The following is a 55961-nucleotide window of genomic DNA, read 5'->3' as shown; positions in this document are numbered from 1 at the left end:
GAAGCGAATCCGGGAATCGTGAATTCGAGCATCCCTCGCGCTGAAGCTTGAATGAACCCTTTGTCGATCAATCGCGCACGGGGAACGGAGAAACTCGCTATCGTCACCCCGAGGCGCTGTGCGAGTTCGGCCCGACCGACTGGCGCGTCACCGAACTCTGCCATTGCCGTCATCAGATCGCGCTCAAGCGGCGTCGCGTTCGACCATCGAGCGCGGAAGAGTGCGTCGAGGTCACCGCGCATCGCCTGCTGCCCCTCGCGTACGTCGTCAACCGTGATCTCGCCGCCGGAGTCGGGCCTGCCCGCCGCGGACCATGAAGCGTCTGCGATGAGCTGCAGCGTATACGGGTAGCCGCCCGCCACTTCGACGGCCGAGACAAGGGCGTCTGTCTGCCAAGAAACCCCGAGGAGCTGGGCGGGAACGCCGATGGCGATCTCCTCGGCGTCTGCGCTGAGCCGCTCGAGCGGTCGAAACGCGATTCGCTCGGCGAAGGTGACGACCGCGGATATTTTCTCTGGGGCGTCGGGCAGACCAGCAGCGAACACAGCCGCGGGCACATCTGTACCTTCGGCTTGCAAATGTTGCCATGCATAAGCCAACGTTCGAAGGCCTGCCGCGTCGGCGGCCTGAATCTCATCGATGAAAAGAACCAAGCCAGCGGAGTCGCCCTGACCCGCTGTCGTACGGATCACTTGTTCGAATTCGCGAACCCCGACAGGCTGTGCGACCCCGGGTTTTCTGTCGAATGTTGCGTCGAGTTTAGCGAAACCCGGAACACCCACGCTGAGCGCGAGCGAGTCGAGCAAGCCCACCAATCGCGCGCGATTCTTGGCGCCCCAGCCCGCTGTCGCGGTGCGGATTGCCGCGACTATCTGCCCGATGAGGCCCAGCTCTTCGCCCGCGGTCACCCAGATTGTCAGCACATCGCGCTCTGTGGCACGGCGTTGGTACTGTCTCAGCAGTGAAGTCTTGCCAAACCCGCGAGGTGCAAGATCCACGTGAATGCGGCCGACGAGTCGTTTGAGGTCGACCAGGTACGAGAGTCGCTCTTCAAACTCGGCGAGTTGAAGCACCCGGCCGGGCACACTACTGGCCACCTCGCCGGGTGTGTATGGGCTGGGTTGCACCACGATCCTTTGTTATAGATTGTTATACTTCTGGGGTTCTATAACAAACTATAACAAGCGCTTTTGCTCTGTGTCGGCAATGTCACGTGCGCCGCAGTCCGTACGGCTGCTTGATGGGGTGGAGGGTCAGGTCGGTGAGGGCGCCATCGGCGATGACCGCGGTGAGGTAGGTGCCGTGGGGCTGACGGCGGCGGTCTGTCGGCGAGCCGGGGTTGAGCATCCGTGTGCCCGCGGGGGTCAGGGTGTTCCAAGGAATGTGGCTATGCCCGAAGACGAGCACATCGATGCCCGGGAAGGCCTCGTCCGCGCGACGTTCGCGACCGGATGCGGCGCCGGTCTCATGCACCACCGCGAACCGCAGACCGTCGAGCGTCAACCGCGCGACCTCGGGCAGGCGCACGCGCAGTTCGGCGCCGTCGTTGTTGCCCACCACGCCGACGAGCCTCGCCGCCCGCGACTCGAGTGCGTCGAGGGTGGCGGCATCCACCCAGTCACCGGCGTGAATCACCACGTCGGCTTCGTCGACCGCCCGCCACACCTCGTCGGGCAACGCCCGCGCGCGCTTGGGCACGTGGGTGTCGGCCATCAACAGCAGTTTCATGGCCCCATCATGCCGCAGTGCGGGTCATAGGCCCCGTCATAGGCGCCCTCATAGGCAAACGCAGCACTGCGGCCGAATCTGGCGCCACGCTCGCATCGCTCGTCACAGGCACCGAGTTCGCAGACACCACGGGCGCCTACATCGACCGCGGCACCATCATGAAATCGTCACCCCTCTCGTACGACCACGGCAACGCCGAAGACCTGTGGCTGGCGAGCGAACGCCTGACCGCTCTGGTCAGCGCGGGATGATCGGCAGCTGTATGTAGCCGGGGTGCACTCCGCCCGTGAAGACCGTGTTCGTCGCGCCGTCGTGGTAGCTCGGGTCGTAGGCGTGATGCATGCCGTGGGCCACCCCGTCGTAAGGCTGAATGTCGACGCGCAGACGGTGCCCCGCGCGAACCAGCCCCGTGTTGGGAATCAACTCGATCTCGACAGGCACCAGCTCGCCAGGGGTCAGCGGCGCGTAGTCGGCCACCCGGTGGGTGTGCTTGGGGCTGTACTCGGTGCTGCGCTCGGGGTCGAGCGTGCGGTGCGACGCCTTCAGCCAGCCTTTCATCAAGGGCGTCGGCCGATCGCCGAACCCCATGGTGGCGAAGCTGGTGTAGTCGACCTCGCGGCCATCTTCGCTTACAGCCCGCACTGACACGTAGATGTCGAGGTCGGTGCTGCTCGACGACACCCAGAAGCCGGCCTTACCGTAGCCCGCGAGCACCAGATCTTCGGTGAGCGGCTCGCTGATGAACGAGATGCCGTTCACGCTCGGGTGCGACTGGGGTGAAGCAGGGTCGAGACGGATGGCCGCTCCCACGCCCGGCGGCAAAAGTGCTACCTCGGCAGAGTAGCTCGCGTCGCGCTCGGTGGCAGGCTCGGTTGCCGCCAATGTCAAGAAGTCTGAGCGCGCGCTCGTGCCTGCCCAGTCGGCGGCCGCGGCATCCAGATACCACCGGGTGTACTGCGTGCGGGCGACAGGCCACTCGTGTTCACTCAGCACGAACGATGCGCCGTTGCCGGTGCGCACTTCGAGGCGAATCGGCGGCTCGCTCATGATGCCGTTGTCGATGCCCTTCAGCCAGTGGTCGAAGAACGCCTTGTGGCTCGCAACCGTTTCGGCCGCGTAGGCCTTCTGAAACCAGTCTTCCCAGAAGTCAAACTTCTTGTTCGGGGTGGGCGTGGCAAGGTAGGCCCCGCTGCCGCCGAGCTGGTGAAAGTGAGCGACGTGGGTTGTCGCCGCGACCGCCCAGAGCGGAACCGTCACGTCGCTGAGGTCTGGGCTCATGAAGATGTTCGCCCGCGGGCCGAAGGCGGTTTCGGGGTCTGAGTCGCGAAAAGGCAGCTTCTTCAGCGTGGTCGTGAAATCGGCGACGTCGGGTTCACCGACGACGGCCGGCATGATTCCTGACATCTTCCAGATCGACCAGAACTGCTCGTTGAAGATTCCGCCGCCGTAGGCCACTTCTTCGTACAGATCAACGTCGGTGCCGATGGCGATCATCGCCGTGAGGTGTTTCGGTTTGAGGCTCGCCGCCTGGTGTTGACTCATGGCGAGGTACGACATGCCCCAAGTGCCCACGTTTCCGTTCGACCAGTCTTGCTCGCCTGCCCAGTCGATGGAGTCGCGCAACGCCTCCGCGCCCGCGATTCCCCAGGGTGCGACCTGGCCCGGGTTGTTGCCCGAGCCCGGCATGTCGACGCGAACGACCGCGTACCCGTCGGGCACCCAGGCCGCGGTGTTGACCGTTTCGTGGTTCTCGAACTGCAGGCCGCCCGAGTTGCCCAGAAAATAGTCTTCTTCCATCAGCTCGTGCTTTTCGAGGTCTGCGTCGCTGCCGAAGGCGATGGAGTGGTGGTTGAAGGCCTTGCCGTACGGGCCGCAGCTGATGATGACCGGGTAGGTTCCCTCGGCGGCCGGCCGAAAGACGTCGGCGAGAACGTACGAACCGTTGGCCAGCTCGATCTTCACATCGCGAAAACGCAGAATGCCTTGCACGTTTCGCCGCACCTCGTTTCGGGCGTTGGCCGGAGTGCACAGCTCACGCGGCTCGTCGCCGGCGAAGACTCCGGCCGCGTTGAGGTCGTTGAGCAGCTCGAGCACGACAGGGTCGACGCTGAACTGCTGCACCTTGTCGAGCAGCGTGGTGGCCTCGAAGTTCACGTCGTGACGAAAGTCGAGCATCCGGTCGCCGATGATGTCGTGCACCTCGGGCGCGATGTGCGTGCCGTGGTCGCGAATCGGGTCGCGGCCGAGAGTGAAGACGAAACGAGCGACGTTCGTCACGCCGGCGTCTTTGAGCTTGGCGATGTCGCCGTCGACCCGCGCCACGATCTGCGCCAGGTTCACGTTCGGCCTGCCGGTGACGTTGCCGATGGCGGTGTTGCCCACTAGAAACGCGACACGTTCGCCCTCTTCGTAGAAGAACTCACCCCGCTCGCCGGTCAGCCCGCTGTGGGTGGGGGTCTCGTATTTGAGGCCGGAGATCGGCCCCGCTAGTGCGCCCGTGAGCGTCATGAGTGTCTCCTCGTCTTCGTCGACTAGTGGTGATGACTGGTGGTGAAAGTGGTGCCTGCGTTTCGCCTTGCGCTCGCGCCCCCCTTGCGCCCGCGGCTGCGATTACGCTTTGCGCTCGAGCACGCTCATCGACGACGGCCCGGCTACGACGCCGGCCAGCGAGCGCCCGAGGTTCTCGAGCCACGTGTCGACGTTGTTCGCCGCGTGCATGCTGCCGGCTCTGGCGTTTCGCGCGATCAACTGCAACGGCATCCGCTTGCTGATCGCCGAGGCACCGGATGCCCGAAATAACGTTTCGACGGCCGTGGCGCACTCGTTCCAGATGTAGGCGGCATCGGTGTGAAACTGCAGAATCTCGTCTTCGGTGGGGTCGATTCCCGCTGCGTCGAGTCGATCGAACTCGGCCACAGCGGCATCTGCCAGCCGGCCCGCAGCGCGAATCTGCATCGCGGCGCGGCCGATGATGTGGTGCGCAACGGGCGAGTCGAGCTGCTTGGTGTACGGCGAATAGGGCACACTGCGGCGGCCGATGGAACCGAGAAAGACTTCGAGCGCCTGGTCGGCCATGCCGAGTGCGACTCCGGTGCTCGAGACGATGGAGCGCGCGAGGCCGCCCCGGCGCGGGCCACGGCCCTCGGCCATCAGGGCCGCCGTGCGCTTGGCCAGTTCGGCGGGAAATCCGAATCGCTCATCGGGCACGAAGAGCTCACCGTCGGTCGCCATGGTTTGGCTGCCGGTGGCGGCGAGCCCCGAGGCATCCCAGTCGTTTCGGCTGATCAGCTGGTCTTTCGGCACGAGAACCATGCCCACTTTGGAGTCGTCGGTGTCGTCGTAGAACACGGCGAGGTAGCCGTGCGAGGCGTGCACACTGCCGGTGGCGAACGGCCACACGCCCTGCACTATCCAGCCACCCTCGACCTTGCGCGCGGTACCCGACATGTGGCGGCTGGTGCCGCCCACGGCGAAGGTGCGGTTGCCGACCCATGGCGACTCGTAGACCGGTGCCACCACTTCTTCGTCGAAAGCGTTGCTCCACATATTGCCGCCGGCCGTGGCCCAGACCACCCACCCGGTCGCGCCGCATCCGGCACCCAGAGCGCGGTAGATGGCCAGCAACTCACGGGTCTCGAAATCGGCGCCGCCGAAGCGTTTCGGCGCACACAACGCGAAGACGCCGGCAGCGTCGAGCCGCTCGATGGTCTCTTGCGGAATGCGGCGTTCTTGCTCGGCGAGCGCCTGCTGGTCGCGCAGCCAGGGCTGCAGTTCGACGATGCGGGCGATGAGGTCTGCGGCGCGGGTTGGTGCGAGGTCGGTGATCACGGCCATTCCTTTCGTGCAACGGGGGCGCCGCCGAACCCTGCGACGGGTTCGAGGCTCGGATCGGCGCCATCGCGCCCTGCGGCTGAGGCATCAGGATGATCGTCGAAGAAGCCCTCGGCCGGGTACCGGTACATCCACCCGGTGGCGAGCTTGCGCCGGGCGATCAGCCAGACGCCATCGCGCTCTTCGAAGCGGTCGAGGTAGCGCGCCCAGAGTTTCACGTGCTCGTTCTTCCACTGGTGCACCTCTGAGCCTTGGTGGTCGGCGTTGAGGTAGGTCTCCACGTGGGCGACGTGCGGGCCGTCGAATTCGATGAACGTGTTGGCGAGAAGATGCATGGTGCGCACGAAGCGCGGCATTTCACCGCTCAAGAAGTCGAGAAAGCCGTCGACCGAGCCGACGTGCAAGCTCGAGGGAAATTGGATGTACGCGTCGGGGTGAAAGGCGCTGCGCACCAGCTTCATGTCGACTCGGTCGAGCCCACGGGTATAGCGCAGCAGAGCATCCTGAATCTCTGCTCGTGCGCTCAGTTCTTCGATCTTCAGCATCGGTACTCCTTCGTAGTGATGGGCGGCCGACAGGCCGTAGTGATAGGTGGCTGTCGGGCCTGGTGTCAGTTGGACCTGATGTCAGTTGGACGCCACCGCGTTTTCGGCGGCGGCTTTCGCAGCGTTTCGGGCGGCCGCTTCGATGAACGGGGCGGGGTCGAAGTAGAACGGGCGAATCTCGCTGATCTGCTCGCCCCGAAACCACACCACTTCGGCGACCTCGACGGGCGTGTCGCCGCCGCCTTCGAGCGTGAACTCGACGAGCTCGACGGCGTGATCGTCACCGACCGTCGTCGCCACATAGGTCAGCGTCTTCACCGATACCGACTTCGCCACAATCGGAATCAACTCGACGAACGCATTCTTTCCCCGGTAGACCCCGGCGAACGGCATGTAGTCGGGAATGGTGATAGAGAAGTCGTCGGTCAGCAGCTTCTGCGCTTCGTCGAAGTCACCCGCCTTGTTCAGGGAATAGTGCTTCTTCACCAGTTCGAGCTGTTCTTGGGGGGTCATGTCGGTCTCCTCGTTGATGACGTCGGGATCAGCATACGAGCAAATCGTCATCTTCTCAACACGTGTTGAGACAAAAGTTGCCTACACTTTGGCTTATGGTCGATTTTGCTCAGACAGAGCCGCAACCGCTGAAGAAGCGGCGGCTCGGTGCCGGCCCCACCCGCAAGGTGATTCTCGACGCCGCCCGCACCCGCTTCGCGAAAGACGGCTTCTCTCGTTCGACCATTCGCGGTATCGCCGGCGACGCAGGTGTCGACGCCTCGCTGGTCATGCAGTACTTCGGTTCGAAAGACGAGCTGTTCACCGCCGTCATGGATTCGTCGGGCCCGAGCACCATGTCGCGCATAGCCGAGGCGTTCGACGGCCCGGCGGAGGGTCTCGGCGAACGCGTCACCCGCGCCTTTCTCGAGGTGTGGGATGGTGACCCGCACATCTCAGAACCCCTGCTCGCCTTACTGCGAGCCGCCATCGGCACCCAGCAGGCCACCGTTCAGCTGCGCGAACTCATTCAGAAGAGAGTCATCGACGACCTCGGCGCGCGCCTGCGCGACGACCCCGACATGACCACCAGAATCGAGCTCGCCTGCTCCATGCTCGTCGGCGTGGTCGTCGGTCTTCGCCTGGTGGAGATCGACGCCCTCGTCAGGCAAGAGCGAGAGGCGCTGGTGGCGTACGTCGCGCCGTCGATTCAGGCCGTTCTGGTGCGGCACTGAGTCTCTGGTTAGGCACTGAGCCCGGGGCCCGTCTCTTACCTCTGGCCTCGCAACGCTTTCGATTTGACGCAAAAGCACGCTAAACCGCGCTGTGGGGTGCTTGTGCGTCAAGTCGATCGCGTTGCGGCGCGGGCACGCGCGCGAAAGGGGCCTGTGCCGAGTGGATGCTCGGCACAGACCCCTGACGCACGTCATCTGTTCGGGTGTCAGATGTTGGTGGCGGCTTTGCCTTTCAAGCCAAGCATGTCGCGGGCCTCGTCAGGGGTCGCGATGTCACGGCCGAGGTCTTCGAGCACCCCGACCATCTTCGTGACCTGCTCCGCATTCGACGACGACTTCACACCCTTGCGAATGTAAAGGTTGTCTTCGAGCCCGACCCGCACATGCCCACCCAACCACGCACTGTGCGTGGCGAACTGAAACTGGGTGCGCCCGGCAGCGAACGCCGAGAAATGATAATCGTTGCCGAACAGCTTGTCGGCGATGGTCACCATGTGACTGAGGTTCGCGTGGTCAGCGCCGATACCGCCCAGCACCCCGAACACGCCCTGAATCAGAAACGGCGCCTTCACCAACCCGCGGTCGACGAAGTGCGCCAACGAGTACAAATGCCCGATGTCGTAACACTCGAACTCGAACCGGGTACCCTGACCCTCACCCAACTCCTTGAGCGTGTACTCGATCTGATCGAACGTGTTCTTGAACGGGTTCTTATACGTGTTCTCGAGAAACTGCTTCTCCCACTCGAACCGCCAATCCGTGATGCGTGCAGCAGCACCCGCGGCCACGAAGTTCATCGTGCCCATGTTCAACGACGCCAACTCCGGGCTGAACGTCGTCGCCGCAGCAAGCCGCTCCTGCACCGTCATCGACGACGCACCACCGGTAGAGATGTTCACCACCGCATCAGTCTCGGCCGCGATCCGCGGCAAGAACTCACCAAACACCTCCGGCTCGAACGCCGGGCTACCATCCACCGCATGCCGGGCATGCAAATGGATGATCGCAGCCCCAGCCTGAGCCGACTCCACCGCCGCCTGACCAATCTGATCAGGCGTGATAGGCAAAAACTCACTCATCGACGGAACATGAACCGACCCCGTCACGGCAGTCGAAATAATCACTTTCCTAGCAGAAATCATCAGCGAACAGCCTCCTGCGACGCGGTGACGATGGCGCGACCTGCCGCGCCGAGCATCGTGGCGTCGTTGCTTGTGAGTACGAAGCCGAATCCTTGTGCGCCGAGGCGCGCGGCACGGGCACCGTCGGCGCCGATCGCAGTGCCGCAGGGCACACCCGCGGCCTGGCACTGCGCCAGAACGGTGCTGATGAGTGAGGTGACGCCCGGGTCATCCATCGCCAAGCCGAGCGACACCGAAAGGTCGGCCGCGCCTACGAGCACGGCGTCGACGGAGCCGTCGGCGAGCATGTCACCGACGGCGTTCACCCCGGCCATGCTCTCGATCTGCGCGATCACGGCCACGTCGGCATCGCTGGCCAGGTAACCGGCAAACGATGCGAGCCCCCAGTCGCCCGCGCGGCTGGTCGGGCCGACGCCCCGCTTGCCTTTCGGCTCGAACCGGGCCGCCGCGTTGACGGCTCTCGCCTCGTCGACCGAGTCGACGTGCGGCACCACGATTCCCGAGGCTCCGGCGTCGAGGCAGCGTTGGATGCCCGCGTACCCATGATCGGGAACCCGAACAAGCACCACCAACCCGCGCCCGCGCCCCACGGCAATGAGCGTCGCCGCGGTCTCGAACGACATCGGCGAGTGCTCGAGGTCGATGACCACGAACCCGAACCCGGCCACCGACATGAGCTCGATCGACTCCACCACCGGCAACTTCACCCAGGTGCCGAGCGCCGGCGTACCCTGTTCGAGCAGAGAAGCGAACGTGATCATGAGTCTGCCCCGAGGTCGGCGGGTGCCGGGTAGTCGGCGGCGTTCAGCACCCAGCCCGGCTTCAGCGAGAAGTCGACCCGGGGCGGGCTGAAAATGTCGATCAGCGAGTTCACGCCCAACCCGATGGCCTCGCTGGTGTGCACAACGGGCGGTGGGATGATCGCGACCGACGGGCTCCCCACGAACCGGTGTTCATCGGCTCGCCACTGACTGCGCTTGGGCCCCCACGGGGTGCGAATGTGGTGCACCCAGTCACCGCCCACCGCGAGCGAGCACTGCTCGAAGTCGTCGTGGTGGTGCGGAGACAACTGCTCTGCGTCACGCGGACCGTCGTGCGGGTCGAAGAAGTTGATCATGAAGGTCGAGGTGCGAAAGATGTTGCCGAACCGCCCCGCCTCTGGCGCGTAGTCGGCCAGCGGATAGACCCGCAGTTGGCGGCCACCCACGGGTTCTGGCCACGGTTCGACTGGCGCAACGCGGGCGTCAGCTTGCGTGTAGGCACCCGCGTTGAGGGCTGCCGTTACGACGGTGAGCTCGCGCCCATCGAACAGGCGCACGATCTTCGCCGGGCCCGACGCGATGACGCGGCTCTCGCCCGGCGGCACCACGATGACACCGCGGCCGGTGAGCGAGACGGTGTTCGGGGTGGCGCTGACCGTCACCGAACTCGAGTCGTCGGTGACGAGCACCACATACTCGAACTCGCCGACGTGCGCGAGTTCATCGCCGTCGGCGAGTTCGCTGTACACCAGGGTCAGGTTCTGCGCGCGGCTGTTCCAGCTGCGGCCGCCGAGGGGCGTCACCGTGGTGGGCGATTCGTCGAGGTACTCGATGTATTGCGTAGCGGCGATGGGGGCGGTGACGAGTGTCACGGGCATCCTTTCGTAGATGAAGCGGCCTGACGGCCACGGATATGAGGGGCGGTGATGAGGGGCGGTTAGGAAGCCACGGTCACGGGGCGACGGTTCGCGCGGTGATCAGGCTGGTCGGCTCGCCGCCGGCCAGCAGCTCGACCATGTTGGTCACGGCCATGCGCTCCATGTCTGCTTCGGCCTCGACCACGTTGGCTGCGCAGTGCGGAGTCGTGAGCAGGTTCGAGTTCGTGAAGAGCTCGAGGTCACCGGGCGGCGGCTCAGGCTCGAAGACGTCGAGCGCGGCAACCGACACCTGTCCGCTGGCGAGGGCTTGGCTCAGGGCATCCTGATCGACCAGCACACCCCGAGCCGTGTTGACGACGATCGCCCCGCGCTTCAGCCGGCCGATGGCGCCGGCGTCGAGCACCGGCTTGCCACCCGCGAAACTGGGGGCGTGAAGCGACACGACGTCGGAGACGCTCAGCAATTCGTCGAGCGAAACCATGCGAACGCCCTCGCTGTCTTCTATCGATGCGACGTCGTACGCGACAATGTTCACACCCCACGGAGCCAGGCGACTGGCCACCGCACGGGCGATGCGACCGTAGCCGACAAGCCCCAGCGTGCTGCCGTAGAGATTTCGCGAGCGAATCACCGAATCGGTCCAGCCGCCCGACCGGATGCGGTCGAGACTGTAGTAGTCGAGCCGTTTCGCCGCCGCCAGAATCAAGGTCACCGCGTGCTCTGCCACGCTGATGATCTCGATGGGCGACGGCGTGTTGGTGACCTTCACGCCAAGATCGTTCGCCGCATCGATGTCGATGACGTCGTAGCCGATGCCGATCTTCGACACGTACTTCAGCTGAGGCAGCGCCTCGAAGACCCGGCGAGTGAGCTTCGAACCGCTGATGCCGATGAGCCCGTCATACCCGGCAGCGAGCTCGATCATGCGGTCTTCGCTGATAGGAGCGTGCCTGAGCAGCGTCGACTCGGGCCCGAACGGCTGATCTGCGTCGATGCCGTGCGTCGCAAGCTCCTCGACAAGATGCGTGCCGGGGCCGATCTTCTCGTAGATCATCACGCGCGGTCGCGGCGAAGCGCTGCGGGTCGTGGTCAATTGATTCCCCAGATCTTCTTGTACTGGTCGCGGTAACCGTTGTCGGGATCGAACGTTCCTTGCGCGCCACCCTCGAGATCGACGTTCTCTTTGGTGACGAGGCGCGGGTAGGTGACGAAGCCCGAGGGTGCACTGTTGTTCAGTGCACGGTTGATTTCGTCGGCCATCTGCCAGCCGTGCTCGTTGAGCGGCTCGGCCACTGTGGCGATCTGAAACTGGCCTTGGCGAATGCGGTCGAAGGCGGCGGGGCTGCCGTCACCTGCGGCGATCATCAGGGGCGGGCCCGAAGGCTGCGCGCCGACGGCCTGCAGGGCAGGAATCGCGGCATCCCAATAGTTGTCGTTGATGGCGAGCATGTAACCCAATGGGCTGCCGTATTGCTGGTAATCAGCGGTGGCAACGCCAGCCTCTTGGCTGTTGATGCTTTCGAACGGAAACTCGTTGACCTTCAGAACCTTCGCGTTCGGGCTGGTCTCGATCTCTTTCTTCATAGCGGCTTCTTTGGTCGAGCAGATGATCGCTTCTGACCCGCAGCCGGTGATAGTGACCTGGGCCGTACCGTTGCTCGCAACGAGGGCGCAGTCAGCTGTCACTTGGGCGATGGTGGTGGGGTCGCTCGTGACGTTGGCGGCCAGGTCAGGGTAGGTCGAGTTGAAGCCGGGCGTGTTTCCCGTGTGATTTCCGACTACCGGGATGCCCGCAGCCTTCGCCGCAGCGAACGCCGGCTCCATGGCGTTGGGGTCGAAGCTCGACACGGCGATGGCGTCGGGCTTCAGCGCGATGGCTTGGTTGAGCGCCGCAAGGTTACCGCTGGTCGAGTTCTGGCCGTCGATCTCGGTCACGTTCCAGCCGATGGCGGTGGCTGCCTCTTTGAACCCGGCGTACACCCCGGTGTCGCCCGTGTTCGACTCGGCTGAGACGATGAACACGATGTTCTTGCCCGCCTGAGTCTTGGGCCCGGTTGTCGGGCCATCCCACGTGGTCACCGGCAGCGACGACTTGTTGACGATGGCTTGCGCGGCGGCAACCGACGGGTCGCTCGGCGTCGCGGTGCTGCTGGCGCAGGTGCCCGACGATGCCGCCGACGCCGTGCCGGTGGCAGCCGCGTCAGAGCTCGTGGTGGTACACGCCGAGAGCCCGGCCATGGTGCCGAGACAGACGATGGCGAGCACCGCCAACTGCTTTTTCTTCAGGGGTTTCTTCGGTGCCGATGATGGCGCGACGTTGCGAATCAAGGTGTGACCTTTCTCTACGGGTTGTGTGGTGCGGGTGTCGGGTGATGAATTCAGTTATTGAGTGGTGACTTTTCGGTAGGTGAATCGGTTGGCGCCCCGCTGGGCGCGAGAGCGGGTTGAGGGGTCGGGATGCTCGTCTTGTTCGATTTGCGAATGCGCCGGCTCGCGTACCCCGCCACCCCGACGCCCACGATGAGGGTGATGCCGTTGAAGAGTGGTTGCACGAAGTACGAGGCGCCGATCTGCTGCAGCCCCGCGATTCCGATTCCGAGCAGCACAACGGCCACCACGGTTCCCCACGCGTTCGGGCGACCCGGCTTGATGGTGGCCGAGCCGAGCACCGCGCCGACGAACACGGGCAGCAAGAAGTCGGGGCCCGTGCTCACCGATCCGATGCGCAGCTGAGAGGCGAGCACGATTCCGGCGAAGGCGACGATGAGGCCCGACACGGCGAAGACACCGATGACGATCTTGCGCGACGAGATGCCAGTGAGTTCGGCCGCTCGACGGTTCGCGCCAAGGGCATAGAGGTACCGACCCGTGGGGGTGTATTCGAGAACGAACCAGCAGATGGCCGCGAGGCCGACCACGTAGAAGGCCGGCGCCGGAATGCCGAACAGTTTCGCGGAGTAGATATTGATGAAGCCCTGCGGCAGAGTACCGAACAGCTGATTGCCCTGGGTGTACCAGTTCGCCACAGCGAAGGCGATGGTGCCCACGCCGAGGGTGACGATGAACGAGTCGATCTTGAAGATGTAGATCAAGACGCCGTTCAGAATGCCCACACCGATGCCGATCAGCAAGATCAGCACCACGACGAGGGGCCAGGGCATCCCTTGTTTCACAATGAACCCAATGGTGAGAATGCTCTGCAGCCCCGCCATGTACCCCACCGACAGGTCGTACTCGCCGATGATGACGACGAGCATTTCTGCCAATGCGAGCAAGGCGATCAGAGCCGTGCTGTTCAGAATGGCCTGCATGGTGGTCACCGTGGGAAAAGTGCGCGGCAGAACGATGGAGAAGATCACGATGAGGGCTAGCGCGATCATCGGCAGCAGAAAGCGCGACAAGAGGTCGCGCCGACTTGCCCGGTGCACCGGAGTGAGGGTGGTGCTGGTGACGGAGGTCGGGTTGGTCACGAGAGAAGGCCTTTCTGGGCAGAGCCGCTGGCATGGTGGGTCAATGAGTCGACGGTGAGCTGATCGCCGTGCAGGTCGCTGCCGATGACACCCCGGTCGAAGACGAGCGCGCGGTCGCAGACCAGGGTCAGTTCTTCGAAGTCGCTCGAGACGACGATGAGTGCGAGACCGTCGTCGGCGAGCGACTGAATGAGCGCATAGATCTCGGCGCGCGCCCCCACGTCGATGCCCATGGTGGGCTCTTCGAGAATGAGAACGTTCAGCTCGATGCTGAGCCAGCGCCCGAGCACGACCTTCTGCTGGTTGCCGCCTGAGAACGTGGCGACAATGGCTTCGGGGTCGTTCGGGCGCAAGCGAACTTCGGTGGCCAGCCCCGCGGCACGTCTGCGTTCGTCGGCCCCGATGAGTCGCCTTGTGCTCGCGCCTTTGAGCACGCCGGGGTTCAGGTAGAAGTTCTCACGCGCGGTAAGCGTCATGGCCAGCGCCTCTTCTTCTCGGCGGCTGGTGGCGAAGCCGATTCCGAGGCCGATGGCGGTGCGAACACTGCTGATCTCAATAGTGCGGCCGCCGAGCACGATGTCGCCTTCGTCAAGCGGTGAGATACCGGCGAGTGCGCGCCCGACCTCTTCGTGCCCGGCGCCGCGCAGGCCGGCAAGGCCCACGATCTCGCCGCGATGGAGCTCAAAACCGAATACTCCCGAGTCGGGCGAGACACGGGCATCCGCAACCTTGAGCACTGTTTCGGTAGAGACTGCAGTGCGCCTTCGCCGCGAATGGATGAGCGCGCCGCCCACGATGGCAGCGACGATCTGCTGGTCAGAGATGTCAGTGATCGCTGCGTCAGCGATCACCTGGCCGTCTCGCAGAACTGTCACCTGATCGGCGATCTGGCGAATCTCGTCGAGTCGGTGCGACACGTAGATAACACTGACGCCGTTGCTTCGGAGGCGACGGATGATCGTGAAGAGCCGTTCGACGTCGGCATCGGGCAGACTCGCCGTCGGTTCATCGAGCACCAGCACCTGGCAGTTCATCGAGACCCCGCGGGCGATGGCCACGAGAGACTGATCGGCTCGGGACAACGCGCTGACCTTATCATCAGGGTCGATACCCCCGCCTACCGCGTCGAGGGCATCGACAGCCTGCTTGCGAACCGCGCGCCAGGCGATGTGGCCTGCGCGACGGGGGTAACCCCGAACCAAGGCGATGTTCTCGGCGACCGTGAGGTCACCGACGAGCGCGAGATCTTGATGGATGAACGCGACCGCCGACGAACTGGTTGCCGGCTCGCCGTCGATCAGTATCTGGCCCGAATCTGCCTTGTAGAAGCCCGCGAGAATCTTGATCAGAGTCGACTTGCCCGCGCCGTTGGCGCCGAGCAGGGCGTGCACCGAGCCGGCCGACACGTCGAAGCTGACGAAAGACAGGGCTCTGGCACCGTCGAATGATTTGCTGACGTTCTGGAACGACATCCTCGTCAGCCCCAAGTGGTCTTGTTGCATGAATGTAAGAGTGGATCCACTTTTGATGGTTGTCAAGTGTGAATCTACGATCTAGCGCCGAAGAGTTGCTCATTTGCTGAAAAAGTGGATACGCTACGAGACATCATGACCGACGCAATGACCAACAAAACCGAGTCTCGGCCCCTGCCTGCCCGGGGTGGAGCCCGAGCAGGCGAGACGATGATCGACGTTCGAAACGAACTTCGGCAGGCGATTCTCACCGGCGAACTCGTTGCCGGCTCGGTGATTTCGAGCGTGCAACTGGCCAACAAGTACGGGGTCAGTAGAACGCCGATGCGCGAGGCGTTACGCATGCTGCAAGAAGAAGGCTTCGTCACCATCGCGCACAATCAACGCCCGCGCGTTGCGACCTTCTCGTCAGAAGAGCTCGAGGCGGTGTTCGCTCAGCGCATGCTGCTGAGCGCCCTCTGCACGAGCATGACCGTTCCGGCGCTGACCGCCGCCGATCTCGACGAGATGGGCCGGCTACTCGACGAGGTGACCGCGGCAGAGCAGCGCGGCGACCTCGAGGCGTGGCAGGAGGCCGACCCCGCATTTCACAACTCGCACACGATGCACGCGCCGGCGGCCATCCAGTCAGACCTCGACAAGCTCACCGAGCGGTCGCAGATGTTTCGCTACATGTGGCTCGGGCAGCGGCTGACGTCGATGGATTTGTCGATGGATGACCATCACGACATCTACGAGGCGTGCGTCGCACGCGACGCGCCACGAGCTGCAGCGGTAGCCGCGCGCCACCTCGCCACGGTGGCCATCACGCTACTGGCCAGAACCGACCCCGCCCACGAACCCATCGCCGTTCGGCAGGCTTTACGCCTGGCCAGTTCGGCGAGCGCCTAGCTCGGCGCACTCGCCCCGCCACTCGGCGAGCCTCACTCCAGAAACAGCCTCACCCCAGAAAGAAAGACAACGATGTCACAGTCAGACCTGATGATTCCCGAAAGCGCATCTGGAATCTCGTTCGTCGGCCACTCCGATGTGAACGGGCTCGGCGACACCTGTCAGGTGATGATCGCCAACGGTCACGCCTACGTGGGGCACGTCTTCAGCGGCGGGGTCAGCGTGATCGACGTTCGCAACCCGCGCGATCCGCGAACGGTGAACTTTCTGCCGACTCCCCCGAACACCTGGTCGATTCACCTGCAGACGCACGGCGACCTGATGCTCGTCATCAACGAATTCGACTTCTATTCGCAATATCAGGAGGAGAGCGACTACTACGGCCGCTCGATCAACGAGACCGGCGGGCGAAACTTCGCGGCGGGCATCCGGGTGTTCGACATTTCAACGCCGGCTCGCCCTCGTGAAATCGGTTTCATGCCGGTCGACGGCAAAGGCGTGCACCGCATCTGGTGGGACGGCGGGCGGTATGCCTACGCGTCGATCATGCCCTGGGGGTTCACCGACCACATCTTCGGAGTGATCGACCTGATCAACCCCGAACGTCCGGTGGAGGTGGGTCGTTGGTGGGTGCCGGGCATGTGGACCGCCGGCGGCGAGACCCCCACCTGGACCAATCGCTGGGCTCTGCACCACCCGGTGGTAGCCAACAACATCGCATACTGCGGCTGGCGTGACGGCGGGCTGATTCTGCTCGACGTAAGCGACCCGACGAAGCCCACGCTCGTTTCGCACCTCAACTGGTCTCCGCCGTTCGGCGGTGGCACGCATTCGGGCCTGCCGTTGCCCGACCGCGGGCTCTGCATCGTGCCCGACGAGGCCATCGCAGACAACATCGAAGACGGCCTCAAACACACCTGGGTCGTGGATGTCTCGGTGCCCACGAACCCCGTCACCATCTCCACTCTGCCCACCCCCGCCGACCGTGATTTTGTGGCGAAGGGCGGCCATTTCGGCCCGCACAATGTGCACGAGAACCGCATCGGATCGTTTCAGAGTTCGAATCTCATCTTCTCGACCTACCAGAATGCCGGGGTTCGGGTCTTCGACATCAGCAACCAGTTTCAGCCCGCCGAAGTCGCGCACTTCGTGCCGCCGGCGCCCACTCAGTGGAACGACTACCGGCCCAATCGGCCACGAGTTGTGCACTCGGTCGACGTTTACGTTGCCCAAGACGGGCTGATGTACGTCACCGAAGGTGCGGGTGGTGGGCTCACCATTCTGCAGTACGACGGAATCTGAGGGGCACGGCGCCTCAGGCCACGGCCGACGGCTTGGCGTTAGCTCGAGGCGTTCAGGCGGTGCAATCTCAATGACTTCGGGTAACGCGCCCGCAGCCCCCAGTAGATCATCCAGAGAAAACCAGTCGCCAGACACAACAGCACATTGAGGCAGAACGACATGTTGCGCTTTCGTTCGAGCACCACCTCAATGTGACGCGAACGGGCACACTGGGCCGTGGCCGCCAGACTCCCTGGGAACATGACTTCAGTGAGTCAGGGCCTTCAGTGCGACGAGTACGAGGCCAAGGCCTGCGGTGGAAAGGGCCGCGATGGCGCGTATCCACCACTTCGTGCTCCGAGGGGCTACGGCGAACCATCCGAGTATGCCGAGAATGACCGCTGACGCCCACACGGCACTTGTCACCGCGCGATCTTTCGAGACTATGCCGAGAGCTGCGAGCAGCATGATTGTCAGTGGTACGACAGCAGCCAACAGCAATCCGCGCGAACGCACGAGCGCGTCATGAACGGCTGTCGATAGTGTGCCGGTTTGGTTGGCAATGATCTCGGCATAGACGTGAGCGATGAAAAAGACAATAACAGCCTCGACAGTGGTCGCCAATGTATCCCATGCTGAAAATTTGAGCGAGAAGACATAGAGAAGGCTCGAAATCAGCACAGTGCCGTAAACCGCCTCGGCGTTGACGACTTCAGCGGTTCTCGGTGGTTGCATTCGCCCGCTCCAATCCAGCAGCTCTTCGTCGTTTGCGACCTTACCGCGCCCCGAGCTGGGATCACTCGATCTCCGAGTGATCCCAGCCCTGTGAACGCTAGGAGTTTGCGGTCAAAGAAACGTCGTCGACGTAGCCGGTTCCGCTTTGTTGCTTGTAGGCAGAGAGGGAGAGCTGAATCTGACCAGATGTTGCCGCGGTGAAGGTGAAGCTCTTCGTCGCGTACGCTGAGCCTGACGAATTCACGGTGCTGCCGTTGATCTTCAGGGTCAATGCGATCGAGTTCGTGCCGCCCGCAAGTGCTGCCGACACGGTGTACGACTTTCCAGCCACTACGGTGACGTTCTGAGTGCATTCCGCGGTGACCGTGCTCGTGGGGGTGAGAGCGAGGCTATCGTTGCCTGTTTGGGCGTGGCCAGTGACGACAGCTCCTGTTCCTGTGACACAGCTCCAGCTGGCAAGGCCACCAGATTCGAACCCGCCGTCAGTGACGAGGTTCGACGCCGGGGGCGTTGTGCCCGAGGCCGCGGTTGTGGCGTTCAGCACCGCGCTCTTAGCTGACTCGTTGCCGGCTGCGTCGTAGGCCGTCACGGTCAGCGGGTACGCGGTTGACGGGGTCAGCCCGGTGAGTGTGGTCGAGGTGCCGGTGACGTCTGCGAGTTTCGTGGTTCCCGTGTAGATGCGGTAGCCGGCAACTCCGACGGCGTCGGTTGATGCGGCCCACGTGACCGGAATGGTCGTACTAGTGGCCGACCCGTTCAGCGCCAGTCCCGTCGGCACCGTTGGTGCCGTGGTGTCTGCCGGGGGGCTGCTCGCCGCGGTGGCGCCGGGCAGGTGCACGGCCAGCCACTTCAGAACATCGACTTGCGCTGCGGCGGGAGTAACGACGACCTTACCAAGAGACGTTCCCGTTCCGGCACCGAAATCCCACAGGTCGGTTCCCACATAGAGGGGGTCGGTGGTGGCGTTCTGTGCGTTGATTGCGTTGACCGCCGCTGTCACATAACTCAGCATCGGGGCTCCGGAAACCGATGCGCCAGTGGCACTTGTGCCCGCGACGCAGTCGCTGCCTTGGCAGGTGGTGTATTCGTGGTCTGATGCTGCAGCCGGAATGCCGAAAGCGTAGTTGATGCCGAGCTGGCGCGCCCATTGAACAGTGTTAGTGGTCTCAGTCCCGACAAGCCCGGCGTAGGTGTCGGGGCTGTTGAGTGCCCCGGCGGGGCCGGTTCCGAGGTCGTAGAGCGAGTCAACGAAGTAACCGTTGTGATAGGTGTTGAGCATGCTGGCTACGTTCACTCCCGACGGAGTTGCCGGGTTGATTGCAGAGCCGAATGCGAAAACCGAAAAGTAGCGGCCTAGCGGGTGGGTGGCGTTGACGCAGCCGGAGCCGGCGAAGTCCTTACCGATTTGCAGGTAGAACGGGTATTGCCCGGTCGTGGTGCTGGTCACGTTGAACGGTTCGATGTCGAATTGGATGCCCGAGACGTTGTCATCGGCGCAGACCTGCTGCGCTATCTGGTCTGCCAACGCGTTTGCGCTCGTTGTCGACATCGAGTTGAACGAGCCTGGCAGCGAGTCGCTTCCGATTTGCCCGTCGATGATCGGCGAGAGCTGCACCGGAGACGGCGAACTGGTGAGCCCCGGAGCGATGTTCAGTTGCGCGTTGTACGCCGTTGTGCTTTCTGAGGGTTGCACGCCGGCGGTGTAGTAACTAGTGAAGCCCGATGCCGTAGAACTGTCAGATTCGACGTCACTGCCGTACGTGTACAGCTGAGTAATTTTGTGCCCGTCGGTGGCCAGCTGGTTGTAGTTGAGAATGGTCGACGACCAGACACCCGCGCCGCTTTTGCCGTCGTAGACCCAGGCGCTGTTCGCCCCGCGAGGAATGACGCTTGACGCCGCAGCGGCAGTGACTGCCGCTGAGGCGTTCTCCTTGGCCGTTACTGCGTTTGCGCTCACAGCAGTAGCGCCGACCGCGCCGATCGACATGAGACCGCATACCAGCGCGACTGCGCCGATGGGATACCTTCGTTTCATTACACGTGCTCCTCTATATTGTTGTTGAGTAGCGATCGGCTCACCTTCGCGCCGATCGTGCATTGCGTTGGCTGAGGTCAGCCGTTGATCAGCCGCAACAGGCGCCCGACTTCAGCGCTGAGTGCGGCCCGGCCCGCTGTGACGAAGGTGCGCGGGTCAGTCTCGAGGGGCTTTTCCTGAAGCACGGCACGAACCGCGCCGGTGAATAAGCCATTCAGGTGCGTGGAGATATTGATTTTCGTCATACCTGCGGCGATTGCCGCGACGAGTTGATCATCGGGGAGCCCTGATGAGCCGTGCAGAACCAGAGGCACCGGAACAGCCGATGAAAGGCGACGAATGAGGTCGAGGTCGACCGACGCGACCCTGGTGGTCATGGCGTGGGAGCTTCCGACGGCGACCGCGAGCGAGTCGACGCCGGTTTGATCGACGAAGCGAACTGCATCGTCCGGGTCGGTTCGCACCCCGAACGCGTGCACTCCGTCTTTGCCACCGACTTCACCCAGCTCGGCCTCGACCGGTACGCCGAAGCTGTGACAGGCGGCCACGATCTCCCGAGTGGTTGCCACGTTTTCGTTGTAGGGCAGCTTCGACGCGTCGAACATGACGCTATCGACGCCGAGGGCGAGACCTTGCCTGACGAGTGCCCCAGATTCGATGTGATCTAGATGCACGGTCACTGGCACCGAGGCGGCGCGGGCGATACGAAGGGTCGCAAGCACGATCGGCGCCAGGTCACCGTGATAACGAATGCAGTTCTCGCTGATCTGCAAGATGACCGGCAGGCCGACGTTCTCGGCACCGGCGACGATGCCCTCGGCGTGCTCGAGAAGAACCACGTTGAACGCACCGACCCCGCTATGCGAGAGTCGAGCCGCAGTCAACAGGTCGATGGTCGTTGATGTGTTCACGAAGTAGCCCTTTCGGCGAGCAGCTGGGAAGAGAAACGGGAGAAATCGACGAGATCGACCTCACCGGCGACGGGTCGGAGTACGGCGGCCGCGCCTGCAGCAGAAGCCCAGGCCAAGGCCGTAATTGGGGGGGCACCTTGGAGGCGAGCCGCTACGAGGCCGGCCGTGGCTGCATCTCCGGCGCCCGTCGGATTACCCCGAAGGCCTGGTATTGCAGTGACGTGATACGCATGGCCGCCCTCGTACGCGAAAATTCCCTCGCTGCCGAGAGAAGCCACGACGCAGCCTGCTCCACGCCTCAACAAAACCTGTACGCCATCTTCGACCGTGTCTGCATTGGTCGCGTCACGAATTTCGTCGGCATTCGCCTTGAGCACGTCTGCGCCGGCTTTCGCGGCCTCGATCATCCACCGCCCCGAGCAGTCGACGACGACCTCGACCCCGGCCTGCCGGGCATCGCCGATCCAAGCGCAGAGTTCTCCGTGAGGGGCTGCGCCTGGCAGTGAACCGGCGATCACGAGCACCCGTGCGTCAGAGAGTTCAGCTCGAATGGCTGCTCTGAGAGCCAGCCATTCGTCTGCACCGAGGTCGGGGCCGGTTTCGTTGTAAACGGTTGGATGCCCGACCTGGTCGGCGACTGTCACAGTGCTTCGTGTTTGGCCCCTGATGATGACCGGATGCACTCCGCCGGAAAATGATTCGAGCTGTTCCGTGAGCACGACGCCATTCCGGCCACCGAGAGGGAGCACCGATACCGTGCTCACATTCAGCGTGTCTAGCACCTGTGCGACATTCAGCCCCTTACCACCGGGTCGGTGGTGAACTTCAGCGACGCGGTTGGTCTCGCCTGGCCGGTTCACAGGCACGTGGTAGGTGACATCTAGCGCAGGATTCGGCGTCACGATCACGACGTCAGCCATCGCCCCCGCCTCATGACTCGAACCACTTCAGTACCCTCGCGATTCACGACCAGAAGATCTGCGTTTTCACCGACGGCGAACGAGCGCGACTCGAGGCCGAGAATGCGTGCCGGAGTCGATGCCGTGGCCTCGATCGCCTCACGGAGCGACCTGTTGAGTACCGTTCTCAAGGTGTGAAATCCATTGCTCGCCGTTGAGGTGGAGCCTGCGATCGACGAACCGTCGGCCAGCCACGCGGCGCCATCGGTGACCTGCACGACTGACCCCGCGATGCGGTACACCCCATCCGGGCATCCGGCAGCCTGCATGGCGTCGGAGATAACCGCCACGCGGCCGCGAGCAGAATTCAGAGCGATCGTTTGAGCCTCCCCCGTGAGGTGGAAGCGATCTAAAATCAACTCGACCACCGCACGGCTGTCGCTGAGGGCCACACCGGCCAGCCCAGGGTCGCGATGGTGAAAGGGCCTCATACCGTTGTACAGATGCGTCACCACCCGTGCCCCCGAATCGAGCGCAGCGCGTGCCGTGTCAGCATCGCAGTCGGAGTGACCGATGGCGGCAACGATGTCACACTCGACGAGTCGATCGATCAGCTTCAGCGCGCCTGGCAGCTCGGGCGCGATGGTGACCATGATGATCGCGCCGCCGCCTGCCTCGATGAGGTCATCAAGCTCACGAAGATCTGGCACACGCAGCAAGTCTTGGCGGTGCGCTCCTCTTCGCGTGGGTGCGAGGAACGGTCCTTCCAAGTGGATGCCCGCGAGGTCTCCCGATTCGACGCTCGGGGCTAGACGGCGCGCCGCGGCCGCCATCGAGTGCAGCGCCGACGTAGCAACTGACGCGACAACTGTCGTGCTACCGAGCGAGTGATGGTAGGCAGCCGCTTTGCGCACCTCGGCTTCAGAGCGGGCAGACCCGAAATCCACACCGAGGGCGCCGTGCACGTGCATATCGACGAACCCCGGAATGAGGGTGCCAGAAACGTACTCCGAATTAACGCCTAGCTGCTCAGACTCACCGGCACCGACGATCTTCTCGCCATCGAGTTTCAGATAACCCGGCGACCACTCGTTCTCTGCAGTAACGATGCGATCAGCGACTATCGTTCGCACAGGCGTCATTGCCGCGCGCCCTTTCGCAGCACGTCGGCTGCGAGTTGGGCCGCACCCACCGCACCTGCGCTGACCCCGTGTGCGGCCTTCACGATTGTCGGAAGAGGTGCGTCGGCAACACGAGCCGCGAGGCCCTGCGTCAAAGCCGGCAGAAGGAGGTCGGCAGACGCACTGAGCCCGCCACCGATCACCACCAGCTCAGGCCCGACCGTAACGGTGATCCAGGCGATCACGTCGGCCAAAATCACAAGGGCGTCGTTCCAGACCGCGACGGCCGCAGGGTCGCCTGCGCGCACGAGATCAGTCGCTCTACGCGCGTTCGGCACTCCCAGACGCCGCGCGATGGCGCCCGCTGATGCGATATCTTCGATGGTGCTGCCGGCGTGGGGGCCTTGTAGAAGGCGAATCTGGCCGACCTCGCCTGCCAATCCGCCGAACGTGAGCACCTCACCGTTGTGGGTATATGCGGCAGCCAGCCCGGTGCCGATCGGAAGAAAGGCTGCCACGCCAGGCGTGCGTGCGCTCGCACCGGTTCGGGCTTCGGCTAGCGCGCCCGCCCGAACGTCGTGGCCGAAAGCAATCGGTAGCCTGAGTGCGTCACCGAGCGGGCCGGCGACCGCAACATCCTTCCAGCCGAGATTGACCGATTGACGGCAGATACCCTTGTCTTCGTCAACGAGGCCGGGCACGACGATTCCTATCGCCTCGATGCCGGTGCGCCATCTCGACGCTTCGATGCGAGAAACGATGGTCGCGATTGTCTGCTCGCCTGTTCGATCGTCGCGCGGCGTCTGTTCTGTCCACTGTTCGAGCACTGTGTCGTCTGCGTCGACAAGTAGCCCTTTTATCGTTGTGCCGCCGACATCGACTCCCTGGCGCACCGGATTCATGACGACAGAATGACAGAACGCGTGAGGGCGCGTGGATGGTCAGGATCAAGGCCGCGCTGAACGGCGAGTGCTACCGCGAAACGCTGGGCAACGATCAGCCCGGCGATCGGATCGAGGCCGTGGCGCACGAAAGTCGCCCCGGTGTGATCGATCTCGTCGGCAAACCCCTCGGGGGCGTCACCGAGGCACCAGACCAACCGCCCCGGTTGGGCGATCGCGACGGGGCCGTGACGGTAGTCCATCGCGGGATAGGACTCGGCCCAGAACTGCGCCGCCTCGCGACATTTCAAAGCGGCTTCTGTCGCTAGGCCGACGGCCGGGCCCAGTCCGACGAAACTCACTTGTTCGGCAGCGAGCAGCTCGTGGATCGGGATCGACAGCGCCAGCTCGGCTTCGGCGGCGAGGTCAGCGATGTCGTGCCCGAGATGTGCGCGCAGCAGCGCGAGCGCGGTGGTAGCGAATCGGGTCTGCACAACCGAACGCTCATCAGCGAACGGCAACGCAATGACTCGCGACGACCCCATCGCAAGCGGGCTATCGGGTACGGCCGTGATGACCACCGTCTTATCAGCGGGCAGAACGTCGAGCAGATCGAGAATCTCGGTTGTTGTGCCTGAGCGTGAAAGAAGGATGTACGCGTCATAGTCGCGGCCTACCGGAAACTCCGACCCGGCAAAGGCATCGGTCTCGCCGTGACCCGCCTGCTCTCGAAAGCCCGCATAGCTCATGCCGACAAACCAGCTCGTACCGCACCCGATTATGGCGGTGCGCTCTCCGCGAGCGGGGAGCAGGTGAGCAACATCGGAAAGCATTCCAGCGGCAGTTAGCCACACGTGGGGTTGCGATGCGAGTTCCGCATCGACGAAAAATTCGGTCATGACAGCTCTCTCAAACCTGGGTGAACAGTACAGACTGATTATGATTGAAATGCCTTGAAACAGTCAATAACAATCACAGAATTGATCGTTATCGACAGTAGTGTTGGGACATCGACAAATGCAGGAAGGGCTGCTTTCTTGACACAACAACACCGGCTGAACGCCTTGCTCGAACTCGTCAGCGACCGCGGAGAAATCTCTATCACCGAGATCAGTGACGCACTGCAGATCTCGGCGGCAACAGCCCGCCGTGATCTCAATGCACTTGCTGACGAGCACCTGCTCACTCGCACGCATGGGGGTGCGGTTGCATTGGGAACGGGGTACGAACTGCCCTTGCAATACAAGATCGCGCGCCAGGGTGAAGCGAAACTGGCGATAGCCGGGGCGGTGAGCAAACTCGTTTCTCTGAGTGACTCCATCGGCCTGAACGGGGGCACGACGACAAGCGAGGTCGCGAGGGCGCTCGGTCGAAGCCCACACCTCGTCGGCAAAGACGTCGAGTACGGTCTCACCGTGGTCACCAACGCCCTCAACATCGGCTACGAACTCTCAGTGCGGCCTCACATCAAGATCGTCGTGACAGGCGGCATTGCACGTCGGCAATCATATGAACTCGTCGGTTCGATTGTGACGAATACGTTGTCAGATTTAGTGCTCGACACGGTCATTCTCGGCGTCGACGGCCTGAGCGAGCAGTTTGGCGCCACGACACTGCATGAGGGCGAAGCAGAAGTCAGCCAGTCGTTCGTCAAGGTCGCGAAGAGAGTCATCGTCGTTGCCGACTCCACCAAGATGGGCAGAGCAACTCTGGCCCGCATCAGTCCGCTTGATCAAATCGACGTGCTGGTGACGGAGAAGCCCGTTTCGGGAGCTCTCGCTGCGGCGCTGGACGCCGCCAATGTGCGGGTCGTACTTCCGTGACGAACAGCGGGTCGAAACGCGCTCGAGTGTTTCAGTGACGTAACAGATTTCTGATTGCAGAAAATTTCTCTTTCGATTTTCGACGTGAGCGGTTAGTGTCCAGTTGTGATCGATTTACACCTGAAAAAATCACAATCAAGCATCGGCCCTGAAAGGGAGTCAGAATGAAATCACAGTTAGCGCGCCGCGTCAGCGGCGCAGCCGCGATTACGGCGGCTATCGCCCTGGCAGCGACGGGATGCGCCAGCGGCGGCGGCGGCACGAGTGCCAGCGGCTCTGCCGTCACCCTCAAGCTCGTCGCAGCCGACTACGGCACCGGGCCGAGCAACACGAGCCAGACGTACTGGCAAGACATTGCGACCGCATTCCACGCGCAAAACCCGAACGTCACCGTCACGGTGCAGACGATCAACTGGAACGACTTCGACAGCCAGGTTCAGACCATGGTGCAGAACAAGCAGTACCCCGACATCACCGAGGGCGACTACTTCTCTACCTACGCTCAAGAAGGCCTGCTGTACCCGGCAACCGACGTACTATCGAACCCCGACAACCTGCTCTCGGCATTCAAAGATCAGGGTAGCTACAACGGTGTGCAATACGGCATGCCGTTCACGACGAGTTCCCGCACGTTGTTCTACAACAAAGCGCTGTTCTCCCAGGCAGGTATTACCAATGCTCCTGCGACGTGGGCCGATATTCAGACCGACGCAGCGAAGATCACCGCTCTCGGCAAGATCGGCTTCGGCCTTCCGCTCGGCTCAGAAGAGGCGCAGGCGGAATCGCTGCTCTGGATGCTCGGCAACAACGGCGGCTACCAGACGTCCGACGCAAAATATGACATCAACAGTGCCGCCAACGTGCAGACCTTTCAGTTTCTGAACACGCTCGTCAAAGCAGGAGACACCGAGCCCAGCCCCAGCACCGTGAACCGCACCGACCTGTGGCAGAAATTCGCTCAGGGTCAAGTGGGAATGGTCAACGGCTCGCCCGCGCTCATCCCGATCATTTCCAGCGGTGGCGTGCTGAAAGACAGCGACTGGGCCTCGACCCAGATCGCCGGCAAAGATGCCGCACTGACCAAGACGCTCGGCGTGAGCGACAACGTCGCCGCGTTCAACGCGAACGGTCACCAGGCCGAGATCAAGAGCTTCCTCGACTTCGCCTATCAAGACCAGTACCAGCTGTCGTTCTCAAAGGAATACGACCTGTTGCCGGCGACGACGACGGCCGCCAACTCCTTGGCTGCCGACCCCACCTTCGGCGGGTTCATCAAGTCGCTACCCAACTCTGTGCAATACCCCAGCGACACGTCATGGCCGCAAGTGAAGACGAGCATCCAGCAGACAATCGGTACCGCCGTGGCCGATGACCCGTCGACAGTGCTCGGCCAGATACAGCAAGTGGCGTCAGGGCAGTAAGAACACAGAACAGGCACAGTAGACGGTGAGGATGCTCGGCGCGGCAGTCGGGCATCCTCACCCCCGTTCGATGAACAGAGGAGTTCACATGAGCGTCGATATCGCTCCCCGCCTGCCGGCGCGGCCCTTCCGCTGGCGCCTGTCACGATTGACGCCCCTGATCTGGGTCGGCCCGGCCGTCGTACTCATCGGAGTCGTCGTCATCTTGCCGGTGATAGTCATGATCCAGTCGTCACTTCAGAAGATCAGCCCAGACGGGTTCGTGCTCGGTGACGCCGGGTTCAACAACTTCACCAAGCTGTTCGCCGAACCCGCCTTTGTCGGTGTTCTTCTGCGCACTGCCATCTGGACGATCGGGGTGGTGGTGGTCACCATGGTCATCTCTCTGGCACTCGCCCAGCTTTTCAACGCCCGGTTCCCGGGGCGCCGGTTCGCCCGCTGGGCTCTCATCGTTCCGTGGGCGGCATCGGTGATGATGACCGCGCTCATCTTCCGTTGGGCGCTCGACTCGAACAACGGTGCGATCAACGTCGTACTGAACCGACTCGGGCTGCTTGACGCCTTCAACTCGAACGAGTCTGCGTGGCTGGGCAACCCGCCGGCCGCGTTCGGCTGGATGATGCTTGTCGCCATATTCGTGTCATTGCCGTTCTCGACCTACGCGATTCTCTCGGGGCTGCAGTCGATACCTGAAGAGATCTATGAAGCCGCAGATCTCGACGGGGCGACGAAGTGGTCGAGGTATCGCGCCATCACGCTTCCCCTTCTACGCCCGGCGATCATCGTTGCAGTGCTGATCAACGTGATCAACGTGTTCAACTCATTCCCGATCATCTGGGAGATGACTCGCGGCGGCCCCGCCTACGCGACCAGCACGACGACCACCTTCATGTTCACTCTCAAGCAAAGCTTCATCGGCGAATCTGCCGCGATGTCTGTCATTAACTTCGCCATCGTGATCATCATCGTCGTCATTTACTTGCGCTCTACGCGCTGGAAGGACCAGGTCGACTGATGACCAGCCTGATGGAAAAGAAAGCCGCCGCCGTGAACCCTCTGCCCGAAAAAGCGCTCGCACCGCCCCGGCGCCGCCGTGCGCAGACGAGAAGATATCGCACGATTATTCTCGCCATCATCGCCTATGCGGTGGCACTCATCTTCTTGGTGCCATACATCGAGATGGCGATCGTGGCTGTTCGGCCGGCCAACGAACTTCTCAGCAGAAACCTGCTGCCCTCCCATGCTGACTTCTCGAATTTCGTCACCATCTGGTCGAGCGGATTCGGTGGCAACCTGGCCACGAGCCTCGAGGTTGCCGGCGGCGCGACCATTCTGGTGCTGCTCGTCGCTCTACCCGCGGCCTACTACACCGCCCGCCAGCGCTTTCGCGGCCGCACTGCGTTTCTGCTGCTCGTACTCGCGACCCAGATGTTCCAGCCCGCCGCGATGCTCGTCGGTATTCAGCGCGAGTTCTTGAACTTCAACCTTCCACCCACGATCTCGCTCATCCTCATCAACGCTGGATTCAACATGGCCTTCGCCATCTGGATCTTGAACGCATTCTTTTCGTCGATTCCCGTCGAGTTAGAGGAGGCCGCGATGGTCGACGGGGCGAGCCGCATCGGTGCGGTCATGCGCATCACCCTGCCCCTCGCGCTGCCAGGCGTCGTCACGGCGCTGATCTTCACCTTCATTACTGCGTGGAACGAATTTCTCGTCGCGCTGACGTTGACGCTCGGGGCACCGTCAGGGCAGCAACCACTGACCGTGACGATCAACAACTACATCGGCCAGTACTCCATCGACTGGGGTCACCTCTTTGCGGGGGCGCTCATCGCGACCGTGCCTGTGATCATTCTCTTCGCCTTCATCGAAGGTCGAGTGGTCAGCGGGCTCACCGCCGGTGCGATCAAGTAGACGCTGATGACAGAAGTCGTCATAGCCTCAGACGAGGCAGAAGGCAGTCGGCTCGCAGCACTCATTGTTGCAGCACAGATTCGCACGAAGCCGAACTGCGTTCTCGGGGTCGCTACCGGCTCGAGCCCGCTCGCGTTGTACGAGGAATTGGCGGCACAGAAGCGAACCTTCGATGCCTCAGGGATTCGAGCATTCGCCCTCGATGAGTATGTCGGCATCGCTCCGACGCACCCGCAAGCCTATCGGGCCGTGCTGCTGCGCACGTTCATGCGGCCGCTGGGGCTGAACGAATCGGCATTGTCTGTACCCGCCGTCGAACCCTTCACCCTCGAACGCACGGGAGTTGACTATGAGCAGCGAATCACCGACGCGGGCGGAATCGACCTGCAGATACTCGGCATCGGAACAGACGGACACATCGGCTTCAACGAGCCCGGTTCCTCGCTCGCTTCGCTCACCCGCGTTAAGACACTGACCTCGCAGACACGCGCCGACAACGCCAGATTCTTCGACCCACCCGATAGTGTTCCGGTTCATTGTGTGACACAGGGCATCGGCACGATCCTGCGCGCAAAACATCTTCTGCTACTCGCGTTCGGCGAAACCAAAGCGCGCGCCCTCGCTGCGGCAGTCGAGGGACCTGTTACAGCGTCGGTGCCGGCCTCGGCAATACAGCTGCACCCGCATGTCACCGTCGTCGTCGATGAGGCGGCAGCGCGGGAACTGCTGAACGCCGACTACTACCGCTACGCCTATGAACACCAACCATCGCCAGCGCGTGGTCGCACGTAGTCATCGGAAACTCGGCTGAACCGTCGCGAGGTCATGTGCTTGTGCCGCTGAGTGCGTGCTCGGGAAGATCAAGTTCTCGCTCTACATTTCGCAGAACCAACTCAGCGACCACTTCGTAGTCGATAAATGATCGCGTTGCGGCTCGCACACTCAAACCGTCGATGAGCGACATGATCCGCGTCGCCGATGCAGATGGGTCGATCGCGGTGAAATCGCCGACATCGATCCCGGACTGAATGAGCGCAGCCAGAGCTGTCACATCGGCCCTCATCTGAATAACGACCTCGCGGAGCAGCGCTGGACGTCGCCTGCTGGCTTGCCAGGCGTCGAGCCAGAGAAGGCTGACGGCGTCTCTCTCTGTATCGAGGAGCTCGGTGAACAGCCGCAGCAGCTGCTGTGACGGTGTCGGTGCAGCAAACGCGCCGGCATAAATTTCGGTGCGTTCGGCTGTCGTTGCATACCCGAATGCCGCTGCGACCAGGTCGTCTACGAAATTGAAGTAATGGTTGATGAGGCCTGGAACAACTCCGAGAACCTCGGCCACATGTTTCGCGGTGACTTTCTCAAGGCCCTCGTTGACCGCGATTCGGCTCGCGGTTTCGACGATCTCGGCTTGGCGTGCGACAGGGCTTTTCCGTTGGGTGGGATTCTTTCGAGTTGACATCACACAACTCAGGGTATTGACTCATCCACCAACAAGCAATTAGTTTCGGCACCAATAACGATGACGAACGGATCAATGATGACAAATGCAATTGCACCGCAGCACGCCGAGCGCCCGCCAGAGCCTGCTAGCGACCGGGCCGGCAAGATCGAGACACACGGCACCGATTACATCCCCGACGCTGAGCGGCATGGCCGGGCACGCTCTCTGTTCTCTGTCTGGGCAGCGTCGAACGTAACGTATCTCTACTTGGTTCTCGGGGGCACCCTTATCCTCCTAGGGCTCAACCTATTCGAGGCTCTAGCGGTCGTGGTCGCCGGCAACGTGTTCTGGCTTCTCGTGGGCTTTCTGTCGATCACCGGACCGGTGTCAGGGAGCCCGAGCGAGGTTGTGACTCGCACGATGTACGGTATCCGTGGAAACCGGATCTTCAATCTCGTGCTGGGTTGGGTGATCGGAGTCGCGTACGAGGCCATCAATCTTTCCATTGGCGCACTCGCAGGTTTTGCGCTTGTCGAGTTGTTCTTTGGTGATGCCAGCTTCCCGATTCAGGTACTCATCGTGCTCGTTACAGCGCTCATAACCTTCACGATCAGCGTCTTCGGACACGCCACGATCGTAAAACTCAGCGGCTGGTTCACCTGGGTGCTTCTGGCGTGCCTCGCCGTCTTAGCGTTTTTCGTGGTGCAACACGCGAACTTCTCGTATCAGCTTCCCCCAGACCAGCAACTGCACGGCGGTGCGCTGTGGGCCGTGGCAGCCATTGGATTCACGATCATCGCTTCGTCTCCACTCTCGTGGGGCACAGGCGCGGATTATTCTCGCTACCTGCCCGCGAATATTTCGAGGAAGGCAGTGATGGGCTGGACGGCGCTCGGCGGGTTCATACCCGCAGTCGTGCTCGGCACCTTGGGTGTGCTCGCCGGAACGGTCGTCGACATGACGGATCCGCAATCGTCGCTCAGCACTCTACTGCCAGCGTGGTTCTATCCCGTCTTCTTACTCGTCATCGTGGTCGGTTCGATCACAAATAACGTGCTCACCGCGTACAGCACCGGTCTGGCGCTGCTTGCCGCAGGGATCCCCTGGAAGAGATCGGTCACCGTAATTTTCGATGCCGTCATTGCCGTCGCCATCACGAGCTACGCCTTGTTCATTTCGAACTTTTTCGACACCCTGAATAGCATCCTCGAACTCACCGTCGCGCTCCTCGGCCCAGCGTTGGCCATTTACGCCGCCGACATCGTGCTGAGAAGGAACAGCTACGACGGCCACCAACTTCACGACGAACGTCCGAATTCGCCCTTCTGGTATTTCCATGGCGTAAACCTCCCGGGAGTCACCGCGCTCGTCGTCGGAACGGGGGTGGCAGTATTATTCGCCGATACGACCCTGTTTATCGGGCCGATCTCCCAAGCGCTCGGCGGCGCTGACCTCTCAGCCATCGTCGGCCCACTCCTCGCCGCCGTCATCTATGTCGTCATGACGATACTGCAACGCCGTGCAACTCGACCTGCGAGCGCAGATCGCACCGAACCTGTCATGGAAGGAGCCGCCCGGTGACGAAGTGGAAGATGCCGTCAGAAACCGCACCGCACGACCGAACGTGGATGGCGTTTCCTCGATCGAACGGCTCCCTCGGAACCGGCAGCACCGCAGACGCCGGCTACGCCGCATGGACGGCCGTCGCGCATGCGGTCGCCGAATTCGAACCAGTGACAATGGTGGTCGACCCTACAGAATTAGAACGAGCGAAACGGATGCTCGGCACGGGTATCGAGATCGTACCCGCCCCGCTAGATGACTTCTGGATGCGCGATTTCGGCCCCACATTCGTGCACAACGAAGCGGGTGAACTGGGCGCTGTCGACTGGATCTTCAATGGCTGGGGCGCACAAGAAGCCGCTACCTGGAACCACGACAGTCAGATCGCAGCGTTCGTCGCCATGCAAGCCGGCGCAGCGCGAATCCCATCGCTGCTTGTCAACGAGGGCGGCGCTATTCATGTTGACGGGCAGGGAACCGTGTTGGTGACCGAGACGGTGCAGCTCGACCACCATCGAAACCCTTACGCAACACGAGAGAGAGTCGAGCTGGAACTGGCCCAGACCATTGGCGCCACGCACGTCATCTGGCTGCCCAGGGGGCTGACCCGCGACTACGAGACATGGGGTACCCGCGGTCACGTCGATATGGTCGCCGCGATTCCTTCGCCCGGTACCCTCTTGCTTCATCGCCAAGATAACCCCGACCATCCTGACTATGCAGTCACCCGGGAGCTACGGTGTTTTCTTGAAACCACCCAGGACGCGGCTGGGCGTAACTGGAACATTATTGACCTGCCGGCTCCGCACACCCTCGTCGATGAGACCGGATTCGTCGACTGGAATTACGTCAACCACCTGGTCGTGAACGGCGGGGTCATCGCCTGTGGTTACGGAGAACCTGACGCCGACGCATTAGCACGCGAGGTTCTCTCCGCTGCCTACCCGGGGCGCACCGTTGTCACGGTGGATGCCCGGGAGATCCTCGCTCGCGGAGGCGGCATCCACTGCATAACTCAACAACAACCCGCCTCGCCGACACGCTGACTCAGCCGAAACCGAAAGTAACACTCTTGACTCTGCCCGTCGCCCGCCCGTGGTTCCGAACCAGACCGATTACACGATCGGTGACGCTCATCGACGAACCGAATGTCGATGAACTAGTGAGGGCCAACATCTGGCACCTCACCGGCACCGACCGAGACCTCGTCGTCGATACCGGCCTCGGTATCGCATCCCTTCGAAACGAATTACCCAACCTGTTTGAAAACAACCCCGAAGTCGTGCTCACCCACGGACACCTTGATCACATCGGCGGAGCCCACGAATTCGATCGAGTCTCCGCTCACACAGCCGACCAGATTCTGATCCCAGATGAAGGCACCCTCGACGGAACCGCGCTCGCCCACTCGCTCGGTCTCGCCAGCTACGATGAGCCAATTCCCGATGTGCTCATCACGGCACGGCCGACTCCGGGCTACGAGCCCAGCAGCTACCGGCTTCTGCCGCCCAAGAATGTGCACTGGCTCAGCGAGGGTGACATCATCGATCTCGGCGACCGACGCTTCACGGTGTTGCACTTGCCCGGGCATTCCCGCGGCTCGATCGCCCTTTACGACCCCGCCGACGGCACGATCTTCACGGGCGATGTGGTGTACGAGGGGCCGCTGCTCGACACGATCAAGGGGAGCGACGTTCGCGCCTACGCCACATCGATGGAACGCCTTCGTAGTTTGCATATCAGCGTTGTATATCCCGGCCACGGCGACCCGTTCGGGCCAGAGCGGCTGCACGCAATCATCGAGGACTACCTGACGAAACGGCGCGCGATCGCATGACAAAAATCCCACCCTTCACGGTCGTCGAAGCCACTCTGGCAGAGCTGCGCAGAGCCCTCGACACCGGAGCGATCACTAGCGTCGATCTCGTCACCCGCTACCTCGACCGCCTCGAACACTACGATCGCGCCGGAATACGCCTCAACTCGGTTCCCGTAGTGAACCCTGACGCGATCAACGAGGCACGAGAATCCGACCGCAGGCGGGTCGTCCACGCCACACTCGGCCCGCTGGATGGCATCCCCTACACCGCCAAAGACAGCTACAAGGTGCGTGGGATGACCGTCGCAGCCGGTTCGCCCGCATTCGCCGAGCTGGTAGCCACCGACGACGCATTCACCATTGCACGGTTGCGCGCGGCAGGCGCGGTGCTTCTCGGACTCACGAACATGCCCCCTATGGCGAACGGCGGCATGCAGCGCGGCCTCTACGGGCGGGCGGAGAGCCCGTACAACGCCGACTTCCTCACATCTGCGTTCGGCTCGGGCTCCTCCAACGGATCTGGAACAGCAACTGCTGCAAGCTTCGCCGCGTTCGGGCTCGGTGAAGAGACGTGGTCCTCCGGCCGCGCTCCCGCCTCCAACAATGCCCTCGTCGCATATACGCCATCTCGAGGCATCATCTCGGTTCGCGGCAACTGGCCACTCGTTCCCACCATGGATGTCGTCGTACCGCATACGCGCACCGTGTCAGATCTGCTGACCCTTCTCGATGTGATCGTCGCCGACGACACCGAAACGAGAGGCGACTTCTGGCGAGATCAGCCTTGGATTACACTTCCGCGAGCATCCGACGTTCGCCCAGACACGTATGACTCGCTACGAGACCCCGATGCGTTGCACGAATTGCGACTCGGGGTGCCGCGCATGTACATCAACGGTGAGATTGATACTGATGCGCCCATCGCCACCCGTCCGTCGGTCATCCAGCTTTGGCAACAGGCACGGATCGACCTCGAACACCTCGGTGCTGAAGTCGTCGAGGTCGACTTTCCGGTGGTGACGAATTACGAGGGAGCCGAACGCGGCGATTGGCGATACGCCGACCGCGGGCTGGTTCCGGCAGGGTTTGCCGAGAATGAGACGTGGGGGTTGTGCATGCTGGCATGGCACGATTTTCTCGCCCAGAATAACGACCCGCGCCTGCACGCCCTTGCCGACGTCGACGGGCCTGCGATCTTCCCCCACCCGAAGGGAGCGCTGCCCGACCAGTACGCCGGGTACGACTTCGACCTGGCCGACTACGTGACCCGTGCGCGGCATGGTGGAATCGCGCCCCTTCACCTGATCCCTGATATCGAGGCAGGCATTCGGGGGCTCGAGACCGCCCGACAGATCGACTTCGAAGAGTGGCTGACTGCGAACAATCTCGACGCGGTCGTGTTTCCCGCGGTCGCCGACATCGGCCGCGCCAACGCCGATACTGATCCCGAGGCCGCCGACGAAGCCTGGCGCAACGGCACCTGGGTCGCGAACGGCAACCTCGCGATCAGGCACCTCGGCATTCCCACCGTGACGGTGCCGATGGGAACGCTCTCTGATATCGGTATGCCCGTCGGCCTCACCATTGCTGGTCGCGCCTACGAAGACTCTGCCCTGCTGCGATACGCGTACGCCTTCGAAAGTTCTCGGCAACGCCGAACGGCACCGCCGCGTACCCCGACGTTGGGTAGCGAAATCACGTAACGTCTCGGCATCTGCGAAACGCGAGAATGCACACGGTGTGAGCGATGAGTGTCGTTAGAGGGAGGGAATGACGCCCTGAGCGAAGGCGGAGATGCTCGCGTCGATCGCCGAGGCGTCGACGTCTCGAGACGCTGGCACGACGACGATGCGGTCAAGGCCGAGGTCTCGCAATTGCCTGACCCGCGGTAGCAGGGTATCGGCCGGTCCGCAGAGCGCGAACCGCTGCAAGAAGTCGTCGGGTAGCAGTTCTGCTTGGGGGGCGGTCGATTGACCGTGCTGTGCTTCGCTGTACGCGGCTGCGACCGCCTCGAGAACAGGTTTGTCTTGATCAGAGACGGGAACCCCAGAGCGAAGTCCCTCGGCGAGAAATTGCGCGAAGATTGATGCGCTTCCTCGCACCATCCCGACCGCCTCGCCCGGCGGGGCGCACGCCACATCCACGTAAGCGCCCAGAGAAATCGTGTCTGGATCCAAACCCGCTGCCGAGCGCGCGCGCCGAGCGTGTGCAATCGCCCAACGCAGCCGCTCGACGTCGGCGCCGAGGTTGAAGGTCAACCGGTCACCGAACACTGCACCCACTGCGATCACCTCCGGGCCGGTGGCCGCGACATCCACCGGCACTCGCGAGACGGTGTGCGACAGCCACGACAGGGGCGCCGCGGTACTCGTCACCTCGCCGATCGACGACATCGGGTCGCCCAGATAGCGACGCAAGTCGATGACCGCCTGTTCGAACACCCTCACCGATGCTGGCTTCAGGCTCAGCTGCCGCAGCGCCGAATCACCGCGAGCAAAACCGAGAACCGCCCGCGCACCGGACTCCGCATGCACCGTCGCGATCGCCGCAGCCGTCACGGCCGGGTGGCGCGTTACCGGGTTGGTCACCGCGACTCCGAGCTGCACGCGTTTCGTCGCTGTGGCGGCAAGAGTGAGCTCAACGTAAGGATCGGCCACCAGGGTCTCGCTATCTGCCAGCAGAACGCCAGTGAAGCCTTCTCGCTCCGCGCGGGCGGCCCACTCCTTCGTAGCACCAACGTTCGGAAAACCGTGCAACCAAAACTCCATGGCTGAATTATGGCTCGTGCAACGCCCGGTTAGCGAGGAGCTCCAACCTGAGCGGCTCAGCCTCAGCAGCCGGCGGTCATCCGGCCCCTCTGTCGGGGTGGCCATCTGGAGCCAAGAACAGCGAGTCGCCTATGGCATAAAATGCATCAGGTAAGTCATTCGTGAAAATGCGAGCGAGGCGACGTATGGGCACGCGGGGCATATGGCACTCGGGCGTACGAGCGCTCAAGCCGAAGCCCGCTGCGTGGGCCGTTTTTCCCGCGATTCGCGCCGTGATCGCTGCTGGTGCCGTAGCGGCGGTCGGTGCAGCCACCGGACACATGGATGCGGTTGGCGTCGCGTACTTCGGGGCCGCCTGCGCGGTGGTCTTCATCACCAACGGGGGGTATCGCACACGCCTCACCATGCTCGCTGCGCAAGCCTTCGGGGCGGTGGCGGGCATTGTTCTCGGCATCGTTCTGCCGCATGACCCGGTCGTACTGATAGTCACCGCGACGGTCGTCGGGATGCTCGCCGGCATGCTCGGCGTAATAGGGCCAGCAGCGACGGCGACGGCCGTGATGGCCGTCATCGGCCTGGCGTTCGGACAATTCGCAGGGCTCCCTCTGCCATGGTGGCAGCAAGGGGCGTGGTATCTCGCAGGCACTTTCGTCGTGGCCATCGCCGGTGTGTCGCCCTGGATTCTTCAGCGGTGGCGTCTCAACCAGCACGTGGCTGCCACGGCATCGAAGCCGTCAACCACTCGGAGTTCGTTTTCCGAACGTTCGCGGGCGAGCTTTCGGGTCGTGACAACGCCAGATGCTATCCGAACGGGCATCCGATTGGCTCTGTGCATGGCAATCGCCACGGCCACTGTGGTTGCTCTTCGCGAACCAGACCATTCGTATTGGCTGCCACTCACCGTCGCGGTCGTCGTACGCCCCGAGTACGGCTCGGTCTTCGTGCGTACCGTCAACCGCGTCGTGGGAACGATCATCGGTGCGACAGTCGCGGCACTGGTGCTCTTGGTGCTGCCTGCGAGCTGGCCGATCGCGGTTGCTGCCGCGCTGGCCATCGGGTTCGCCGTATTCGCGGCACCCAAGCTCTACGCGCTGAGCGTGATCGGCATCACCGCATCCGCGCTCCTCAGCGCAAGCATTGGCACTCCCGACCCGGTATTCCCTCTCATCCGGCTCCTCGACACTCTGCTCGGCTGCACGATCGCCGTCGTCTTCGGCTACCTTCTGTGGCCCGGCAGCAGCATCCACCTCACCTCTCGCCAATCGAACGTGCCGGTCGAGCCGGTCGAGCCAAGCTGAACGAAAAACACTCCGAGGAGCTTGATCATCGCGATAGCGAATGCCGATTGCGGGAGTCAGGCGGCGGAGCGTTTCAGGCCGTCACCGCAGTCGAAACACTCAATTTTCTGAGCAGAAATCATCAGCGAACAGCCGCTGAGCTAGCTCGACGCGTTCATCAGGTCGTTGAACTGACGGGTGATTCCGATGTCGTCGGTTCGCTGAGCATCCCGTCGCGCACGGGCCCGGGCGACATACGCCTCGGGTTCGCCCGACTCGAGCGCCTCGAGCGTCTCGGCGAGAAACTCGTCGAGGGGCATGGCGTTCGGGTCGGTGAGATTGACGTCTTGCAACGCGGTTCGGGTGAGGGGCGGTGCAATCTCGATGATTTCGGGAGCTTCGTCGTGCAATCTGTAGCGCAGAGACAGCGTGTACGAATGCATCGCTGCCTTGGTCGCCGAGTAGAGCGACGAGCGGGCGAGGGGCGCGTAACCGAGCATCGAGGTGATGTTGACGATCGCCGAATCTGGCACCGCTCGAAGGTGCTCGATGTAGGCCGAGATCATGCGAATCGGCCCGAGCAGGTTGGTACTCATGATGAACTGCATCGCGTCGTCGTCGACCGCAACGGTGGGGTCGTCGTCGATCATCACGCCCGCGCAGTTGATCAGCACGTTCAATTCTGGATGAGCCGCTAAGAGTTCGGTCGCCGTTTCGGCGATGCTCTGAGCACTCGACACGTCGAGAAATCGGGTCTCGATGGTCGGGTTTGCCTCAGACACTTCGGCGAGCAGGTCGGGGCGATGGCCCGCCACGATGACCGTATTTCCGCGAGCGCTGAGCGCCTCTGCGAGGCCACGGCCAATGCCAGAACCACCTCCGGTGATGAGAATCGTCGACCCAGAAAGTTTCATTGCGCTTTGTCTCCTTTGACGCTTCAGGTCTTGATGGTGCACCACGCAGTGGCTGCCTCGGCCCGAATTTTCATTGGATGGCAGCATCCGCTGGGCGGTGCCATCCGTTACTCCTCGATGTGTGTCAGTAGTGCTCGCGGGCTTGGAGAATGACGATGTGATCGTCGGTGACGTAGTAAACCAAACGGTTCGCGTCGTCGATTCGGCGCGACCACGCCCCCGACAAGATGTGTCGCAGCGGTTCGGGTTTTCCGATGCCGCCGAAGGGATCACGCAGCACGTCAGCGTTCAGCTGGTTGATTCGCTTGAGCGTTTTGCGATCTTGAGTCTGCCAATAGACGTAGTCCTCCCACCCGTTCGGGTCGAAGACGATCGTTCGCGTCACGCGCCAAGCACGTCGTCGTGCTCGAACTCGCCGCGACGAGCCCGTTCAATCGCCGCAAGCAACCGCTCGGCGTTCGCCGGGTTACGCAGCAGATAAGCGGTCTCGGTCATGGCGTCGTAATCGTCTTTCGACAAAATCACCACGTTGCCGTGCCGCGAAACAACTTCGACCGCGGTGTGATCGTCGTTGACCTTCTGAATGAGCCCGAACAAACCTTTGCGAGCGTCGGTCGCCGAAATCGCAGACATAACCGCCTCCTGTTAGTGGTACTGAATAATGTACCACTCGATCCAGTAAATGCGAAGTTTGTCTATCCGCCGTCGCCAGCTTCGTTCAGGGGCAGTTGCCTATCTGGATTGGAGTTGCCGGGCCGAGCGTACCCGGCGGCGGTGCGACGCGGTAGTTGCCGCCCCAAACAAGTTGCCACTCTCCTGGTGCGATTGCGTTGGATGGCGAGACGGGGTAGTCGGGGAAGCTCCCGTGGAGGATGATCACGGCTTGACCTGAGTCATCAGCATGACCATAACCTGCGAAACCGAAACTGCTCGGGCCACCCGTCTGATGAGAGGTGACGGCGACCCATTCGCGCGGAACGAGTCCGCTGAGGGTGACCCGCATACCGGGGGCGCTCGTCAGGAGCTGATCTGGCTCGATACAAGCCTGGGCACTGAACGTCACCTGATCAAACGGGAGAAACTGAATCTGCAATGGATTACTCAGGGCGATCGGGTCGGCAAAACCCTGAGGCGACGAATCCACGACAGGGCCGCCCGTCGGGTCAACACGAACGTACGCTCCCAACAGAAAGCCACTTTCGCCGCTGTCAGTGTAGTTCTGCGGGAAGGTATCAGGTGTCCACGTGATGGTCGCTTCACCTGCAGCATTTGTTGTGACGTTGACAGGTGTACTGAACAGGGAGAAATAACCACCCGCCGTTTTCGTCTCACCCTTGTACCGGGAGTCGATCGATACAGAGTACTGAGTGTTCTCATCGAGACCAGAGAGTTTGGCGCTAACGCCGCTACCCCATTCCACCGCCGTGAAGGTCGTATTCGGCACACTCACGGTCGGAACCATCTGGACGGGAGTGCTCGGTGGTGGCGTGGGCGTAGGCGTCGGCGCAGGCGAGTTGGTCGGGGTATCAGTCGATGTGGACACGCTGGCTGACCAGAATCTGGAGCCAAATCCGAGCGCCAACGCACCGCCCGCAGTACCAACACCCAGCACGACAAGGAGAGCGACCACAAGCGCGCCCAGCCTGAAGCGACGCCTTGCTACCGGAATTGCACGTGGCACATCAGCGGACCGATCTGGGTGGGCTTCGGCGTTCCGGAGCACATTGTGCGCGATGCGATCGATCATCCGGTCGAACTCATCGCCGCCTGGTGGTTCATTCCTCATTTTCAGTCACCGCCCTTCGCAGTCTCGCGCGCGATCGTGAGACTCGTTGTCTCACTGCGCCGATGCTGATGCCGAGCTCGTCTGCGGCCTCTGAGTAGCTGCGCCCTTCGATGAGGCACATCTCGCTTACTCGCTGATCTGTGGGTGTGAGCCTCGCAATCTCGTCGAGCACCCAACGCAGCCGTTGTCTGGCGTCGTTATCGGGTTCGGTTACGAGGATGTCGTCGGAAAGTTGATCTGTTGAATATCTGAATCGCGCCCGATTGAGATTCATCGAGACGTTCCGACATGTGACCAGCAACCAGGGAAGCACTGACTGGCCTGGCAAGAGAATTCCGCCGGCTTTGCGCCAACACGTCAGAAACGTGTCTTGCACGACTTCCTCGACGTCTGCTTGGTTTCCCACGAGCGCCCACGCGTACCGTGATACTGCGGCCGAATGGCGGCGAAGAAGCAAAGCCAGCGCAGATCGATCGTCTGCGGCCGCGCGTTCGAGGAGCTCCGCATCCGTCGCTTCGGCGCCGCTCATTTACACCCCCTCAATAAAGGAATGTCTCAGATCAACGACGAATCACGAAATCGCACAAACTTGTTTGACGGTGCCCCAGCAGGCCACCTGAATCAAGGGGTGCTGAGGGAGCGCAAAAAGGATGCCCGCTCGGTGGCACCGGCGAGCACGAAACCGTGGTCGGCGCCCGCGGCCACGAGGCGGGCGCCGCGCTCGCGGTAGGTGGCCGCCCAGGTGCGGTCGTAGATGCCGCCGAAGCCGAAGACCTTATGCGCCTGGTCGCACGCCGCGATGACGGAGTCGATCGCCGCGACGAGTGCGGGTGCTCCGAAGCCGCCGGGTACGCCGAGGTTCAGCGACAGGTCAGCCGCCCCGACGAAGAGCGCATCGATTCCCTCGACCGAGGCGATGTCGTGCACGTTGCGCACGCCCTCAGAGCTTTCGATCATCGCGATGACGAGGGTCTCGGCTTCTGTCTGCCTGACGGCTTCAGCCAACGGCGGCGGGCGGTACCCGAACTGCGGGGCGGTTCCGCCCCAGTTGCGGCGGCCGAGCGGCGGGTACCGCAAAGACGAAACGATCGCCTCTGCCTGCTCCTTCGATTCGACCGATGGAATGATGATGCCCTGGGCGCCGTTGTCGAGCGCACGGCTCGCCTCGTCGAGGGCACTGAAGTTGATGCGAACGATGGGAGTTATGCCGAGCGGAAGCGCAGCCAGGCTGATCAGCCCGATGTCGTCGAGCGAGATCGAGCCGTGTTCGGCGTCGATCACCAGCCAGTCGTAACCGGCCGCGTGCGCGAGCGGAACAGCGACGGATGCACGCAGCGCGGTAACGCCGAACCCGAGCGTCAGCTCGCCGCCTAGTATTTTTCGCAGCGTGGTGTTGGGGTAGATCGCCATTTCACAGCCTTTCGAGTCGCATTGCCGAAATCATCACGGTCACAGGTGCGAGTACAGCCGCTGGCCAGCGACCGGCATTTCTGCCGTCATAATCGACCCCGTCGACGACTCGGTGATGAACAGCGTGCGGTTGTCGTCGCCGCCATAGACCATGTTCGAGACAGAAAGCCCCGCGCTCGAGTGGATGCGCAGCAGCGGTTCACCGACGGGCGAGAACAACCAGGCGCTGCCCAGCCCCGTGTGCGCAATGACGATGTTGCCCGCTTCATCAACCGCCATGCCATCGGGCCCGGTGCCGCCAGACATCTGGATGAAGACACCCGTCGTACCCACCGCCACCGTCGGAATCAACCCGGGCGGCACCGTCAGCGGCGCCTTCCAGATGGCGTTCGTACGTGTCACCGCGACATACAAGAACTTCTCGTCGGGGCTCAGAACGAGCCCGTTGGGGCTCGGGATGTTCTCGAGGATGATCGCGGTCTCGCCGTTCGCCCGAACTCGAATCACGCGCCCGTGACTTCGCAGAATGTCGCTGTTACCTTGATCGGTGAAATAGAGATCACCGTTCATCCCGAACGTGAGGTCGTTGGGCCCGCGCAGGTGCTCGTTGGCGACCCGGTCGACGATCGTCTCGATTTCTCGGGTGACGGGATCGATGGCGATGATGCCGCGCTTGTTGTCGGCCACGAAGATGCGGCCGTCGCTGTGGATTTTCGTGCCATTCGGCTCGCCGTCGTATTCGATGAAGAGTTCGATCTCACCGCCGGGCGTGAGGCTGAAGATGCGGCCTCCCGGAATGTCGGTGAAGTACAGGGTTCCCCCTCGTGCCAGGGAGGGCCCTTCGATATAGAACGGTCGAGACTCGTATCGGCCCGAGACCCTGCCGGGTACGTGAAAGCGCTCGGGCAGAGTCGCGATGGTTGTTGCGGTGATACTGGGTGGGGCGCCGAACACGGGTGGTTCCTTTCAGAGGCGAAGAGTGAGGGTCGAAGACGAAACGCGAGGCGCAGCGGCAGCGCGGCTGCGCGGCAACGCGGCTGCGCGGCTGCGTGGCTGCGTGGCTGCGTGGCTGCGTGGCTGCGTGGCTGCGTGGCTGCGTGGCTGCGTGCCTAGCCGTGGCCGAGTCGCTCGGCGCTCGCGGCGTCTTTGCGCCGGGAGAACTGCGAGAGTGCCACGGAGATGACCAACGCACCGCCGAAGAAGAGCGGTTGTACGAAGCTGTCGGCGCCGAGCAGTTGCAGCCCGGTGATTCCGGTAACAAGAAAGTAGACGGCGATGAGCGTTCCCCACGCATTGAAGCGCTGATTCTGAATCACCGTCGCCCCGAGAAACACTGCTGCGAAGGTGGGCAGCAGAAACGACTGCGACGACGTGGGGTCTGCTGATCCGGTGGTGCCCGTGTAAACGACTCCCGCGATGCCGGCCACTCCGGCCGAGATCGTCAGAGCAAGAAAACGCAGGCGACCCACCTTCATGCCCGCGAGCCGAGAAAGCGACTTGTTGCGGCCGACGAATAGCACCTCTCGCCCGAAGACGGTGTATTTCAAGACGAACCAGACGATGGCGCAGGCCAGCACCCCGTAATAGAAGGCCAGCGGAATGCCGAGAATCTTGCCCCCGACCACCCACGCCGTGAGATCAGACGAGACCCCGGTGATCGTGTTGGAGTCGCTGATCCAGTAGATGATTCCCAAGAACACCGACCCGGTGCCGAGGGTCGAGATGAACGGGTCGACCCCGAACACCACGACAATCGCTCCGTTGAGCAGCCCCGCCAGCAAGCTTGCGACGATGGCCGCGATAACCGCCGGCCAGATGGGCCAGCCGCCTTGCACGTTCAAGATGGCCACGGTCATCGACGAAATGCCCATCACGCCCGTTATCGACAGGTCGTAGTCACCTGCGGTCATGGGTACGAGCAGCCCGATGGCGAGCAGGAGCAGAACCGACTGACTGCCCAGAATCGATTGCCAGTTCGCCACGCTCAGAAAGATCGGGCCTTCGATCACCGAGAACACCGCAATCAGCAGTGCCCAAATGACAATGAGGCCGTACCTCTCGCTCCAGCCGCCGAGCGTCTTCGCAGACGTGAGCTGAATCGTTCGAGGGCGTTTCATCGGGGTAGCGGTCATGATCTCGTCGCCTTTCGCGAATCAGAACGATCAGTACTTCGGGGTGCGGAGCCTAGGCTCGCGCTGGCAATCGCAGCCTTGGTGATGTCGTCGCCGACGAGCTCGGCGACAATCGAGCCGTCGCGCATGACGAGCACTCGGTCGCAGAGCAGTGCGAGCTGTTCTTGGTCGGCCGAAGCACAGAGCACCCCGGCCCCGGCATCGGCACCCGCGCGCACGATGTCGAAGATCTGCTCACGAGCGCCGATGTCGACTCCTTGCGTCGGTTCGTGCAGCAGCACCACCTTTGGGCCGGTCTGCATCCACTTGGCCAGCATCACCTTCTGCTGGTTGCCGCCGCTGAGCGTGCCGTAGGTGGCGTCGAGCTTCGGCGGCCTGACGTCGTAGTCGGTGATCAGTTGCTGGCTGGCGGCACGGATGCCCTTCCAATCGATCACGAATCGACGCCTGTTGGCGCGCAGACTCTGCACACTGATGTTGTCGAGAACACTCAACGACGAGACGCTGCCCTGGCGAGCACGATCGCCGGGAATGAGTGCGATGCCGGCCTCGATAGCGTCGATCGGCCGAAGCGAGCGCGCTCTGAATTCACGGCCCGCCACCGCGATCGTTCCGGAGGCGCCACGACCTGCACCGGCCACCAGGTACGGCACTTCTTCGAAGCCAGAACCGAGCAGCCCGGTGAGTCCGACCACTTCGCCCTGGGCGATGTCGAACGAGATGCCGTGTACGGCCGGATCGCTCAACTCGCGCACGGTCAGGGCTGAAGGGCGGGCATCCGGAGCCGCAGGAGCCGACCCGGCAGAAGCGGTCGACGCGGTGGCCGCGGTCGCCAGGCCTGACGGGGTCACCGCACGACGGTGGCTGACCACATTCAGCTCTTTACCCACCATCATGCGAATGATGTCGGCGCGATCGCTGTCGTTGCTCACCAGAGTGCCTTGCAGCCGGCCGTCGCGCAGCACCGTGATGGTGTCGGTCACCTCGAGGCACTCTTCGAGGTCGTGCGAGACGAAGAGCACGCACCCGCCGGCGTTTGTGTGGCGGCGGGCGAGGTCGAACAAGAGTGTTCGGTCGGTCTTCGGCAGAAACACCGTGGGCTCGTCGAGTACGAGCAGACTCGACTGGCCCTGGCTGCTCGAGTGTTTTACTCCGTCGATGGCTCGAACGATCGCGACCATCGCCCGCTGGAGTTGAGTGAGCGACGAGACGGCGGCGCGAGCATCCACCCCCAGCTCGTACGAATCGAGCAGCGTTTGGGTGGCACGCAGCTCGGCCTTCGGTGAAACGCGCCACGAGGGTGACGCGGCCAGGGCGTTCATGGTCATGTTGTCTGACACCGACAACGATGTGACGAGCGCGAGGTCTTGGTGCACAAACGTGAGGCCGAGTTCGCGAGCGAGCAGCGGCGTCAGGCCACCCTCGAGCCGCGTCTCGCCGATCTCGATTTCGGCGCCGTGATCGGGCTGGTGAAACCCGGCGAGAATCTTGATCAGCGTCGACTTGCCCGACCCGTTTTCACCGACGAGGCCGCGGGTCTCGCCCGCGGCGATGTCGAGGTCGAGCTGGTGAAGCACGGTGGTCGTGCCGAACGTCTTCGAGAGGTTGCGCAACCGCACGGCGGGGGTGGCGAGCAAGCGATCACCCCCGCCAGCGGCCTTCGACTCGGTGATCATTTCGTGCCCAGACCCCAGAGCGTCAGGTAGCCGTTCACATACGACTGGTCGTAACCCTTTTCGTTGTCTGACGGGCTTCCGACAACCGAGATGGTGTCGGGGGTGTACACGCGCAGCGGAGCGGCCTCGTTTGTGAGCGGCGCGACGCCCGAGAGCACACGCAAGACCTGGTCCATGGCGGCGTAGCCGATCCAGTTGATGCTCTCGCCGACATCCATCTTCACAGCGCCGCCCTTCTGAATCTGATCGAGAACCGACGGCGTGTTGTTGAAGGTCGCGATGCTGACGCTGCTCGTCTTGCCCGCTGCGTCGATGGCCGCGTTGACGAACTGCGTCGAGCTGTCGAAGAGCGGAATCACGACGTTGATGTTGGGGTCGCGCAAGAGCGCAGTCTGAACCGAACTCTGCAGCTTCGAGCCCCAGTCGGTTGATGCCACGTTCAGTTCGGTGACCTTGCAGCCCGGGCATTTGCTGCTCAGTTCGCTGCTGACCGCTGCTGCCATGGGCGCAGACGGTTTGAGTTCGTTCGAGGTGATGACGAGGGTGTCGGCGGCACCGTTCGTGTTGGTGATGGCGTAGTCGGCGAGCAGTGTCGCGGCCGAGACGAAGGGCGCGAAGGCGAACGCGGTCACGTTCGTCGGCAAGCTCATCGACGTGTCGTACTGGTGCAGCACGATCACGGGAATGTGCGCGGCGGCGGCCTCAGCCAATTGCGGGGCAAGGGCATCCGGTGACGCACCGAGAATGATCGCGTCGGCCTTCTGCGAAATGGCGGTTTCGATGCCCTGCACCCACTCGGCCGATTTGCCGGTGGTCGGCCACACCGTGAGGTTTACATTGGCCGTCGTGGCAACGCTCGAGAGGGCCTTCTGCACCGAAACGACGAAGGGCACGTTGCTCGTGTTCGGAATGTAGAAGACATGCTTGCCGGCGGCCTTGGTGGCGTCGAAGGCCGGGCCAGGCGCGGTGAAGGTGGGCGCGGTCTCGGCGGCGGCGAGCTGGCTTGTGGCAGCCGCGATTCCGGCGGTCGCGGGCATCGCCGAGCCGGTGGGGTTGCCTGCGGCCTGGCTGGCCGAGCTGCACCCGGCGAGCACCACGAGGCTTGCTGCGGCCACGGCGAGGGCTGCTGTTATTCGAGACGATCGGGGCATGAGAGGGTTCTCTATTCTTCGTTGAATGGATGCTCGGGTCTGAGTCGTGTGCAGAAGATCTACAGTGAAGCTGCACACCGACGCTGTTCTCCCAGTGTGCGTGACACTCAACAAAGGCGCCAATACTAGTTTGAGGCTGCTCGTGATAGCTTCTGCATATCAGTCTGCGAGGAGCGCGATATGGAACTGCGTCATTTGAGGTACTTCGTCGCCGTGGCAGAAGAACTGAACTTCAGGCGAGCAGCCGAACGCCTGCGCATGAGCCAGCCGCCGCTGAGTCTGCAGATCAAGCAGCTCGAAGAAGAAATCGGCGAAGAGCTTTTCGAGCGAACCCGTCAATATGTGAAGCTCACCGCGGCGGGCCGAGAGCTCTACACCGAAGCTCTGCTCACCCTGTCTTCGGCCGAACGTGCCATGCAGAACACGCGTAAGGCGGCGCGTGGTGAAGCCGGCGAACTGCGCATCGGCTTCACTCAGTCGGGGCTTCTGCTCGAGGCTCTGCCCCAGGCGATGCACGAGTTTCGCGGGCAGTTTCCGGGCGTCGACGTTTCGCTCGTCGAGATGGATTCGATGAGCCAGATCAACGCGCTGGCGAGCCGGGAACTCGGGGTGGGGCTCGTGCACAAGCCGCGCGGGCCCATTCTGCCTGCGGTGACGCTGTCGAAACTCGCCGACGACCACCTCATCGTCGCGGTGCCCGACACCGATGTGTTGGCCGGCCACACCTCAGTGAGCGTCAGCCACCTGCGCGATCGGTCGTTCATCTGCACCCCGAAGATCAGCGGATCTGGTCTCTACCAGCACGTGACCGAACTGTGCTGGTCAGAGGGATTCGCTCCTGACATCAGCCAAGAAGCGCACACCTTGTCGACCATCGTGGTTCTCGTGTCGATGGGCCTCGGCGTGGCGATACTGCCGGCCAGCACGCGGCGCATCGCCGTCGACGGGGTCACCTACCTTGCGCTCGAGACGGCGAATGAGCCGGCCGAGTTCTACGTGGCTACGTCGTCACTCTGGTCTGACTTCACGGCCGACAATTTTCGGCGAATTCTGCTCGACTCGGTGGCGATTACGGCCTGACGCCGACGCGGGCGAGACCCGCTGCCGCCGCTTTGGTCGAGCCCGGCGGGCGGCCGCGCGGCTTGCTCGCGAATCGGCTTCTCCGAAGACTCGCGTTCAGCGCGGGCGAGACGCTCAATAAGGGTCACTGCGCTCGAGAGCGCTTCACGTTCATCCTCGCTGAGCTGCGTGTCGATTTCGTGCGCAAGCCTGCCCGCACGATTCTCGCGATCGCGCACGATCACCGAGCGCCCATCGGCGGTGATCGAGAGGAGTTGAGCCCGGCCATCTGTTGGATGCGACGTGCTCATAACCTCGCCGCGAGCGATCAACTGTTGCACGATCGAGGTCATCGATTGATGCCGAATGCGACACGACGCGGCGAGCTGAGCGGTCGTTCGAGGCCCTTCTCGTTCGAGTTCGCCGAGCGCAGCCGCCTGATTGGCCGGCAGTTGGTTGGCCGTTCGGGTGGCGCGAACGAGCTCGCCGACGGCCGCCCGCAGCCGCTCGCCCAGAGTGTCGCTTGTGGTCATGGCTCAAAGCTAGCGCATCAACACAGTTTGTCTGCATAGTGCACCCGTCTTGTCAAACTGGGTAACTGTGAGAGGCAGTCATGGTCTCGTCACTGCAGGCGCGTCGCGCGGCTGACTCGAGCGCGAAAGCCCCCGCTGATCTGCACGAAGGCAGGAATACGGATGCCCAGCAGCGCATCGAGGGCACCCAGCTGCGTCGAGACCATCGTGGCGACCTCGTGCGGCGAAACGCCCCTGCGGCAGGTGACCGCGATCTTGAGCACCGGCCGCTTCTTCACGAGGTAGGTCGACACGCTCGACGACACGAACTCGGGTCGGTCGGCCAGAGCATCGTTCAGCAACCCGACGGCAACGCTCGAGTCGACGACGGTGAGCCCGTTTTCTGTGGGCGGCGGGGTGGCCAGCGTCGAGGTATGGCCCTTACCTTGGCGGCTGATGAAGACGAGGAGCAACACGAGGAGCACCACGAGAGCGGCGAGGCCGATCAGCCAGAGCCAGCTCGTGCCCGGCCCCGAAAGCGGGGTCTGCTGCAGCCAGTCGACGATGGTTCGGGTGGCCTGGTTCGACCCGTCGCGCCACTGAGCGCGGATGACCGTGGGCAGAGCCAATGCGATGGCGACCGCCCCGAGCGCGAGAACGATGACACCCGCGACGATGATGACGAGCCGATTGGCTCCCCGGTTCGTGGTGTTCATGCGCCGACCTTTCCGTGTTTCTCGACGACGACGTCTGCGCTGAGCGGGGGCTTCAGAGGCATACTCGCCACCTGCGCCGTGACGGCGTCGAGCACCTTCCGATCATCGATGTGGTTCCCTGAGGTGGGCACGATGTCGACCCGGGCGGCTCGATGCGACACCGTGACGGTGGTGTTGTCGGGGTCGACGTTGCCGGCGTGCGACGCGGTGCGGGCAAGTGCCGAAGCGATGACCTCGTTGTCGACCACGACCGCGGCACGATCATCTGCGAGGCTATGCCTGGCACGGCGCCCGCCGGCGAGACCGGCGACGATCAGAGCGATTCCGACCAATGCAGCCACGATTCCCGCGATGAGCACGTTCGAGACGGGGTAGGAGTCGGCTTGGCTTATGGCTGTCGCGACCTGCGTGGGGCTGGCCACGAGCGCACGCTGGCCGAGCATGTTGAGCACGATCTCGACACCGCCGTAGACGAGAAACACAATCACCAGCACCGCCACGACGATGGCCAGCCCCGATTTAGGAGAATGCGTCTCGCGGCGGGTGATGCGCCGATAGAGAGCGGCCTCGGCTGCGGGCGTGGTGCCCGCGGCGGGCGGTTCGGTGACCGGCCGGTTTGTGCGCGGCTGGGCGCTCTGGATGCTCGGGCCTGTCATTTCACCCTCTCTTGTTTCACGATCTCAACGCCGGTGAGGCGCACGGTGACCGAGTCGATGACCGACCCGGTGAGCTGCTGCGCTTGAGTGCGCACGGTGAGCTGAGCGCGTTCGGCGCGGTCGAGCACGGTTCCGCCAGACCGCGAAACGACGCTCGGGTCACCGTGCACTTCGTGGAGCGAGACGACCCTGATCGGTGCGTGGATCGCGACGACCAGAGCGCCGGCTCGGTCACTGAGCGCGATAGCGACCTGCGATGTCGAGACCTGCAACGCCTCGGCAGCCAGCGCCGTGATCACGCGGCTGAGCGCTTTCGACGTGACGCGGGTGCGACCGCGTTCGGTCGCAGGAGCCGCGGGTCGCGACGAAGTCGATAGCCCCGGTGCGCGTGTCGCGGCTCCCCGAGAGTCGCCCGCTGCAGCGGCGGTCACGACGAGGAGCGTTTCCCTTGGAACGCTCCTGCGAGGGCTCTGAGGTCGAGACGCCCGTCGACGATGCGGCCGATGACCGCCCCGACCACCATGGCGACGAGTACGACCACGAACGCCCAGAATCCGATGAGAATCCAGACCAGCGCGAGCACCGCGCCGGCAAGCATGCCGAACTTGGTCGAGGTCACTGTACTCGCGCCTCGGGCTGCTCGTCGGTGTCATCTGAGGCGATGAACACGTCGTTCACAGTCACGTTGACCTCGGTGACCTCCATGCCGATGATGGTCTCGATGGCGCCGATGACGGCGGATCGAACATCCGCAGCCACCACCTGCAGCGGCACGGGGTACTCGGCGACAATGGCAACGTCGACGGCCACCTGGGTCTCACCGACCTCGACGCTGATGCCTTGCGAGGGGTCGGTGTTGCCGATGACACCGCGAATGGCGCCGAGCGCGCGTGCCGCTCCGCCGCCGAGAGCATGCACTCCGGATGCTTCGCGGGCAGCGATGCCGGCGACCTTCGCGACGACGCTGTCGTTGATGACGGTCTTGCCCAGAACGGTCTGCGAGGCGAGCGGGCTGCCTGCCAGCGTCGCGGGGGTAACGGGTGAGTTTGCCATTGTCAAGGCTCCTTGATGTGTTGTCGGCCCCACCGTCTTGAGTGATGATGGGGAAAGCGGCGAGTTCTGCCGTGTTACTACTGAGACGTACCGAGATGCTGATTCGTCACACTCGCGGTTCAAGTTCTTTCGAAGGGCGATGTTCGTGGCGAAGCCGGGATTGGTCGTGCGGGTGCCGCTGGCCGAGGCCGACGACCGAACACTCGCCGGTCGGGCATCCGATGGCGACGTGCGGGCATTCGAGGTGCTGATACGTCGTCATGGCCCGCTCGTGCGCGGGTACGCGGCACGGCTGATGGGGTCGACCGATGAGGTCGACGACGTGGTGCAGGCGGCATTCATCACGGCGTGGCAGCAACTGCCGACCTTGAGCGACCCGGCGGCGGTGAAGGGCTGGCTACTGCGCGTGGCCAACCGAAAGGCTCTTGACCGAATTCGTGCGCGAAAATATCACGACGATATCGACGACGAGTCTCGACCGCCTCTGGTCACGCCTGATTCCACCTCGCCAGAGGCGCTGGCCGAGCATCACGCCGTGCAATCGGCGTTGTCGCGAGCGCTCACCGAGTTGCCTGAGTTGCAGCGGCAGTGTTGGCTGATGAAAGAAGTGGCGGGATACTCGTACGACGAGATCGGCACAGACCTCGGCCTGCCCACCAGTACCGTGCGTGGCCTGCTCTCGCGGGCTCGCACGAGCGTGATCGCACGAATGGAGCCCTGGCGATGACCCCCACCGACGACACTTCGCCGCCGTCGGGCGACGACCTGCGCACGCTGCCCGACCGGCAGCTCACGAACGACGAGCTGGCGGGCCACACCATCGACGAGCTCATCGACTACTACGACGCTGGACTGATGCCCCCGAACGACTCGATCGATACGTCGGCGGGGTGCCAGCTCGCCCTGGCAGACATCGCTCACCTGCGCCAATTGACCATGCACTTGGTCGACGACGATTCGGCTGCCCAGCCACCGGTCGACGAGGGCTGGATCACGAGCATCCTGAGTCATATCGGGGCGCAGGTGGAGGCGGGTCGTGACGTGCCGGTGTTCGGCGCCGAGGTCGACAGCCGCGTGGTCATCACCGAAGGTGCCCTGCGGGCCATCGTGCGAGCGGCTGGCGACCGGGTCGACGGCGTCTTCGTGGGGCGCTGCCGATTCGCGGGCGACCTGACTGAGCTGGGCGCTCCGATCGAGGTGGAGGTCGAGGCCAGCATGCTGTGGGGTCAGAACCTGATGCAGACCGCCGAGCTGGTGCGCGAGAACATTGTGGCCGACGTGCGGCGGCACACGCTGCTCAACGTGGTGGCGGTGAACGTCGTCGTGCAAGATGTGCGGCGCCCCAGTCATGTCGATGAAGGCGGTGACGGCCGCGAAGGTAACGACGGTGGCCCCGAGGGTAGTGACGGTGGCCGCAGCCGTGGCCGCGGCGGGCGCGAGGGTAACGACGGTGGTGGCCCCGAGGGCGGCGGCGACGTGTCTGGCGTCGGTGGCACGGGAGGCGCAGAGCGATGACTGCCCCCGAAGATACTGTTGCCGACGCACTCGAACTGTTATTGCGCACGATTCCGGGCGTCGCGGCCGTCTACCCGAGCGCGCCGCTGCCCGCCGTGATCGTCGGCGGCGTGCTCACGAAGACGAGGGTTGTGGCGCCGCCGCGGCTCGTCAGCGTGTCAAGCGCACGCGGCGAATGGCGCGTCACCGCCGCAATCGGCGTCGACGAGAACGTGCCCGCCGAGCAGACGGGCCGCGCGGCCCGCGAGCGCATCGTCGAGTACTTGACGTCGGGCGCGGCCAGCCCGGCCGGCGCCACCAGCCCGGCCAGCGCCACCCTGCCTCCGCGCGTCACCGTGCGCATCAGTATGGTCGGCTGAGGCCGCCCATACCCGCGGGGCGGCGCCGCCTCGCGTGATCGGTACGCGTCAGGCGGCGGAGCGCTGCGCGGCCGCGCGGCGACGCAAGATGGGGTCGGCGACTTCGGGGCCACGGTAGACCATGTCCATGGCGCCAATGCTCTCGCCCGGTGCGACGATCTGGTCGATGCGGTCGAGAATCTCGTCTGACAGGGCGACATCGACGCCGGCCAGCGTGTCTTCCAGCTGCTCCATCGTGCGCGCGCCCGCAATGGCCGAGGTGACGGCAGGATGCGCGATGACGAACGCCATCGCGAGGTGAGTCAGCTTGACGCCGACCTCATCAGAAAGCGCGACAAGCTCCTCGACCGCGGCGAGACGGCGCTCGTCGCGGAAGTGGCGCATACCCGTGCGGGCGGAGCGGAAGTTGTCGTTCTCCTGCCCAGCGCGATACCGACCGGTCAATGTGCCGCCGGCGAGCGGGCTGTAGACGAGCGTGCCCATGCCGTAGCGTTCGGCAACCGGAAGAATCTCGCGCTCGATCTCGCGGTCGAGAATCGAGTAGTTCGGCTGCTCGGTGCGAAATCGTTCGAAACCGCGCCGCTCAGACATCCATTGGGCTTCGACGATTTCTGAGCCGCGCATCGACGACGTGCCGATGGCGCGCACCTTGCCTTGCCGCACGAGGTCGGTGAGGGCAGAGAGCGTCTCGTCGATATCGGTGTCGGGGTCTGGGCGGTGCAGTTGGTAGAGGTCGATGTGGTCGGTCTGCAGGCGACGCAGCGAGCGCTCGACGGCCTCCGTGATCCAGCGACGCGAGGCGCCGCGGTGGTTGATGTCGTCATCGACGGGCCCCCAGAACTTCGTGGCGAGAACAACCTCGTCGCGGCGACCCTTCAAGGCCTCGCCGACCACTTCTTCTGAGTCTCCGTAGCGGTCGGCGGTGTCGACGAAATTGATGCCAGCATCGAGGGCCCGGTGAATGATGCGGATGCCCTCCTGCCGATCTGGGTTGCCGAGACTCCCGAGCATCATGGCGCCGAGAGCGTACGGGGTCACTTTGATGCCGGTTCGGCCGAGTGTGCGGTACTGCATGGTGGGGGGCCTCCTGAGGTTGGTCGTTCAATCGCGCTGGCCGAAGCCGTAGCATTCAACAAGCGGAACAACCCTCCGCCTGACCGAGCCAAACGGAACACTGTTCCACTATTGCTTCTCAGTATACGCACGCGGTCGCAAAAGTGGTCACCGAAGGCCGCGGATCCGCAACCAAACCTCGGCGAATCCGCAACGAACCCCCGGCGAATCCGCAACGAACCCCCGGCGAATCCGCAACCAGAACCCCCGCGGTTACACGCGCACGCCTGCGAGCGCCCGCACGATTTCTTCGACTTGGGTCTTGGCGTCACCGAAGAGCATGCGGGTGTTGTCTCGGTAGAACAGGGGGTTCGCGACACCCGCATAACCCGCAGCCATCGAGCGTTTGAAGACGATGACTTCGTCGGCCTCCCAGACCTTCAGCACGGGCATCCCCGCGATCGGGCTTGACGGGTCTAACGCGGCAGCGGGGTTGACGGTGTCGTTGGCGCCGATCACGAGCACGACGCTGGTGCCGGGCAGGTCGTCGTTGATCTCGTCCATTTCGAGCACGATGTCGTAGGGCACTTTCGCTTCGGCGAGCAGCACGTTCATGTGCCCGGGCAGCCGGCCTGCAACGGGGTGGATGCCGAACCGCACCTCGACGCCCCGTTCACGTAACGCGCGAGCGAGTTCGGCGACCGGGTACTGCGCTTGGGCAACGGCCATACCGAAGCCCGGGGTGATCACGACCGATTTCGCCTCGGCGAGCAACTGCGCTGTCTCTTCAGCGGTCGTCTCGTGGTGCTCGCCCGTCTCCTCGCTACTGGCGCTCGGCGCGGCGATACCGAACCCGCCCGCGATCACCGAGATGAACGACCGGTTCATGGCCTTGCACATGATGAAGCTGAGGTAGGCACCGGATGACCCGACCAACGCACCCGTAACGATGAGCAGATCGTTGTTGAGCAGAAACCCCGAAGCGGCCGCAGCCCACCCGGAGTAGCTGTTCAGCATCGACACCACCACGGGCATGTCTCCCCCACCGATCGACGCGACCAGGTGCAAGCCCAGCAGCAACGCGAGCACGGTGACCGCGATCAGCAGCCAGAACGCTGGGGTGATCACAAACCACACCGTGAACACCACGAACAGCGCGAGCGCGGTCAGGTTCAGCACATTACGGCCCGGCAACACGAGCGGCGCGCTCTTGATGCGGGCGCTGAGCTTCAGATACGCGACGATCGAGCCGGTGAACGTGACCGCACCGATGAAGATGCCCACGAAGATCTCTCCCCGGTGAATGCCCACCAGGTCGGGCGCGATGTTCGCCGACTCGAGGTATCCGTTCCAGCCGATCAGCACCGCCGCGAGCCCCACGAACGAGTGCAGCAACGCGATGAACTGCGGCATGCCGGTCATCTGCACCCGCGCCGCCCGCCACAGGCCGATCGCACCGCCGATGACCAGCGCTGCCAGCAGCAACACGATCGAGATACCGGCTGAGCCCTGAATGACGAGTGCAATGGTCGCGACCAACGCGATGACCATGCCCGCGATGCCGTAGCCCAAGCCTCGGCGGGCGGTCTCGTGATTACTCAGCCCCGCGAGGCTCAAAATGAAAAGCAGAGCGGCAACGAGATACGCCGCGCCAGAAACGGCCACCGTCACGGTGGTGAGGTCTTCAGTAGTCATGATGTGTTCCTGGTCAGTCTTTCGAGAACATGCGCAGCATGCGACGGGAGACGGCGAAACCGCCGAAGATATTGATGCTCGCGAGCAGCACAGCAACACTGGCCAGCACCCGGGTCGCCGGGTCGTCGATGGTGAGCTGCAGCATCGCACCCACCACAACGATGCCCGATATGGCATTCGTCACACTCATCAGCGGGGTGTGCAGGGCATGATGCACCTTGCCGATCACGTAGAAACCAATCACCACCGCGAGCACGAGCACGGTGATGTGCTGAGGCAACGGAGCCGGAGCCACGGCGATGACACCGAACAACACCGCGATACCGACCACCGTCAACACGGCCTTCGTCGTACGCGACATAACCGTCTTCGCGGGCGCGACCGGGGTAGCGGATGCCGGTGCCGCAGCCGGAGCGGCCGAAACCTGCACAGCCGGCGGCG

General features: G+C 63.2%; 59 protein-coding genes (1 of these 59 running past the window's edge). 18 read left to right on the top strand and 41 right to left on the bottom strand.

Going from position 1 to position 55961, the window contains the following annotated elements; translation table 11 throughout:
- On the bottom strand, positions 1-1130 hold the 5' portion of the coding sequence (locus tag IEX24_RS00295) for an ATP-binding protein (protein ID WP_203585965.1). 25 nt of this gene lie to the left of the window's left edge; only the first 1130 of its 1155 coding nucleotides appear in the window; the start codon lies at positions 1128-1130; its stop codon lies off the left edge, out of view.
- 79 nt (positions 1131-1209) lie between these two features.
- On the bottom strand, positions 1210-1728 hold the full coding sequence (locus tag IEX24_RS00290) for a metallophosphoesterase family protein (RefSeq protein ID WP_188671936.1): 519 nt from the start codon (positions 1726-1728) through the stop codon (positions 1210-1212).
- Positions 1729-1745: 17 nt separating this feature from the next.
- On the opposite strand from IEX24_RS00290, the gene IEX24_RS00285 reads away from it, so the two are divergent.
- Positions 1746-1979: a Rossmann-fold NAD(P)-binding domain-containing protein gene (locus tag IEX24_RS00285; RefSeq protein ID WP_188671933.1), complete on the top strand. Its 234-nt coding sequence runs from the start codon at positions 1746-1748 to the stop codon at positions 1977-1979.
- Here IEX24_RS00285 and IEX24_RS00280 read toward each other — a convergent pair.
- From IEX24_RS00280 to IEX24_RS00265, 4 genes are all read right to left on the bottom strand, one after another.
- Entirely contained in the window at positions 1966-4236 is a 2271-nt protein-coding gene (locus IEX24_RS00280) for a CocE/NonD family hydrolase (protein WP_188671930.1), read from the bottom strand. The two genes, IEX24_RS00285 and IEX24_RS00280, sit on opposite strands and share 14 nt — an antisense overlap.
- A gap of 102 nt (positions 4237-4338) precedes the next feature.
- Positions 4339-5556 (bottom strand): acyl-CoA dehydrogenase family protein, encoded by a 1218-nt coding sequence (locus tag IEX24_RS00275; protein WP_188671914.1) that lies wholly within the window; start codon positions 5554-5556, stop codon positions 4339-4341.
- Complete coding sequence (locus IEX24_RS00270; RefSeq protein ID WP_203585966.1) at positions 5553-6104, bottom strand: nuclear transport factor 2 family protein; 552 nt, start codon at positions 6102-6104, stop codon at positions 5553-5555. The genes IEX24_RS00275 and IEX24_RS00270 overlap by 4 nt, the downstream gene beginning before the upstream one ends.
- Positions 6105-6185: 81 nt before the next feature.
- Positions 6186-6617 carry a nuclear transport factor 2 family protein gene (locus IEX24_RS00265; RefSeq protein ID WP_188671911.1) on the bottom strand — a complete coding sequence of 144 codons (432 nt, stop codon included), beginning with the start codon at positions 6615-6617 and terminating at the stop codon, positions 6186-6188.
- A gap of 95 nt (positions 6618-6712) precedes the next feature.
- Here IEX24_RS00265 and IEX24_RS00260 point away from each other — a divergent pair, with 95 nt between their 5' ends.
- Positions 6713-7330, top strand: coding sequence for a TetR/AcrR family transcriptional regulator (locus IEX24_RS00260; protein ID WP_188671908.1), 618 nt, complete (start codon positions 6713-6715; stop codon positions 7328-7330).
- A 206-nt stretch (positions 7331-7536) separates the two neighbouring features.
- On the opposite strand, the gene kce is transcribed toward IEX24_RS00260, so the two are convergent.
- The 7 genes from kce to IEX24_RS00225 form a co-directional block, all read right to left on the bottom strand.
- Positions 7537-8472 (bottom strand): 3,5-dioxohexanoate:acetyl-CoA acetone transferase, encoded by a 936-nt coding sequence (gene kce / locus IEX24_RS00255; RefSeq protein ID WP_188671905.1) that lies wholly within the window; start codon positions 8470-8472, stop codon positions 7537-7539.
- Positions 8472-9233, bottom strand: coding sequence for an HpcH/HpaI aldolase family protein (locus IEX24_RS00250; RefSeq protein ID WP_188671902.1), 762 nt, complete (start codon positions 9231-9233; stop codon positions 8472-8474). Before IEX24_RS00250 ends, kce begins: the two co-directional genes overlap by 1 nt.
- Complete coding sequence (locus tag IEX24_RS00245) at positions 9230-10105, bottom strand: cupin domain-containing protein (protein WP_203585967.1); 876 nt, start codon at positions 10103-10105, stop codon at positions 9230-9232. Before IEX24_RS00245 ends, IEX24_RS00250 begins: the two co-directional genes overlap by 4 nt.
- A gap of 79 nt (positions 10106-10184) precedes the next feature.
- Complete coding sequence (locus IEX24_RS00240) at positions 10185-11204, bottom strand: NAD(P)-dependent oxidoreductase (RefSeq protein ID WP_188671896.1); 1020 nt, start codon at positions 11202-11204, stop codon at positions 10185-10187.
- Entirely contained in the window at positions 11201-12439 is a 1239-nt protein-coding gene (locus IEX24_RS00235; protein ID WP_188671893.1) for a substrate-binding domain-containing protein, read from the bottom strand. The genes IEX24_RS00240 and IEX24_RS00235 overlap by 4 nt, the downstream gene beginning before the upstream one ends.
- Positions 12440-12489: 50 nt before the next feature.
- On the bottom strand, positions 12490-13581 hold the full coding sequence (locus IEX24_RS00230; protein WP_203585968.1) for an ABC transporter permease: 1092 nt from the start codon (positions 13579-13581) through the stop codon (positions 12490-12492).
- The gene (locus IEX24_RS00225) at positions 13578-15119 is read right to left on the bottom strand and encodes a sugar ABC transporter ATP-binding protein (RefSeq protein WP_203585969.1); all 1542 of its coding nucleotides are present in this window, start codon (positions 15117-15119) and stop codon (positions 13578-13580) included. Before IEX24_RS00225 ends, IEX24_RS00230 begins: the two co-directional genes overlap by 4 nt.
- Before the next feature lie 69 nt (positions 15120-15188).
- On the opposite strand from IEX24_RS00225, the gene IEX24_RS00220 reads away from it, so the two are divergent.
- A complete protein-coding gene (locus tag IEX24_RS00220; RefSeq protein WP_188671889.1) occupies positions 15189-15944 on the top strand; it encodes a GntR family transcriptional regulator in 756 nt (251 codons plus the stop codon).
- 72 nt (positions 15945-16016) lie between these two features.
- Entirely contained in the window at positions 16017-17246 is a 1230-nt protein-coding gene (locus tag IEX24_RS00215; protein ID WP_188671886.1) for an LVIVD repeat-containing protein, read from the top strand.
- Positions 17247-17492: 246 nt separating this feature from the next.
- Here IEX24_RS00215 and IEX24_RS00210 read toward each other — a convergent pair whose 3' ends face one another.
- The 7 genes from IEX24_RS00210 to IEX24_RS00180 form a co-directional block, all read right to left on the bottom strand.
- Positions 17493-17960, bottom strand: a complete 468-nt coding sequence (locus tag IEX24_RS00210; protein ID WP_188671883.1) for a hypothetical protein — start codon at positions 17958-17960, stop codon at positions 17493-17495.
- Between the two features lie 97 nt (positions 17961-18057).
- Entirely contained in the window at positions 18058-19995 is a 1938-nt protein-coding gene (locus IEX24_RS00205; protein ID WP_188671881.1) for a fibronectin type III domain-containing protein, read from the bottom strand.
- 77 nt (positions 19996-20072) lie between these two features.
- Positions 20073-20906 carry a class II fructose-bisphosphate aldolase gene (locus IEX24_RS00200; protein WP_188671878.1) on the bottom strand — a complete coding sequence of 278 codons (834 nt, stop codon included), beginning with the start codon at positions 20904-20906 and terminating at the stop codon, positions 20073-20075.
- Complete coding sequence (locus IEX24_RS00195; protein ID WP_188671875.1) at positions 20903-21826, bottom strand: 1-phosphofructokinase family hexose kinase; 924 nt, start codon at positions 21824-21826, stop codon at positions 20903-20905. The genes IEX24_RS00200 and IEX24_RS00195 overlap by 4 nt, the downstream gene beginning before the upstream one ends.
- Positions 21811-22947 carry an N-acetylglucosamine-6-phosphate deacetylase gene (locus tag IEX24_RS00190; protein ID WP_188671872.1) on the bottom strand — a complete coding sequence of 379 codons (1137 nt, stop codon included), beginning with the start codon at positions 22945-22947 and terminating at the stop codon, positions 21811-21813. Before IEX24_RS00190 ends, IEX24_RS00195 begins: the two co-directional genes overlap by 16 nt.
- Positions 22944-23828: an ROK family protein gene (locus IEX24_RS00185; protein WP_188671869.1), complete on the bottom strand. Its 885-nt coding sequence runs from the start codon at positions 23826-23828 to the stop codon at positions 22944-22946. Before IEX24_RS00185 ends, IEX24_RS00190 begins: the two co-directional genes overlap by 4 nt.
- Positions 23825-24706: an SIS domain-containing protein gene (locus IEX24_RS00180; protein WP_188671866.1), complete on the bottom strand. Its 882-nt coding sequence runs from the start codon at positions 24704-24706 to the stop codon at positions 23825-23827. Before IEX24_RS00180 ends, IEX24_RS00185 begins: the two co-directional genes overlap by 4 nt.
- A 138-nt stretch (positions 24707-24844) precedes the next feature.
- On the opposite strand from IEX24_RS00180, the gene IEX24_RS00175 reads away from it, so the two are divergent.
- From IEX24_RS00175 to IEX24_RS00155, 5 genes are all read left to right on the top strand, one after another.
- Positions 24845-25630, top strand: a complete 786-nt coding sequence (locus tag IEX24_RS00175; RefSeq protein WP_188671863.1) for a DeoR/GlpR family DNA-binding transcription regulator — start codon at positions 24845-24847, stop codon at positions 25628-25630.
- 164 nt (positions 25631-25794) lie between these two features.
- A complete protein-coding gene (locus IEX24_RS00170; RefSeq protein WP_188671860.1) occupies positions 25795-27051 on the top strand; it encodes an extracellular solute-binding protein in 1257 nt (418 codons plus the stop codon).
- 88 nt (positions 27052-27139) lie between these two features.
- Positions 27140-28066 carry a carbohydrate ABC transporter permease gene (locus IEX24_RS00165; RefSeq protein WP_188671857.1) on the top strand — a complete coding sequence of 309 codons (927 nt, stop codon included), beginning with the start codon at positions 27140-27142 and terminating at the stop codon, positions 28064-28066.
- Positions 28066-28968 (top strand): carbohydrate ABC transporter permease, encoded by a 903-nt coding sequence (locus tag IEX24_RS00160; protein ID WP_188671854.1) that lies wholly within the window; start codon positions 28066-28068, stop codon positions 28966-28968. The genes IEX24_RS00165 and IEX24_RS00160 overlap by 1 nt, the downstream gene beginning before the upstream one ends.
- 6 nt (positions 28969-28974) lie before the next feature.
- On the top strand, positions 28975-29760 hold the full coding sequence (locus IEX24_RS00155) for a glucosamine-6-phosphate deaminase (protein WP_188671851.1): 786 nt from the start codon (positions 28975-28977) through the stop codon (positions 29758-29760).
- Between the two features lie 31 nt (positions 29761-29791).
- Here IEX24_RS00155 and IEX24_RS00150 read toward each other — a convergent pair whose 3' ends face one another.
- Positions 29792-30424, bottom strand: a complete 633-nt coding sequence (locus IEX24_RS00150) for a TetR/AcrR family transcriptional regulator (RefSeq protein ID WP_188671848.1) — start codon at positions 30422-30424, stop codon at positions 29792-29794.
- A 60-nt stretch (positions 30425-30484) separates the two neighbouring features.
- Between IEX24_RS00150 and IEX24_RS00145 the strand changes: the two genes are divergently transcribed.
- The 4 genes from IEX24_RS00145 to IEX24_RS00130 all read left to right on the top strand — a co-directional run bounded on the left by IEX24_RS00145 (position 30485) and on the right by IEX24_RS00130 (position 35491).
- The gene (locus IEX24_RS00145) at positions 30485-31987 is read left to right on the top strand and encodes a purine-cytosine permease family protein (protein WP_308419023.1); all 1503 of its coding nucleotides are present in this window, start codon (positions 30485-30487) and stop codon (positions 31985-31987) included.
- 11 nt (positions 31988-31998) lie between these two features.
- Complete coding sequence (locus tag IEX24_RS00140; RefSeq protein ID WP_188674096.1) at positions 31999-33015, top strand: agmatine deiminase family protein; 1017 nt, start codon at positions 31999-32001, stop codon at positions 33013-33015.
- Positions 33016-33095: 80 nt separating this feature from the next.
- Positions 33096-33806 (top strand): MBL fold metallo-hydrolase, encoded by a 711-nt coding sequence (locus IEX24_RS00135; protein WP_188671842.1) that lies wholly within the window; start codon positions 33096-33098, stop codon positions 33804-33806.
- A complete protein-coding gene (locus IEX24_RS00130) occupies positions 33803-35491 on the top strand; it encodes an amidase (RefSeq protein WP_188671839.1) in 1689 nt (562 codons plus the stop codon). Before IEX24_RS00135 ends, IEX24_RS00130 begins: the two co-directional genes overlap by 4 nt.
- Before the next feature lie 54 nt (positions 35492-35545).
- On the opposite strand, the gene IEX24_RS00125 is transcribed toward IEX24_RS00130, so the two are convergent.
- On the bottom strand, positions 35546-36556 hold the full coding sequence (locus IEX24_RS00125; RefSeq protein ID WP_188671837.1) for an LLM class flavin-dependent oxidoreductase: 1011 nt from the start codon (positions 36554-36556) through the stop codon (positions 35546-35548).
- A 185-nt stretch (positions 36557-36741) separates the two neighbouring features.
- Between IEX24_RS00125 and IEX24_RS00120 the strand changes: the two genes are divergently transcribed.
- On the top strand, positions 36742-37854 hold the full coding sequence (locus IEX24_RS00120) for an FUSC family protein (protein WP_188671834.1): 1113 nt from the start codon (positions 36742-36744) through the stop codon (positions 37852-37854).
- A gap of 140 nt (positions 37855-37994) precedes the next feature.
- Here IEX24_RS00120 and IEX24_RS00115 read toward each other — a convergent pair whose 3' ends face one another.
- The 10 genes from IEX24_RS00115 to IEX24_RS00070 form a co-directional block, all read right to left on the bottom strand.
- Positions 37995-38747 carry an SDR family oxidoreductase gene (locus IEX24_RS00115; RefSeq protein WP_188671833.1) on the bottom strand — a complete coding sequence of 251 codons (753 nt, stop codon included), beginning with the start codon at positions 38745-38747 and terminating at the stop codon, positions 37995-37997.
- A gap of 124 nt (positions 38748-38871) precedes the next feature.
- The gene (locus tag IEX24_RS00110) at positions 38872-39132 is read right to left on the bottom strand and encodes a Txe/YoeB family addiction module toxin (protein ID WP_188671831.1); all 261 of its coding nucleotides are present in this window, start codon (positions 39130-39132) and stop codon (positions 38872-38874) included.
- Positions 39129-39380, bottom strand: coding sequence for a type II toxin-antitoxin system Phd/YefM family antitoxin (locus IEX24_RS00105; RefSeq protein WP_188671829.1), 252 nt, complete (start codon positions 39378-39380; stop codon positions 39129-39131). Before IEX24_RS00105 ends, IEX24_RS00110 begins: the two co-directional genes overlap by 4 nt.
- Positions 39381-39465: 85 nt before the next feature.
- Entirely contained in the window at positions 39466-40197 is a 732-nt protein-coding gene (locus IEX24_RS00100) for a hypothetical protein (RefSeq protein WP_188671826.1), read from the bottom strand.
- Between the two features lie 325 nt (positions 40198-40522).
- Complete coding sequence (locus IEX24_RS19960; RefSeq protein WP_188671823.1) at positions 40523-41062, bottom strand: RNA polymerase sigma factor; 540 nt, start codon at positions 41060-41062, stop codon at positions 40523-40525.
- Between the two features lie 92 nt (positions 41063-41154).
- A complete protein-coding gene (locus IEX24_RS00090) occupies positions 41155-41943 on the bottom strand; it encodes an HpcH/HpaI aldolase family protein (protein WP_188671820.1) in 789 nt (262 codons plus the stop codon).
- Between the two features lie 39 nt (positions 41944-41982).
- Positions 41983-42897: an SMP-30/gluconolactonase/LRE family protein gene (locus IEX24_RS00085; RefSeq protein ID WP_188671817.1), complete on the bottom strand. Its 915-nt coding sequence runs from the start codon at positions 42895-42897 to the stop codon at positions 41983-41985.
- Positions 42898-43052: 155 nt separating this feature from the next.
- The gene (locus IEX24_RS00080; RefSeq protein WP_188671814.1) at positions 43053-44075 is read right to left on the bottom strand and encodes an ABC transporter permease; all 1023 of its coding nucleotides are present in this window, start codon (positions 44073-44075) and stop codon (positions 43053-43055) included.
- A complete protein-coding gene (locus tag IEX24_RS00075; RefSeq protein WP_188671811.1) occupies positions 44072-45751 on the bottom strand; it encodes a sugar ABC transporter ATP-binding protein in 1680 nt (559 codons plus the stop codon). Before IEX24_RS00075 ends, IEX24_RS00080 begins: the two co-directional genes overlap by 4 nt.
- On the bottom strand, positions 45748-46902 hold the full coding sequence (locus IEX24_RS00070) for a sugar ABC transporter substrate-binding protein (RefSeq protein ID WP_188671808.1): 1155 nt from the start codon (positions 46900-46902) through the stop codon (positions 45748-45750). Before IEX24_RS00070 ends, IEX24_RS00075 begins: the two co-directional genes overlap by 4 nt.
- 180 nt (positions 46903-47082) lie before the next feature.
- Here IEX24_RS00070 and IEX24_RS00065 point away from each other — a divergent pair, with 180 nt between their 5' ends.
- Positions 47083-47982, top strand: coding sequence for a LysR substrate-binding domain-containing protein (locus IEX24_RS00065; protein ID WP_188671805.1), 900 nt, complete (start codon positions 47083-47085; stop codon positions 47980-47982).
- Here the strand turns inward: IEX24_RS00065 and IEX24_RS00060 are convergent.
- The 6 genes from IEX24_RS00060 to IEX24_RS00035 all read right to left on the bottom strand — a co-directional run bounded on the left by IEX24_RS00060 (position 47895) and on the right by IEX24_RS00035 (position 50898).
- Complete coding sequence (locus IEX24_RS00060) at positions 47895-48494, bottom strand: MarR family winged helix-turn-helix transcriptional regulator (RefSeq protein ID WP_188671802.1); 600 nt, start codon at positions 48492-48494, stop codon at positions 47895-47897. The two genes, IEX24_RS00065 and IEX24_RS00060, sit on opposite strands and share 88 nt — an antisense overlap.
- A gap of 89 nt (positions 48495-48583) precedes the next feature.
- The gene (locus IEX24_RS00055; RefSeq protein ID WP_188671799.1) at positions 48584-49189 is read right to left on the bottom strand and encodes a hypothetical protein; all 606 of its coding nucleotides are present in this window, start codon (positions 49187-49189) and stop codon (positions 48584-48586) included.
- Positions 49186-49845: a hypothetical protein gene (locus IEX24_RS00050; RefSeq protein WP_188671796.1), complete on the bottom strand. Its 660-nt coding sequence runs from the start codon at positions 49843-49845 to the stop codon at positions 49186-49188. The genes IEX24_RS00055 and IEX24_RS00050 overlap by 4 nt, the downstream gene beginning before the upstream one ends.
- Entirely contained in the window at positions 49842-50276 is a 435-nt protein-coding gene (locus IEX24_RS00045) for a hypothetical protein (protein ID WP_188671793.1), read from the bottom strand. The genes IEX24_RS00050 and IEX24_RS00045 overlap by 4 nt, the downstream gene beginning before the upstream one ends.
- Entirely contained in the window at positions 50273-50464 is a 192-nt protein-coding gene (locus IEX24_RS00040) for a DUF2273 domain-containing protein (RefSeq protein WP_229715017.1), read from the bottom strand. The genes IEX24_RS00045 and IEX24_RS00040 overlap by 4 nt, the downstream gene beginning before the upstream one ends.
- Positions 50461-50898 (bottom strand): Asp23/Gls24 family envelope stress response protein, encoded by a 438-nt coding sequence (locus IEX24_RS00035; protein ID WP_188671790.1) that lies wholly within the window; start codon positions 50896-50898, stop codon positions 50461-50463. Before IEX24_RS00035 ends, IEX24_RS00040 begins: the two co-directional genes overlap by 4 nt.
- 145 nt (positions 50899-51043) lie before the next feature.
- Here IEX24_RS00035 and IEX24_RS00030 point away from each other — a divergent pair, with 145 nt between their 5' ends.
- Genes IEX24_RS00030 through IEX24_RS00020 form a run of 3 tightly spaced genes read left to right on the top strand, consistent with a single transcriptional unit; the run spans position 51044 to position 52772 of the window.
- Complete coding sequence (locus tag IEX24_RS00030; RefSeq protein WP_229715016.1) at positions 51044-51625, top strand: RNA polymerase sigma factor; 582 nt, start codon at positions 51044-51046, stop codon at positions 51623-51625.
- The gene (locus IEX24_RS00025) at positions 51622-52413 is read left to right on the top strand and encodes a hypothetical protein (RefSeq protein ID WP_188671785.1); all 792 of its coding nucleotides are present in this window, start codon (positions 51622-51624) and stop codon (positions 52411-52413) included. Before IEX24_RS00030 ends, IEX24_RS00025 begins: the two co-directional genes overlap by 4 nt.
- On the top strand, positions 52410-52772 hold the full coding sequence (locus IEX24_RS00020; RefSeq protein WP_188671783.1) for a hypothetical protein: 363 nt from the start codon (positions 52410-52412) through the stop codon (positions 52770-52772). Before IEX24_RS00025 ends, IEX24_RS00020 begins: the two co-directional genes overlap by 4 nt.
- Positions 52773-52820: 48 nt before the next feature.
- On the opposite strand, the gene IEX24_RS00015 is transcribed toward IEX24_RS00020, so the two are convergent.
- The 3 genes from IEX24_RS00015 to IEX24_RS00005 all read right to left on the bottom strand — a co-directional run.
- The gene (locus tag IEX24_RS00015; protein ID WP_188671780.1) at positions 52821-53846 is read right to left on the bottom strand and encodes an aldo/keto reductase; all 1026 of its coding nucleotides are present in this window, start codon (positions 53844-53846) and stop codon (positions 52821-52823) included.
- Between the two features lie 252 nt (positions 53847-54098).
- Positions 54099-55520, bottom strand: coding sequence for a Re/Si-specific NAD(P)(+) transhydrogenase subunit beta (gene pntB / locus IEX24_RS00010; RefSeq protein ID WP_188671777.1), 1422 nt, complete (start codon positions 55518-55520; stop codon positions 54099-54101).
- Positions 55521-55533: 13 nt separating this feature from the next.
- A partial coding sequence (locus tag IEX24_RS00005) for a proton-translocating transhydrogenase family protein (protein ID WP_188671770.1) occupies positions 55534-55961 on the bottom strand: 428 nt, incomplete at its 5' end.

It is taken from the genome of Subtercola lobariae, from assembly GCF_014640255.1.
GTDB lineage: Bacteria > Actinomycetota > Actinomycetes > Actinomycetales > Microbacteriaceae > Subtercola > Subtercola lobariae.
This window is presented reverse-complemented; position numbering and strand designations above follow the sequence as displayed.

Excerpts from the sequence above, each read along its gene's own strand:
- IEX24_RS00210 (WP_188671883.1), bottom strand. The coding sequence starts at position 17,960 with ATGCAACCACCGAGAACCGCTGAAGTCGTCAACGCCGAGGCGGTTTAC.
- IEX24_RS00025 (WP_188671785.1), top strand. The coding sequence starts at position 51,622 with ATGACCCCCACCGACGACACTTCGCCGCCGTCGGGCGACGACCTGCGC.
- IEX24_RS00080 (WP_188671814.1), bottom strand. The coding sequence starts at position 44,075 with ATGACCGCTACCCCGATGAAACGCCCTCGAACGATTCAGCTCACGTCT.
- IEX24_RS00075 (WP_188671811.1), bottom strand. The coding sequence starts at position 45,751 with ATGATCACCGAGTCGAAGGCCGCTGGCGGGGGTGATCGCTTGCTCGCC.
- IEX24_RS00270 (WP_203585966.1), bottom strand. The coding sequence starts at position 6,104 with ATGCTGAAGATCGAAGAACTGAGCGCACGAGCAGAGATTCAGGATGCT.
- IEX24_RS00055 (WP_188671799.1), bottom strand. The coding sequence starts at position 49,189 with ATGAACACCACGAACCGGGGAGCCAATCGGCTCGTCATCATCGTCGCG.
- IEX24_RS00105 (WP_188671829.1), bottom strand. The coding sequence starts at position 39,380 with ATGTCTGCGATTTCGGCGACCGACGCTCGCAAAGGTTTGTTCGGGCTC.
- IEX24_RS00185 (WP_188671869.1), bottom strand. The coding sequence starts at position 23,828 with ATGAATCCGGTGCGCCAGGGAGTCGATGTCGGCGGCACAACGATAAAA.
- IEX24_RS00190 (WP_188671872.1), bottom strand. The coding sequence starts at position 22,947 with ATGACGCCTGTGCGAACGATAGTCGCTGATCGCATCGTTACTGCAGAG.
- IEX24_RS00165 (WP_188671857.1), top strand. The coding sequence starts at position 27,140 with ATGAGCGTCGATATCGCTCCCCGCCTGCCGGCGCGGCCCTTCCGCTGG.
- IEX24_RS00050 (WP_188671796.1), bottom strand. The coding sequence starts at position 49,845 with ATGACAGGCCCGAGCATCCAGAGCGCCCAGCCGCGCACAAACCGGCCG.
- IEX24_RS00290 (WP_188671936.1), bottom strand. The coding sequence starts at position 1,728 with ATGAAACTGCTGTTGATGGCCGACACCCACGTGCCCAAGCGCGCGCGG.
- IEX24_RS19960 (WP_188671823.1), bottom strand. The coding sequence starts at position 41,062 with ATGAGCGGCGCCGAAGCGACGGATGCGGAGCTCCTCGAACGCGCGGCC.
- IEX24_RS00220 (WP_188671889.1), top strand. The coding sequence starts at position 15,189 with ATGACCGACGCAATGACCAACAAAACCGAGTCTCGGCCCCTGCCTGCC.
- IEX24_RS00130 (WP_188671839.1), top strand. The coding sequence starts at position 33,803 with ATGACAAAAATCCCACCCTTCACGGTCGTCGAAGCCACTCTGGCAGAG.
- IEX24_RS00115 (WP_188671833.1), bottom strand. The coding sequence starts at position 38,747 with ATGAAACTTTCTGGGTCGACGATTCTCATCACCGGAGGTGGTTCTGGC.
- IEX24_RS00205 (WP_188671881.1), bottom strand. The coding sequence starts at position 19,995 with ATGAAACGAAGGTATCCCATCGGCGCAGTCGCGCTGGTATGCGGTCTC.
- IEX24_RS00035 (WP_188671790.1), bottom strand. The coding sequence starts at position 50,898 with ATGGCAAACTCACCCGTTACCCCCGCGACGCTGGCAGGCAGCCCGCTC.
- IEX24_RS00280 (WP_188671930.1), bottom strand. The coding sequence starts at position 4,236 with ATGACGCTCACGGGCGCACTAGCGGGGCCGATCTCCGGCCTCAAATAC.
- pntB (WP_188671777.1), bottom strand. The coding sequence starts at position 55,520 with ATGACTACTGAAGACCTCACCACCGTGACGGTGGCCGTTTCTGGCGCG.
- IEX24_RS00265 (WP_188671911.1), bottom strand. The coding sequence starts at position 6,617 with ATGACCCCCCAAGAACAGCTCGAACTGGTGAAGAAGCACTATTCCCTG.
- IEX24_RS00250 (WP_188671902.1), bottom strand. The coding sequence starts at position 9,233 with ATGATCACGTTCGCTTCTCTGCTCGAACAGGGTACGCCGGCGCTCGGC.
- IEX24_RS00015 (WP_188671780.1), bottom strand. The coding sequence starts at position 53,846 with ATGCAGTACCGCACACTCGGCCGAACCGGCATCAAAGTGACCCCGTAC.
- IEX24_RS00120 (WP_188671834.1), top strand. The coding sequence starts at position 36,742 with ATGGGCACGCGGGGCATATGGCACTCGGGCGTACGAGCGCTCAAGCCG.
- IEX24_RS00260 (WP_188671908.1), top strand. The coding sequence starts at position 6,713 with ATGGTCGATTTTGCTCAGACAGAGCCGCAACCGCTGAAGAAGCGGCGG.
- IEX24_RS00090 (WP_188671820.1), bottom strand. The coding sequence starts at position 41,943 with ATGGCGATCTACCCCAACACCACGCTGCGAAAAATACTAGGCGGCGAG.
- IEX24_RS00195 (WP_188671875.1), bottom strand. The coding sequence starts at position 21,826 with ATGGCTGACGTCGTGATCGTGACGCCGAATCCTGCGCTAGATGTCACC.
- IEX24_RS00140 (WP_188674096.1), top strand. The coding sequence starts at position 31,999 with ATGCCGTCAGAAACCGCACCGCACGACCGAACGTGGATGGCGTTTCCT.
- IEX24_RS00180 (WP_188671866.1), bottom strand. The coding sequence starts at position 24,706 with ATGACCGAATTTTTCGTCGATGCGGAACTCGCATCGCAACCCCACGTG.
- IEX24_RS00070 (WP_188671808.1), bottom strand. The coding sequence starts at position 46,902 with ATGCCCCGATCGTCTCGAATAACAGCAGCCCTCGCCGTGGCCGCAGCA.
- IEX24_RS00065 (WP_188671805.1), top strand. The coding sequence starts at position 47,083 with ATGGAACTGCGTCATTTGAGGTACTTCGTCGCCGTGGCAGAAGAACTG.
- IEX24_RS00150 (WP_188671848.1), bottom strand. The coding sequence starts at position 30,424 with ATGTCAACTCGAAAGAATCCCACCCAACGGAAAAGCCCTGTCGCACGC.
- IEX24_RS00155 (WP_188671851.1), top strand. The coding sequence starts at position 28,975 with ATGACAGAAGTCGTCATAGCCTCAGACGAGGCAGAAGGCAGTCGGCTC.
- IEX24_RS00060 (WP_188671802.1), bottom strand. The coding sequence starts at position 48,494 with ATGACCACAAGCGACACTCTGGGCGAGCGGCTGCGGGCGGCCGTCGGC.
- IEX24_RS00125 (WP_188671837.1), bottom strand. The coding sequence starts at position 36,556 with ATGGAGTTTTGGTTGCACGGTTTTCCGAACGTTGGTGCTACGAAGGAG.
- IEX24_RS00215 (WP_188671886.1), top strand. The coding sequence starts at position 16,017 with ATGTCACAGTCAGACCTGATGATTCCCGAAAGCGCATCTGGAATCTCG.
- IEX24_RS00160 (WP_188671854.1), top strand. The coding sequence starts at position 28,066 with ATGACCAGCCTGATGGAAAAGAAAGCCGCCGCCGTGAACCCTCTGCCC.
- IEX24_RS00170 (WP_188671860.1), top strand. The coding sequence starts at position 25,795 with ATGAAATCACAGTTAGCGCGCCGCGTCAGCGGCGCAGCCGCGATTACG.
- IEX24_RS00020 (WP_188671783.1), top strand. The coding sequence starts at position 52,410 with ATGACTGCCCCCGAAGATACTGTTGCCGACGCACTCGAACTGTTATTG.
- kce (WP_188671905.1), bottom strand. The coding sequence starts at position 8,472 with ATGATTTCTGCTAGGAAAGTGATTATTTCGACTGCCGTGACGGGGTCG.
- IEX24_RS00145 (WP_308419023.1), top strand. The coding sequence starts at position 30,485 with ATGACGAACGGATCAATGATGACAAATGCAATTGCACCGCAGCACGCC.